General features: G+C 35.1%; 45 protein-coding genes, 2 pseudogenes and 1 riboswitch (2 of these 48 cut by a window edge). Of the genes and pseudogenes, 22 read left to right on the top strand and 25 right to left on the bottom strand.

All coding sequences use genetic code 11. The features are described from left to right. From ACPWTF_RS23340 to ACPWTF_RS23330, 3 genes are all read right to left on the bottom strand, one after another. Window positions 1-331, bottom strand: the start of a protein-coding gene (locus ACPWTF_RS23340; protein ID WP_427873433.1) for a tetratricopeptide repeat protein. The gene continues 884 nt to the left of window position 1, outside the view; 331 of the gene's 1,215 nt are visible here — the first part of the coding sequence; it begins with the start codon at window positions 329-331; its stop codon lies off the left edge, out of view. Further along, entirely contained in the window at window positions 331-696 is a 366-nt protein-coding gene (locus tag ACPWTF_RS23335; RefSeq protein WP_202001909.1) for a response regulator transcription factor, read from the bottom strand. The genes ACPWTF_RS23340 and ACPWTF_RS23335 overlap by 1 nt, the downstream gene beginning before the upstream one ends. A gap of 75 nt (window positions 697-771) precedes the next feature. Continuing rightward, the gene (locus ACPWTF_RS23330; RefSeq protein ID WP_427873430.1) at window positions 772-2,757 is read right to left on the bottom strand and encodes an ATP-binding protein; all 1,986 of its coding nucleotides are present in this window, start codon (window positions 2,755-2,757) and stop codon (window positions 772-774) included. Between the two features lie 299 nt (window positions 2,758-3,056). Between ACPWTF_RS23330 and ACPWTF_RS23325 the strand changes: the two genes are divergently transcribed. Then, window positions 3,057-5,339 (top strand): cation:proton antiporter, encoded by a 2,283-nt coding sequence (locus tag ACPWTF_RS23325; protein WP_427873428.1) that lies wholly within the window; start codon window positions 3,057-3,059, stop codon window positions 5,337-5,339. A gap of 347 nt (window positions 5,340-5,686) precedes the next feature. On the opposite strand, the gene ACPWTF_RS23320 is transcribed toward ACPWTF_RS23325, so the two are convergent. The 12 genes from ACPWTF_RS23320 to ACPWTF_RS23265 all read right to left on the bottom strand — a co-directional run bounded on the left by ACPWTF_RS23320 (window position 5,687) and on the right by ACPWTF_RS23265 (window position 25,021). Further along, on the bottom strand, window positions 5,687-6,136 hold the full coding sequence (locus ACPWTF_RS23320; protein WP_427873426.1) for an NAD(P)H-binding protein: 450 nt from the start codon (window positions 6,134-6,136) through the stop codon (window positions 5,687-5,689). A 297-nt stretch (window positions 6,137-6,433) separates the two neighbouring features. Then, window positions 6,434-8,713, bottom strand: coding sequence for a DUF5074 domain-containing protein (locus ACPWTF_RS23315; RefSeq protein ID WP_427873424.1), 2,280 nt, complete (start codon window positions 8,711-8,713; stop codon window positions 6,434-6,436). A 162-nt stretch (window positions 8,714-8,875) separates the two neighbouring features. Further along, window positions 8,876-10,072, bottom strand: a complete 1,197-nt coding sequence (locus ACPWTF_RS23310) for a cell surface protein (RefSeq protein ID WP_427873423.1) — start codon at window positions 10,070-10,072, stop codon at window positions 8,876-8,878. 3 nt (window positions 10,073-10,075) lie between these two features. Beyond that, window positions 10,076-11,221 (bottom strand): DUF5074 domain-containing protein, encoded by a 1,146-nt coding sequence (locus ACPWTF_RS23305; RefSeq protein ID WP_427873421.1) that lies wholly within the window; start codon window positions 11,219-11,221, stop codon window positions 10,076-10,078. Further along, window positions 11,218-13,266 carry a TonB-dependent receptor gene (locus ACPWTF_RS23300; protein WP_427875782.1) on the bottom strand — a complete coding sequence of 683 codons (2,049 nt, stop codon included), beginning with the start codon at window positions 13,264-13,266 and terminating at the stop codon, window positions 11,218-11,220. Before ACPWTF_RS23300 ends, ACPWTF_RS23305 begins: the two co-directional genes overlap by 4 nt. A gap of 115 nt (window positions 13,267-13,381) precedes the next feature. Then, window positions 13,382-13,584, bottom strand: a riboswitch (cobalamin riboswitch). Window positions 13,585-13,629: 45 nt separating this feature from the next. After that, entirely contained in the window at window positions 13,630-14,931 is a 1,302-nt protein-coding gene (locus ACPWTF_RS23295) for an alginate export family protein (RefSeq protein WP_427873420.1), read from the bottom strand. Between the two features lie 217 nt (window positions 14,932-15,148). Further along, entirely contained in the window at window positions 15,149-15,796 is a 648-nt protein-coding gene (locus tag ACPWTF_RS23290; RefSeq protein WP_427873419.1) for a porin family protein, read from the bottom strand. A 65-nt stretch (window positions 15,797-15,861) separates the two neighbouring features. After that, window positions 15,862-16,494 carry a T9SS type A sorting domain-containing protein gene (locus tag ACPWTF_RS23285; RefSeq protein ID WP_427873417.1) on the bottom strand — a complete coding sequence of 211 codons (633 nt, stop codon included), beginning with the start codon at window positions 16,492-16,494 and terminating at the stop codon, window positions 15,862-15,864. Beyond that, window positions 16,479-21,968 (bottom strand): M4 family metallopeptidase, encoded by a 5,490-nt coding sequence (locus ACPWTF_RS23280; RefSeq protein ID WP_427873415.1) that lies wholly within the window; start codon window positions 21,966-21,968, stop codon window positions 16,479-16,481. Before ACPWTF_RS23280 ends, ACPWTF_RS23285 begins: the two co-directional genes overlap by 16 nt. 416 nt (window positions 21,969-22,384) lie before the next feature. Continuing rightward, window positions 22,385-22,690, bottom strand: coding sequence for a helix-turn-helix transcriptional regulator (locus ACPWTF_RS23275; RefSeq protein ID WP_427873413.1), 306 nt, complete (start codon window positions 22,688-22,690; stop codon window positions 22,385-22,387). Continuing rightward, window positions 22,687-24,009 (bottom strand): tetratricopeptide repeat protein, encoded by a 1,323-nt coding sequence (locus ACPWTF_RS23270; protein WP_427873412.1) that lies wholly within the window; start codon window positions 24,007-24,009, stop codon window positions 22,687-22,689. The genes ACPWTF_RS23275 and ACPWTF_RS23270 overlap by 4 nt, the downstream gene beginning before the upstream one ends. Window positions 24,010-24,109: 100 nt before the next feature. Further along, window positions 24,110-25,021 (bottom strand): YybH family protein, encoded by a 912-nt coding sequence (locus ACPWTF_RS23265; RefSeq protein ID WP_427873410.1) that lies wholly within the window; start codon window positions 25,019-25,021, stop codon window positions 24,110-24,112. Between the two features lie 322 nt (window positions 25,022-25,343). Between ACPWTF_RS23265 and ACPWTF_RS23260 the strand changes: the two genes are divergently transcribed. The 3 genes from ACPWTF_RS23260 (at window position 25,344) to ACPWTF_RS23250 (ending at window position 27,024) form a co-directional block, all read left to right on the top strand. Further along, window positions 25,344-25,937 carry a hypothetical protein gene (locus ACPWTF_RS23260; RefSeq protein WP_427873408.1) on the top strand — a complete coding sequence of 198 codons (594 nt, stop codon included), beginning with the start codon at window positions 25,344-25,346 and terminating at the stop codon, window positions 25,935-25,937. A gap of 125 nt (window positions 25,938-26,062) precedes the next feature. Next, window positions 26,063-26,548, top strand: coding sequence for a GNAT family N-acetyltransferase (locus ACPWTF_RS23255; protein WP_427873406.1), 486 nt, complete (start codon window positions 26,063-26,065; stop codon window positions 26,546-26,548). A 2-nt stretch (window positions 26,549-26,550) separates the two neighbouring features. Further along, window positions 26,551-27,024, top strand: coding sequence for a MarR family winged helix-turn-helix transcriptional regulator (locus ACPWTF_RS23250; protein WP_427873404.1), 474 nt, complete (start codon window positions 26,551-26,553; stop codon window positions 27,022-27,024). Window position 27,025: 1 nt separating this feature from the next. Here ACPWTF_RS23250 and ACPWTF_RS23245 read toward each other — a convergent pair whose 3' ends face one another. Then, window positions 27,026-27,382 carry a winged helix-turn-helix transcriptional regulator gene (locus ACPWTF_RS23245; RefSeq protein WP_427873402.1) on the bottom strand — a complete coding sequence of 119 codons (357 nt, stop codon included), beginning with the start codon at window positions 27,380-27,382 and terminating at the stop codon, window positions 27,026-27,028. Window positions 27,383-27,489: 107 nt separating this feature from the next. Here ACPWTF_RS23245 and ACPWTF_RS23240 point away from each other — a divergent pair, with 107 nt between their 5' ends. The 3 genes and pseudogenes from ACPWTF_RS23240 to ACPWTF_RS23230 form a co-directional block, all read left to right on the top strand. Next, entirely contained in the window at window positions 27,490-28,122 is a 633-nt protein-coding gene (locus ACPWTF_RS23240; RefSeq protein WP_250835827.1) for a nitroreductase family protein, read from the top strand. 258 nt (window positions 28,123-28,380) lie between these two features. After that, the gene (locus ACPWTF_RS23235) at window positions 28,381-28,758 is read left to right on the top strand and encodes a hypothetical protein (RefSeq protein WP_095927542.1); all 378 of its coding nucleotides are present in this window, start codon (window positions 28,381-28,383) and stop codon (window positions 28,756-28,758) included. 301 nt (window positions 28,759-29,059) lie between these two features. After that, window positions 29,060-29,509 (top strand): annotated as a pseudogene (locus tag ACPWTF_RS23230) (transposase); the annotation flags it as partial. A 500-nt stretch (window positions 29,510-30,009) separates the two neighbouring features. On the opposite strand, the gene ACPWTF_RS23225 reads toward ACPWTF_RS23230, so the two are convergent. Continuing rightward, window positions 30,010-30,405 (bottom strand): hypothetical protein, encoded by a 396-nt coding sequence (locus ACPWTF_RS23225; protein ID WP_427873399.1) that lies wholly within the window; start codon window positions 30,403-30,405, stop codon window positions 30,010-30,012. A 310-nt stretch (window positions 30,406-30,715) separates the two neighbouring features. On the opposite strand from ACPWTF_RS23225, the gene ACPWTF_RS23220 reads away from it, so the two are divergent. The 14 genes and pseudogenes from ACPWTF_RS23220 to ACPWTF_RS23155 all read left to right on the top strand — a co-directional run bounded on the left by ACPWTF_RS23220 (window position 30,716) and on the right by ACPWTF_RS23155 (window position 47,508). Beyond that, window positions 30,716-31,474 (top strand): helix-turn-helix domain-containing protein, encoded by a 759-nt coding sequence (locus tag ACPWTF_RS23220; RefSeq protein WP_427873398.1) that lies wholly within the window; start codon window positions 30,716-30,718, stop codon window positions 31,472-31,474. Between the two features lie 29 nt (window positions 31,475-31,503). Further along, window positions 31,504-32,706, top strand: coding sequence for an FAD-dependent oxidoreductase (locus tag ACPWTF_RS23215; protein ID WP_427873396.1), 1,203 nt, complete (start codon window positions 31,504-31,506; stop codon window positions 32,704-32,706). 109 nt (window positions 32,707-32,815) lie between these two features. Beyond that, entirely contained in the window at window positions 32,816-33,883 is a 1,068-nt protein-coding gene (locus ACPWTF_RS23210; RefSeq protein WP_427873394.1) for a BamA/TamA family outer membrane protein, read from the top strand. Window positions 33,884-34,147: 264 nt separating this feature from the next. Next, window positions 34,148-35,056 (top strand): PKD domain-containing protein, encoded by a 909-nt coding sequence (locus ACPWTF_RS23205; RefSeq protein WP_427873392.1) that lies wholly within the window; start codon window positions 34,148-34,150, stop codon window positions 35,054-35,056. 124 nt (window positions 35,057-35,180) lie between these two features. Then, on the top strand, window positions 35,181-35,804 hold the full coding sequence (locus ACPWTF_RS23200) for a hypothetical protein (RefSeq protein WP_427873390.1): 624 nt from the start codon (window positions 35,181-35,183) through the stop codon (window positions 35,802-35,804). A gap of 140 nt (window positions 35,805-35,944) precedes the next feature. Then, window positions 35,945-37,873, top strand: a complete 1,929-nt coding sequence (locus ACPWTF_RS23195) for a hypothetical protein (protein WP_427873388.1) — start codon at window positions 35,945-35,947, stop codon at window positions 37,871-37,873. Window positions 37,874-37,937: 64 nt separating this feature from the next. After that, on the top strand, window positions 37,938-38,348 hold the full coding sequence (locus ACPWTF_RS23190; RefSeq protein ID WP_427873386.1) for a hypothetical protein: 411 nt from the start codon (window positions 37,938-37,940) through the stop codon (window positions 38,346-38,348). 31 nt (window positions 38,349-38,379) lie between these two features. After that, window positions 38,380-39,308: pseudogene (locus ACPWTF_RS23185) on the top strand (hypothetical protein); the annotation flags it as partial. Window positions 39,309-39,320: 12 nt separating this feature from the next. Next, complete coding sequence (locus ACPWTF_RS23180) at window positions 39,321-39,590, top strand: hypothetical protein (protein ID WP_427875781.1); 270 nt, start codon at window positions 39,321-39,323, stop codon at window positions 39,588-39,590. Then, entirely contained in the window at window positions 39,562-43,323 is a 3,762-nt protein-coding gene (locus ACPWTF_RS23175; protein WP_427873384.1) for a DUF11 domain-containing protein, read from the top strand. The genes ACPWTF_RS23180 and ACPWTF_RS23175 overlap by 29 nt, the downstream gene beginning before the upstream one ends. Continuing rightward, a complete protein-coding gene (locus tag ACPWTF_RS23170; protein ID WP_427873382.1) occupies window positions 43,247-44,587 on the top strand; it encodes a gliding motility-associated C-terminal domain-containing protein in 1,341 nt (446 codons plus the stop codon). The genes ACPWTF_RS23175 and ACPWTF_RS23170 overlap by 77 nt, the downstream gene beginning before the upstream one ends. Window positions 44,588-44,600: 13 nt before the next feature. Next, window positions 44,601-45,566 carry a PorP/SprF family type IX secretion system membrane protein gene (locus ACPWTF_RS23165; protein ID WP_427873380.1) on the top strand — a complete coding sequence of 322 codons (966 nt, stop codon included), beginning with the start codon at window positions 44,601-44,603 and terminating at the stop codon, window positions 45,564-45,566. Window positions 45,567-45,578: 12 nt separating this feature from the next. After that, window positions 45,579-46,421, top strand: a complete 843-nt coding sequence (locus ACPWTF_RS23160; protein ID WP_427873379.1) for a tetratricopeptide repeat protein — start codon at window positions 45,579-45,581, stop codon at window positions 46,419-46,421. Beyond that, window positions 46,378-47,508, top strand: coding sequence for an OmpA family protein (locus ACPWTF_RS23155; RefSeq protein WP_427873378.1), 1,131 nt, complete (start codon window positions 46,378-46,380; stop codon window positions 47,506-47,508). Before ACPWTF_RS23160 ends, ACPWTF_RS23155 begins: the two co-directional genes overlap by 44 nt. 257 nt (window positions 47,509-47,765) lie before the next feature. On the opposite strand, the gene ACPWTF_RS23150 is transcribed toward ACPWTF_RS23155, so the two are convergent. The 8 genes from ACPWTF_RS23150 to ACPWTF_RS23115 all read right to left on the bottom strand — a co-directional run bounded on the left by ACPWTF_RS23150 (window position 47,766) and on the right by ACPWTF_RS23115 (window position 57,232). Next, complete coding sequence (locus ACPWTF_RS23150) at window positions 47,766-48,179, bottom strand: 3-hydroxyacyl-ACP dehydratase FabZ family protein (RefSeq protein WP_427873376.1); 414 nt, start codon at window positions 48,177-48,179, stop codon at window positions 47,766-47,768. Between the two features lie 870 nt (window positions 48,180-49,049). Beyond that, window positions 49,050-49,757, bottom strand: coding sequence for a LytR/AlgR family response regulator transcription factor (locus tag ACPWTF_RS23145; protein ID WP_427873375.1), 708 nt, complete (start codon window positions 49,755-49,757; stop codon window positions 49,050-49,052). After that, window positions 49,757-50,923, bottom strand: a complete 1,167-nt coding sequence (locus ACPWTF_RS23140; RefSeq protein ID WP_427873373.1) for a sensor histidine kinase — start codon at window positions 50,921-50,923, stop codon at window positions 49,757-49,759. The genes ACPWTF_RS23145 and ACPWTF_RS23140 overlap by 1 nt, the downstream gene beginning before the upstream one ends. Before the next feature lie 230 nt (window positions 50,924-51,153). Beyond that, complete coding sequence (locus tag ACPWTF_RS23135) at window positions 51,154-51,882, bottom strand: CPBP family intramembrane glutamic endopeptidase (RefSeq protein WP_379800388.1); 729 nt, start codon at window positions 51,880-51,882, stop codon at window positions 51,154-51,156. A gap of 519 nt (window positions 51,883-52,401) precedes the next feature. Further along, a complete protein-coding gene (locus tag ACPWTF_RS23130; RefSeq protein ID WP_427873372.1) occupies window positions 52,402-54,606 on the bottom strand; it encodes a TonB-dependent receptor in 2,205 nt (734 codons plus the stop codon). A 58-nt stretch (window positions 54,607-54,664) separates the two neighbouring features. Beyond that, complete coding sequence (locus ACPWTF_RS23125) at window positions 54,665-55,288, bottom strand: GNAT family N-acetyltransferase (RefSeq protein WP_427873370.1); 624 nt, start codon at window positions 55,286-55,288, stop codon at window positions 54,665-54,667. Window positions 55,289-55,688: 400 nt separating this feature from the next. Beyond that, complete coding sequence (locus ACPWTF_RS23120; protein ID WP_250835814.1) at window positions 55,689-56,075, bottom strand: DoxX family protein; 387 nt, start codon at window positions 56,073-56,075, stop codon at window positions 55,689-55,691. Between the two features lie 143 nt (window positions 56,076-56,218). Beyond that, window positions 56,219-57,232, bottom strand: coding sequence for a zinc-binding alcohol dehydrogenase family protein (locus ACPWTF_RS23115; protein ID WP_427873368.1), 1,014 nt, complete (start codon window positions 57,230-57,232; stop codon window positions 56,219-56,221). 245 nt (window positions 57,233-57,477) lie between these two features. Between ACPWTF_RS23115 and ACPWTF_RS23110 the strand changes: the two genes are divergently transcribed. Then, a protein-coding gene (locus tag ACPWTF_RS23110) for a GNAT family N-acetyltransferase (protein ID WP_427873366.1) crosses the window boundary here: on the top strand, window positions 57,478-57,671 show its 5' end (the start). It continues 364 nt past the right edge of the window; the window shows 194 of its 558 coding nt (coding positions 1-194); it begins with the start codon at window positions 57,478-57,480; the stop codon falls past the right edge of the window.

Genomic DNA, 57,671 nt, shown 5'->3' with positions numbered 1-57,671 from the left:
ATTTTTCATAATCTTCTGTCCAAAAATAGACATTTAGAAGGGCCTGTAAAGCTTCTGGATTTGGATTATTTCGGTCTGCCATTGGAGACAAAATTTTTATAGCAGTTTTATATTCTTTTTTCCAGCTGTAAATGCGTCCTGTGTAGATTTGTATATCTTCATTTTCAGGATATTTGGCGCGCAGAGGTTCTATAATCGATAATGCCTTATCGTAATTTTCTTTTTCGACTTCGCGCTTCACATTGGCCAAAGCCTCGTCTATATTGATTTCTTGTCCTATTGCAACAGAAGAAATAAAAAGCAGGAAAATAGAATAATAAATAAACTTCATCAGATTCGGGTTTTTAGTAGTTTATTAATTCTCACTAAAAGTACAGCCGGACTTACTGGTTTTGCAATAAATTCGTTTGCTCCAATATCAAAAGAGTCAAGCTCAGTCTGCTCAACACCCGAAGAAGTCAATATAATAACGGGAATATCAGATTTAAGGTTCTCTCTAACGTGCTGCGTAATTTCCATTCCGCTAACACCCGGCATGTTTATATCAGTCAATATTAAGTCGTAGTTTTCTTTTTCGATCGCGTCCAACGCCTCTTTACCATCAGAAAACTGGTCAACACTAAATCCTTTCGACTCTAAGAAAAAAGATAACGATTTGCGTAGGATATCATTATCTTCTGCTACAATAATTCTCATTTTTTATTTTTTTATCTGGGGGATATTCAAAATTATAACTTCTTATTTATAAAGCTACTTCATATTTCTATTATATCATAGCTCTTTTAAAATTTTAACGACTTCTTCAATTCCGCAGTGAAAAATATTCACTTTATCTAATGTTTCCGAAGTAAATTCGCCAGATGATGCTTCTACTTCGATAATGGACAGACAATTGCTTAAATCTTGCAGCATAAATATATCCATGCTTGATTTCATATTATGCGCCAGTTTTTTTACATTTTCATAATCCGTATTCTTAAATGCTTCTTCTAACTGTGCCACCTGACTTGGAATTTTTTCTATAAAAAGATCTATCATATCTTTTCTAAATTCAGAATCGCCTCCAGACATTTCATCCAAAAAAGACATATCAATAATTCTCTTATGATGCGTATTGTTATCTGGCGTCATTACTGTTTTTATCGCTTTTAAAAGAACAGACTGTTTAAACGGTTTTGGCACGTAAGCATTCATTCCTACTTTGTAGCATCGCTCCTGCTCACCTACCAGAGAATGTGCCGTCATGGCAATAATTGGAATACTGGAGTTCATCTCGTTTCTAATATATTCTGTGGTTTGATAGCCGTCTTTAACAGGCATCTGCAAATCCATTAAAACCAAATCATATTCGTTTTGAGACAAAAGCTCGATGCCTTCTTCGCCATTTTGCGCAATATCCAAATCAAAACCAAAATTATTAATGACGCTTTTTGCAAGCTTTTGGTTTAAAACATTGTCTTCGCAAAGCAATATTTTAAGATTTCCTAAATCATTTTTAGAAACCGTTTTTACTGCGGTTTCTTCAAAATTTGACTTTTTGTACGAAAGGGTAAAGAAAAACTCCGAACCGCGGTTTAAAGTGCTTTTTACGTGAACTTCTCCTTTCTGCAATTCAACCAGTTGTTTTACAATATTCAATCCAAGTCCGGTACCGCCAAATGTTCGCGTTGTACTTTCTTCGCCTTGTGTAAAGCGTTCAAAAATAGTTGCAAGTTTATCTTTCGGGATTCCGATTCCGGTGTCTTTTACAGAAAATTTAAGCGAATAACTGTCTTCTGTTTCCTCTATTTTCTTTACCGAAACGGTTACTTCTCCTTCATTTGTAAATTTAAGAGCGTTTCCGATAAGATTTACCAATATCTGATTAAGCCTTCCTTGATCTCCAATAACCAAATCTGGCATTTCGGCATCCAAGAAAAGATTAAACTCCACCTCTTTCTGCACTTTTACTTTCAGTAAATTATAGACGTGTTTGAGCGTTTTCTTTAAATTAAATGGTTCGGCTTCGATTGGTAAATTTCCCGATTCAATTTTAGAAAGATCTAAAATATCATTTACAATCAAAAGTAAATTTTCACCAGCAATCTGCACACTTTCAATATAATCGCGCTGTGTATCATCGAGTTCTGTCTGTGCAAGCAAATCTGTAAAACCAATAATCGCGTTTAAAGGTGTTCTAATTTCGTGGCTCATATTGGCCAAAAAACTGTCTCTTGCCAGAACAGCGCGTTCGGCAATTTTTCGCTGCGTATATAATTGATGGTTTTTTGTGCCTAATTCGAGCTGAGCGATAACATGTTTCGCTATAATAGAAAGTGCATTACGCTGATTTTCATTCAGTTCTTTTACGACATGATCTACTGCGCACAAAGTCCCGATATTATAGCCATCGGGCGTTGTAAGCGGTACACCTGCATAAAAACGAACATTAAATCCGCCTGTTACATTGGGATCGTCTTTGAATGTTTCGTTGACATGCGTATCGTTGATTTCTAGAATTTTTGTATCTAAAAGAGTGTAATTGCAAAAAGTGATTTCGCGCGGAACTTCAGAAACTCCTATTCCAATTTCAGATTTGAACCATTGTCTATTTTCATCAATAAAAGAGATATGGGCAATTGGCACACCGCATATATAAGCAACAAGCTTTGTCGCATCGTCAAAAGCATCATCTGGAAGCGAGTCGAGTATATTATAACGTTTTAGAGCAGCTAAACGTTGAAGTTCGTTATCTGGAATTGGATAATCTTTATTCATTTTATTCAAGTGGTAAAGGTATAAAGGTAAGGCAATTTAGTCTAAGCCCCTTGCATTATCTCGACTTTTCTATCAAAACGACTTTAAGTATAGTAGTTTTCATCGGTCAAATCTTCCTTTTTTTATTTCATTACAAATTTTTTCTTGGTCATTACAAAATTGAATATCCCCTATTGGGCAAATGCTGATTTTGTTATAAAATTGCCCTGATTTTATCAACTAATCTCTTCAAAAAAGCCCTTTTTCTATCTTTTTTAAAAGAAAATCAAGTCGTTTCGAAGAGCAAAAAATTAAAATAAATGAAAAATTTAAGAAACAGTATTTTTTACATTGGAGTTATTGGAGGATTCTCTGTTCTAATGTATTGGATTATTTTGTTAGGCGTAAAACTGGAAACAGGCCGAAATCTTAAAATCCCCACTTCTGACAAAAGCCAATGGAGCGAATTTCTCGATTCTCTTATAAAAAACCTGCACCATCCTTTAGCGCTTTTATTGGCACAGATTGTTACGATTATCTTTGTTGCCCGTATTTTTGGATGGATTTGCATTAAAATAAAACAGCCTGCCGTAATTGGAGAAATGATTGCAGGAATTGTGATGGGACTTTCTTTAATCGGAATGTATCTCCCTGAGTTTTCTGCGGCTTTATTTCCTGCGGAATCACTTGGAAATCTTCAGTTCTTAAGCCAGATTGGTTTAATCCTTTTCATGTATATCGTCGGAATGGAGATCGATATGAAGATTTTGAGAAACAAAGCCCATGATGCTGTAGTGATAAGTCACGCAAGTATTATCATTCCGTTTGTTTTAGGAATGGGACTAGCGTATTTTATCTATGACGAGTTTGCCCCCGCAGATGTACAATTTACATCTTTTGGTTTGTTTGCCGGAATCGCGATGAGTATCACTGCTTTTCCGGTACTTGCCAGAATTGTGCAAGAACGCGGCATTCATAAAACAAAATTAGGAACGATCGTAATTACCTGTGCGGCTGCCGATGATATTACGGCTTGGTGTATTCTTGCGGTTGTAATCGCAATTGTAAAAGCGGGTTCTTTTGGTAGTGCTTTATATACTGTTGTTTTGGCTTTAGGATATGTTTTTTTAATGATAAAAGTGGTTCGTCCGTTTCTTAAAAGAATTGGAGATTTGTATGCGACAAGCGAAAAATTAAGCAAACCCAGTGTTGCCATTTTCTTTCTAACTCTTGTTGTTTCTTCTTACTTAACAGAAGTTATCGGAATTCATGCTTTATTTGGTGCTTTCATTGCTGGAGCAATCATGCCTGAAAATATTAGATTCAGAAATCTATTTATCGAAAAAGTCGAAGACGTTGCACTTGTACTTTTATTGCCGTTATTCTTTGTTTTTACTGGTTTAAGAACGCAAATTGGTTTGTTGAACGAGCCTTATTTATGGAAAATTGCAGGGTTAATTTTTGCTGTAGCTGTTATAGGCAAATTTGTCAGCAGTGCGCTTGCAGCAAAATTTGTGGGACAAAACTGGAAAGACAGTTTATCGATTGGAGCTTTAATGAATACAAGAGGTTTAACTGAGTTAGTGGCTTTAAATATTGGTTATGATCTTGGCGTATTGAGTCCAGAATTGTTCTCTATGTTTGTAATTATGGCGTTGGCTACAACATTTATGACGGGGCCAACATTGGATTTAATCAATTGGCTTTTTAGATCTAGCAAACCAGAAACCGAAGAAGATATTGCATTAAAAAACAAGTACCGAATTTTATTGTCTTTTGATAGACCAGAATCTGGAAGGGCTTTACTTAAAGTTGCGGACGGATTAACCAATAAACGTTCTGAAAGCGCTGAAATTACTGCCATGCACTTTCTTCCTACAGAAGAATTACATCACTACAACACAGATGTTTACGAAGACGAAAAGTTTAAAGATATTGTAGAAGAATCTGTTGCTTTAAACCGAAATATCACTACTATGTTTAAGGCATCTTCTGATATTGATAACGAAATTGTAAATGTGGCCAACAAAAGCAAACATGATTTATTATTGGTTGGAATTGGGCAATCTATCTATCAAGGAAGTTTATTAGGAAGAGTGCTTGGATTTACAACTCGAATTATCAATCCTGAAAACATATTAAATACCGTAACTGGAAAGGAAAACATTTTAGAATCTGCTCCTTTTGATGATGGAACAAGACAAATTATTGCAAAATCACATATTCCTGTTGGAGTTTTGATTGACAAGGATTTGGCCGAAATCAACACGATTTTCATTCCGCTTTTTAGTTTAAAAGATTGGAGTTTTATTCAGAACTATGTTCAGAAATTTATTCAGAATATCAATGCGAGAATTGAAATTTTGGATGTTGAAGGCAAAATTATGGCCGATCTGGACACGAAAGAACAAATTAGGCTAATGGAACAAGCTGCTCCAAACCAGCTAACTCTAAGAAAAGAACAATCTATTGAAAAAGATTTTCTTGACCAACAAGATCTTATGCTGATTTCTATTGATGGATGGAAACATTTGGTAGAGAATAAAAGCCCTTGGCTGGCAAATATACCTTCTACTTTAATTCTTTCTGAAGATAAAAAATAGCTTTTAAATTATGAGTTATGAGTTAAGAGTTATAAGTTGTAGTTGCAAATAGGTCAACTCTTAACTCTTAACTCATAACTCATAACTCATAACTCATAACTCATAACTCTTAACTCTTAACTCTTAACTCTTAACTCTTAACTCATAACTCATAACTCATAACTCCAGAATTCTATTCAGTTCAAGTGTTGTATTTCCTGATGGAAGTGCTTTTGGAGCTTTTACTAATTTTTGAGCTAAATATGCAGTTGTGATTGGTTTCAAGTTTTTAAAAAGTCCGAGGGCGTTGAAGAATTTAATGACTTTTACTGAAATTTTTTCGCCCAAACGATCTGTATTTTCTCGAATTAAAGCTGCTCAGGTCTGAAAATGATGTATTGCGAAAAATGAAGCTCCTGTAGATAATCTTCTAGTTTTCCTTTCATCATCGAATAATATACATTGCTTTTTGCCGAAGCTCCGTAAGAAGAAACCAAAACCAACGAATTTACATTGTTTTGTTTTGCGGCAGAAGCAAATTCAGCTGGAATATCATAGTCAATTTTCCATTGCTTCTCTTTTGAGCCCGCATCTTTTAAAGTTGTTCCAATGCAAGAAAAAAGAACATCGCCGGTAATTAATTCTCGAAACGAATTTACATCTGAAAAATCAACAACGTGTTCTGTTAATTTTGAATGTGATTTTCCTGTTGCACGTCGCACAAAAATGGAAACTTCTGAATAATCATTACTTTCTAAAAGCAGATTAACCAACTCTTTTCCTGTTGCGCCTGTTGCTCCAATTACCAATGCTTTCATAATATTCGCAAATTTTGTATCGTAAATATAATGATCTTTTTATTGAAAAAAACGTCTACCAATATGTCGTCTACCAATATTTCACTCCTACGGAGCGTTTTCTTTGGTTATTCTGTTTGCTATAAATATTATGCTTCTCCGAAGCATTAAAAAAGTATTGTGCTCGGTTTTTCTTTGCATTCCAATGGTCAAAATCATTGGTTATGCTTCTTAGCTATAAATATATTGCTCCTACGGAGCGTTTTCAAAAAAGGCTGTCACCAAAGTGACAGCCTCAAATTAATGCAATTCTAAATTTTATCTTTTAATAAATTTCTGTGTATACTTTGCTTTGTCTGTTGCAATATTGATAATGTAAAAACCTTTGGCAAAATTACTTACATCAATTTGATTGTTGTTAATTCTAGTATTAAGGGTTCTTCCATTAACATCGTAAATTACAACATCAATAATTTGCTCTTCACTACTGATATTCAGATAATCTGAAACTGGATTTGGATAAATAGACAAGTGCACTTTTGTGAATTCATCTCTTCCTAAAGTCGATGTATTAACTGAAATCGATTTTTCGACCACTTTTCCATTAGAATTAAAACTAATTACAACTGTTGCTGTTCCTGGATTCTTTGGAGTTAAAACTAATTCTTCGTTAGTGTTAATTTCTGCTAAAACAATATTTTCATCACTATTTGATTTTATCGTTTTTACAATCGCTGCCGAAATATTGTCTTCATCTGAAACCACCGTTTTCAAATCAATAATTGTTGGACTTAACACTGAAACTTGTGAAGGTAAAATTGCATTGACAACTGGCGCTGCATTATCAGGAAATACCGTCATAGCAGGAAACCAATAATAATCGTTTAGAGTTTTAGTATCAATCAATTGCCCTGTAGTATCGTAAGTATGAACCCAGTTTTTTTGATAATGCGCTCCAAATCCGCTTTCTGTTGTGTTTACAATTAAGTTACCAGAAACTGGATCAATACGCAATCCAGCACCGTAAACAATCTGTTTGTACGTTCCTGTTTGTCCAGGAATTGTAGCAAAATTTTCATTGAATGTTTTCGTTGCAATATCAAACTTTACAATTTTAATTCCACTAACATAACTGCTTACACCATTGTTCCAATACAATGCATTTTCTTTATTGCTATAAGTAAAACTTCCTGCATTCCAAGCTCCCCAAGAACCTTGATATTTAGTTGTTGGAATCGCATATTCTGTGGTTGCAAAAGTTTTTGCATCAATATTGATCAATTTCTGGTCTTGAATTCCCCAAACACTTCCATCTTTAGCCTGCGTAACCGAATTGAAGACTCCAGTAATAGTTTTGACAACGGTATTTGTTTTAGGATCAATAACTAAAATTCCTGCGCTCTGTTTTACAGCAAAAACATATTGCGAAGTACGAATCATATTCCCGATTTGCCCCAAGTACTGACTTCCGCCGCCCGTTCCTGCAATCAAGCTTCCCACTTTCATATTGGCAATATCAAAAAGAAAAACTCCGTTTGAAGCACCTATATATCCTGTTTTTTCATCAACACCAATAAAAGAACGACCGTCTCCTCCTCCAATATTATCAAATGCAGCAATTTTTTTCATGGTTAAAGCATCGGCAACAACCAATCTTCCACCCGGCGTATAGTGTGTATCTCCTCCATCTGCCGCCTGTTTAGAAACAAAATAAAACTTATCTCCGTAAATCGTTCCGTATTGTGTAGTTGCGCCAAAAGCTTTATTTTCATTTACATCGCTATAAACTCTATAATTAATTTTTCCGTCATTGCTGACAAAATTTACAGATCCATTAGTGTGGCCAAACCATTCTTCGTTTACCATGAAATAGCCTTTAGTAAAATCTATTGTTTTAGAATAAGGAGCAACTGGAGTAAAAGTTGTGGCAATATCAAAGCTTTCCATATTTGGATTAAAATTCCAGACATCCCAAGAGCCATTTTGCAATTCACGAGTAGAAGCTCCAACACCAGAATAATTATAATCGGCATCTATTGGATCTTTAACCCAATAAGACCAATATCCTACCATCCATCCTGACTGCCAATGATCATTTGGATCGATGCCTGTATAAGAATCAAAATCGTATTCGCTAGTATTAATAAGACCATCAAAAGGATAATATGGATATTTTTTATCTCCATCTTTATAAAGTCCGTTTGTACCTGTTCCATTCAAATCGAAACCTAACCCGCCAATTGCAGATCCATACTGAGTTCCTTGTCTGAGTAAGGCAAAGAAACGCGGATCAGCCTTTGCAATGGCTTTAACCATATCTTCTCCTGTTGCAGTTCCATCCCATTTAAAACCCCAAACCAAAGCGTCAGCAGTTTTACCGTCATTCCATTGCACCACCAATGCAGCCTGATTAGATCCACTTCCAACCCAAAACTGAATATCTGCAAAAGTAGTTGCACTGGCGCTTTTTGCGGTTAATTGTTTTTGCGTTACTGTTTTTGTTTTAATATCATTTCTAGAAACGCCTTGCACTGTTACCTGTGCATGGGTTAGAAATGCAAAAAATAACAGGATGACTATAAAGTAATTTTTCTTCATAATGTATTGATTTTAAAATGTTGTGTTAATCTGTTGTTTGTTTAACACATAGAAAAATCGGGAATGTCTTGTTTGCCGTAAACTTTGTCAAAGTTTAAAACTTTGACAAAGTTCTAGTAAGAAATCACAAGACTAAATCTATCTTTCTATGTGTTTAAAAATTTAGTTAAGATGTAAGTCGTAAGCCCCCGAAACTTCTGTAGAAACTTCTCCAAGCCAGCCTGCTTCCTGATTAATTGCGGTGTAAACTTTTACGAAATCAATTCCTGGAAGTTTGACGTATTTTCCGTTTTTATCTACTGCCCAAGAAATGTCAATATTTGAAGCTTCATCGTTATTGGGCGCATTATCCGCATAGCCAAATTCATACGATTTGCCTACCCAATACGAGCCTTCTCCACTTTGATCATAGAAATTATCTGCAATTTTGGTTCCTTTCAAAGTATAAGAAGCATCGGCAATCCAAAGCGGATAATAGTTTTGATTATGAAATACATTTTGCACTTTATAACCTGATTGCCCAGCATTATCCTGCCATTTAATATATTCTGTATCAAATTGCCAAAATTCATTTCCTGCAACAGGTTCCTTATTGGCATCTGGTTTAAAATAAGTGATCTCGTAGTTTTTTACTGTAGTGCTCTTAAAATATTCGCTTCCAGCAATTTCGTACCATTCGTCTTCATCGGGTTTTCCATTTTTATTCTTGTCATAAGCCACCATAATAATTCCGGGTTCACACGATCCTGCGCGCGCTTCATTGGCTTCATTTCCCCAAAAAGCATTTCCTAAAATCTTAAAATCGCGACCGCCCATATTCGGAATCGTATGATCGAAACCAAAAACTACATAACCGCCAAAACCACCAAGCGAAATCATAGATGTATTTGAACCCACAATTGCTTTTTTCGCAGCTGTAATGATGTTGGCCTCTGTATTTCCTGCTACATATTGCGGAATTTCATTAGTAAACTGCCCAACTGCTGGACGAAAATCAAGTACATTAGAAATATATTTACTGTAAGTTCCCGTTTCTTTGATCACATTAATTGAAGAAGTGTAGACTTTTGACTCTCCATTAATTTCTACTTTTAAAGTCAGCGGATAATTTTTTTGAAAAGGACTAATAAAATCTAAATCTGCATTTTCTGAAATTATAGAATCATTAATGCTCCAAGTCAGTTTTGCAGTGCTCGGAAGAGCTGTAGCAATATTCAGCACTTTAAAACGGTCAATTGTATACGATTCTTTCAGCACTTCTGCAGGAAGCAAATCTTCTTCGTTGTCTTTATCGCAGGCAACAAATCCCAAAAAGAGAATTGAAAACAAAGCGATTTTGAAAAGGTTTTTGTTTGACATTTTTTAATTTTTAGTTATAAAAGCAATATGAGCGGGAATATTTCCTGCGGTTGTTTTCCATTTTAATTTTCCGTCGGGCGTAAAACAGTAGATATAGCCTGTTACCACGTAGTTTTGAGCGTCGGTAATGTAGATTTCTTTGGTTTCTGGATTGACTTGAAGTCCATACGGAATCATGATTTGTTTGTCGGTTCCGTCTGTGATAATTTGGTCTGTAATTACTTTTTTAGTTTTGGTGTCCAAAATTCCGTAACTCACTTTATTGGTTCCCGTTAGATAGCTCCAAGAAACACTATAGTAATACAATAAATCGTTAACGAGACAAGTTCCAGAAACCGGAATATCGAGTTGCATTTTCTTTTCATCTGTCTGCGTATCTATAACAAAAAGATTGGATGGCGTGTTGTAATAATCACCTCGCGAACTCACATAAATATCGCCTCGGCTGTCAATCTGCATGCTGTATAAATTTATTCCAACATCGATTTTTTTAATCTCTGTAAATGTTTCCAAATCAATTACAGATACCGTTCTGTCATAATTTGGAACTCTGTAACCGCCTGAATTCGCAACATATAATTTTCCGTTATGAACGACCATTTGTTCGGGCTGATAACCAACCGTTACTTTTCTTTTTATTTCTAATGAAGTCGTATCAATTTCGGCAACAAAACCAATTTCAGCATTCGGATTTATAGCAACAGGTCCAGAATACGAACTCACATACGCTTTGCCTTTATAAAAAGACACATAACGGCAATTTGGAATATCGATTTTCTTGATGCGTTTTGCTGTCCATTTTTCTAAAACTTCCACTTTGTTAGAACAATTAATGACCGCATAAACCTTATTTCCGTAGATTTTAATGTCGTTTCCAACATCTCCCAATTCTTTTACAACCGAAGGATTTCGTTCTGAATACACATCTGTGGTGTAATTTCCTGTTCTGTAATTGAAAACATCCAAACTCGCACGGTTCATTCCCATATTACCTTCGTTTAGAAGATAAAAACCTTCAATCTTTCCATCACTTCTTGGTGCTGCAACACTCACATCCGAAGAAAGAAATATCGTTTCGTCTTCTCTGCACGAAACTAAAAAAATGGCAATACTTAAACTGAATACTATTTTTAAAATGCTCTTTTTCATAACTCAAAACTGATTATAAATTTGAATGTTCTTCCCGGCATCGGATAATTGTAAATCACTTCATATTGCTGATTCAAAGCGTTGTTGACTTCAACCGTTCCATTCAGTTTGTAATCTTTGAATGTGAAAGATTTTTGAACCGACAAATCGTGTGTATACCAAGGCTGAACTTCATTTACTTTAATATTATTGACATTTCCGTTGTAGCGTTTTCCGACATAAATAAAGCTGTAATTGAAATTCCAAGATTCATAACCCGCATTCAAAATTCCAGATCCGCTGTGCCAAGGCGTGTAGGGAATCTGATCGCCATAAGAAGACATTTCTAAACCGACAAACTTTGTAAAATCTTGACTTTGAGAATACGTATAGGTTAAATTGGCATCTAGTTTTAGCTTATTAAAATGCGTTGCCATATTCAAAACCGTTTCGATTCCTTTTCCTTTTACTTGCCCTATATTGGTCATCATCCAGCGAAATAAATTTCCTGTTGGAGCAGCAATAATTTTATCTTTTGTATTGGTATAATAAGCATCTGCCTGAAAAGAAAATTTATCAAAAAAGCTTTCCCTTACGGGGAAATTATACGTAAAACCAACATCGTATTGATTCATGTATTCTGGCTTCAAAGTGCTCGAACCGATCATGGTATAATACAAATCGTTGAAAGTGGGCATTCTGAAAATTCGTTTAGCGAAAGCTCTTAAATTGAAATCGTATTTCTTAAACGGCGTATAACCAAGAAATATAGCGGGAGTAAATTCGGTTTTATTGGGTGCTTTGGCATTGTACTTCACTTCTTCGATAACGCGAGTTGCGAGTACATTTCCTAAAACTTTAAAACCTTCATATCGATAGGAACTTGCCAGAGAAACAAGTGCAGTATAACGCTGCGGAAAAGAAAACTGTGTCCGAATGCCTCTTCTGGTTGCATTTAGTTTATTGTATTGAAAATCGGTTGAGAGCGAAACATCCCAAGTGGGTAAAATGCTGTACATATTGACTGCAGAAAAATAGGCTTCCTGCTGATAATAACTATCATCAGATTGCACGCCTTCTGTTACGGTTTCTCCTAAAACATTGGTTGTATCTCGTGCAATATAATGGGTGTAATCGTAAGCAAATTTTCCTTTTAGCTGAAATTTATATTTCTCTGAAACGTCTTTCGTTAAAGAAGACTGTCCGAAAAAATTCTTATCAAATTGACGGAAACCATCTCGAAACTTATTTTCTACAATGGCCCCTGGAGCGCCTCTTTCAGAATCGTAGTAATACACTTTGGCATCCCAAGTTCCTTTATTTATTTTTCCGAACAAGCCCGATTCCAATCGGAATGCTTCAATATCGCTATTCCATCGTGTTGCTGTGGTATCGTAGGCAATGCTTCCGTCTTGATTTTTTCTTTTGTATCTAAATTTATACTGTCCGTTTGATTTGATGTATTCTGAGCTTACACTTAAGCTGACTTTATCGCTCAGTTTTTGTTCCCATCTAAAAGAAGGATCGTGATAATTGATGGACATTGTTTTGTAACGAACCAGAAGATTGTTTTTTTTATTGCCTGTAAAAACAGGACGTTTGGTTCGCAAATAAATCGTAGAAGCAGCCGCAAAGTCTTTTGCTGACTGGAAAACTTCACTTTTCTGGCCATTATACATCGTAAGCGATTCCATATCGTCAAGCGAATACTTTCCTAAATCGGTTACGCCGTTTTGAGCATTTCCAAGCTGAATTCCGTCATAAAAAACACCAACATGATGCGTTCCCATATTACGAACATCAACCGTTTTAAGGCCGCCCACTCCGCCATAATCTTTAATTTGAGTTCCGGCAAAATAACGAAGAGCATCTGCGACATTGTGAGTCGCCAAATTCTCGAGCAAAACGCCCGAAAGACTTTGTACGGGAATCACTTCCTGATACGGTTTTCCTTTTAAAACAACTTCTTTTAAAACCCGCGAACTATCAGTCACTGCTTGTGAATGAAGCAAAAAAGGAACAAGTACTAAAAAAACAGAAAATAAAGTTTTACTCAAATTATACATCACGATTTTATTAAATAAACTTTACGTGATGCAACAATTATAAAAACATAGAAATAGACCAACTATCCTAAATAGCAGGTCATTATCTTGTCCTCAACTTCATACCACGAAAGTTTTAAACTATGTGATCGTGGCAGGTCTCCTGACTTATTCCATCTTTAAACGGCCTTCTCATCCGAAACAACGAACAATGGCATTAGTAATGTTTAAAGACTTAAATAGAACTTACAGTAGCGGGTCTGTTCAGGATTTACACCTGATTCCCTTTTAACTATTTCTTCTGAATTGAAAAAATAGACCAAAATCAGCCGCAAAGATATAATTATCTTTTACAAATGTAAATTCGAAAGATTTTAAAGCCTATTATTTTTTGTTTCTTCTAAAATTGATCGCATTAAAAGAATACGAAACCATCAAATAACTCCAAAACGACAGTTTTTCTACGTCTTGTACCTTGGGAAGGTTTGTCATTGAATCTGTAGATTTATAAAATGAAAATGCACCGTTAATTTCTAGCTCTTTAATAGGAACATATTTTATAGAAATATCACTTTCACATCCTAAAAATTTTGACATCGCCTGATTTAAATTATGCTGCAAAGAATATTGTGTATAAAAAAGATGAAAATCTGAACGAAACGTAAGTTTTGAATTTATTGGAAACAAAGCAAACAAATATGGATTCACAAGACCTTTTCCACCAACATCAGCAGGAAAACGCGTAAAAACATTCATATTTCCATTAAACTTCCAAGTAACGCCATATAAAACATCAAAGTCTCCTGAATTTTCTTTCCCTGTCTGTAAACTGCTTCCGCTAATTATCTCCGCTCCTAATCGTAAAGTAGTTTTTGGCAATGATAATTTCACTTCTGGCTGGAAATAGTATGCAAACAAATGTTGCCCTTTTTGATTTCTACCAAATTGCAAATAGCTATTTAAAGTATAATACCATTGCTTCTTTTTAAACTCAATTCTTCCTCCTGTAGTGGCGCGAGTGTATAGTGTTTCTGAATTTGTTTTCTCTAAAAAATCAACTGTATTTATAGAATTAAAAGAAAGATTTTTATTCGAATTATAACTAAAGTTGTACACTAGCATGTATTTGTATTTATTGGAAGCAACTGGAGAATAAGCACTTTCAAAACTTGTATTGTATTTTCTCGTAAAAACAAAGAAAAAATCATGGGCAAAATGTGGCGTATATTTCATAATTCGAATTCCTTCATGTGCTCTACCCTGCTGAGCCCAAGGCGCATCCGAAAATAATCTGCCGTTATCTAATAAAATATTTTGTCTTCCTAGACGAAAGTTTATGTCCTTAAATTTCGTTTCCAAAAACAACTGATAAAAATTTATGCTTCCGACTTTAGAATTTGAATTTGCTTCATCCCACAAATGAATTTCTTGTAAATCGGATTTTATAAACCATTTTTCACGCAAGTATTGCATTGAAACTCTATTTCTCTGCGTTATGTAAAAATAGGGATCTATCGAGTCATTTGGAGGAAGCATATAATTTGAAGTATATTCTGCTCTTGGACGTATTTCTATATTCATCAAAAACTGCTGCGACAAACTATCTCTTTTTTGTGCATTTAAATATCCACTAACTACTAAAAACAGTAAAAAGACAATTAATTTAAATGAGTTTGTCCGAATCATATATACAAATCCTATAGAATTACTATACAAATGTAATAATATAAGTAGTGTTATTTATTCTCGCAAAAAGATTTATTTGTGATATCGATTCAAAGAAATAGCTAATAGGTTTAAAATTAAGCTCTATAATTCGTCCAAAATTAATATTGCTAAAGCAAAAAAACCACTCCTAAAAAAGAGTGGTTTAAAAAAGATATGAAGAAGAATGTTACTAACTCTACTTAAAAAAATAACCTACTGTTATTTGAAAAATTCGGTTCTTCATATCGCTGTTAATACTATAATTGGTGTTGGCGGTTACATCTTTAAAGACATTAGTATAAGAAACATTATATCTTGCATCTGCATAAAATTTGTCTTTAAACTGATAACCCAATCCGAAATTTACAGAAGCATCTACTCCATTTGAATACTCTTTTAAATTCATTTCTTCATGATTATCATAACCTAAAAAGTTATCTTGATATTTATTGTTTGCTTTTAAAAGTATTCCTACTTGAGGCCCAGCTTGTAAACTCAACCCTTTAACAACATAATATTTCAGCATTACTGGAATGTTTAAATAATTTATGGCAATGGTGCTTTTGTAATGTGAGTTTTGAACTTCTGGATCTGAATAAGACAATTTCATTCCCTGCTGACTGTATAATAACTCCGGCTGTACCGAGAAGTTTTTTGCCAACGGAATTTCAGCCATTAAACCGGCTGTAAATCCTGTCTTATCAGAGGAGTTCAATTCGTTATCATCAAATGTTAGGCTCGAAATATTCAAACCCGCTTTTACTCCCAGTTTCACCTTTTCGGTTTGGGCCATTACACCTGCACACATCAGTAGTGCACAGATTATTAGCTTTGATTTTTTCATCTTTTTCGTTTATTTTTTAGAAGAGCAGTTCTACACGAGAACTGCCATTTCTATCTGTATTTTTGTTACTTTTTAATGATCTTAGCCGTGTACTTTTTACCTTGAACTGTACAGTCTAAAATATAAACTCCAGTTGCAAGCTGACTTACATTTACACTTGATGGAACAGCAGAATAGGTTTTACTCCAAACGGCATTGCCTTCCATAGAGTAAATTTTCATTTCAGCTTCACCTTCTGCTTTTTCAGCCAAGAAGATATTTACATTATCTGCCACTGGATTTGGGAAAACTCGGAATGAATTTGTCAATTTTCCGATAAGCAACCCTTTAGAATCAATTGGAGCAGACATATTTGTACAGCCGTGTGCATTGGTTACTTGAAGACTATAACTTCCTTCCCAAATTGTAGCAACTGTTTTTTCGGTTGCATTTGGCAAAGGCCTACCGTTTAAATACCATTGGTAGCCAGCAGCATCATTAGAAGCTGTAATTTTATTTCCTTCTAATGCCTGGATCTCTGGAACTGTGTTTTCAAGAACATTAATCGTTGTAGTGAAAATTTTTCCTAATCCGTGTTCGTTGTAAACCGTTACATAGTAATCTCCGCTTTCTGTTGTAGTGAAAATTGGATCTGTAGAACCATCAAACCACTCGTAAGCAGCATAATTTCCAGGATTTAAAACTACTTCAGACCACAAACATCTCCGCTTGGAAGCTCAGATTCGAATGTATCAAATACCACCGTTACTTTTTCAGTAAGGCTGCATCCGTTTTCTAATGTTGCTGTTACGGTATAATCTCCTGCTTTATCAACATTTATAGAATTGGTAGTTTCACCTGAACTCCATTTGTATGAAGTCGCTTCTAATTCTTTAGCAGAAAAGTTTCTCTCTGCATCCAGAAATACACTTTTGCCTGCATAAGCATGGATAACTGACACATCAAACATTTTAAAATCTGACGGTACACCTTGGTATACATAATTCTTGATACTATTGTTTTGTTCGATAGCATCGTTTTCCATTTTTGCATTTATGGCAAATACATGAGAATCTCCAGAGTCATCTAATTTAGGCTGTTTGATAAAAGTATAATCAATACTTTCGCCAACTGGAATTCCTGATGCAACGGCTTCTGAGATTTTTTCTGATGTATTACTATACTCCAAATCTAACTGGATAGAATTTTCTTTAATAGCAACTTGCCCTTCGTTTGTCAGTCTAACTTTTACTTCGCTATTACCGCAAATATCTTTTGGAGACAAAATTTGAACAGAAACATCTAAAACAGCCTCGCTAATCACTTTAAGATCATCTAAAACCATATAAGAATACCCATCTGATTTTGCATGTCTAAAACGGAACAATACTGATTTTCCAGCATATTTGGTAATGTTTAAGACTGCTTTTTGCCATTCGGTATCTACATAAGTTCCTTGATTTGTTGCTCTCCAAGCTTCAGTCCATTCTCCGCCAACTGGCTTAATATCTACAATTAAAGCATCATTGACATTACTTTGCATAGCGTAATAAAACTCTAAAGCTGTAGCACTTGCAGATAGTTTATAAAGTGGAGAAATTAATTCGCTATAGTAATAATAACCTTCTAATTGACTGTATAAAAGTTTACCGTTAGCGTCTCCTGTTCGGTTTTCTAGTGGAACCGTCAAATAGGTATTATCTGGAGTTGTAAGAGCTCTCCAAGGATAATTTTCATCACTTTGATTAGAAATAAACCCTTTTGATCCAAATATTGAACCTTGCGTCAGGTTAGAGAAATCCTCTGTGTTTAGTTCCAATGCTTTTTCAACAACTTGAAAAGATGCAGTAAGACTTTTAACATCTGTATTTGCCTCTCCATCGGCAGTTGCCTGCACTTTAATTTCGTAATTTCCAGCAGCTAATTTAGGAAGACCGTCTATTTTATAAACAAGAGTTTCACCTTGTCGTATCGTTTTAGTTCTTTCTAATGAAACTGGTTCACCAATGGCGTTTCCGTTCTGAAGAATTTGATATTTGATCGTAACTTTCTCCAATGTTTTATAAGCTACATTTCTTGCATCAATATAAAACTCATGCGAAGGTACATCTTCATAAACCGTTTCACCCACAACTAAATTCGATAGCTGTAAATTACTTTTAGTTGATGTAATTTCAATATTATCTACTGCAAAACCATTACCAAAAAAGCCGTTGTCATTATGCTGAAAAGCAACCATAACACAAGAATTTCCAGCATAAGCACTTAAATCAACGTTATATCCAAACCAAGCACCATAATAAGGCATTTTAAACACCTCTTTCCAAGTTGTTCCACCATCTGTACTTACTTTTACAAAACCGTCTGACCATTGTTGCGGATCTCCAAAACCATCAAATGCTAAGTGTGCTTCTTTGTAATTGGTTAAATCAAATACTGGTGAAACCAACATATCGTTTGAAGCATCACAATTGCATTTGTCATCATTACTTGCCATAAACTTGGTGTGATCTTCAAGAAACCATCCTGGAGAGCCTAAATCTGCTCGCACTCCATGTTGCCATCCTGCAGAACCTTTATTTTCAGAAGTTCTCCATCCTTTATATTTAGAATCGTCTTCAAAATCCATTTTGTAAGGCAGTACAGAAACTTTCATGTCTTCATTATTCCAATTATCGTACGTTAATGTTACGGCATTGTTTCCTTGCTTAAGGTCTTTTGCCATGTCTTCAGGAAAAACAGAAACCGAAATCGTATGCTCTCCGATATTTTTTAGATTAATATTAGGAACAGAATAGTTTATCGTGTCTTTAAACTTAGCGAAGTTTAAAGTTGTTTTTTCTGATTTTGAAAAAACTTCGACTTTTGCTGCATCCAGAATTTTAGTTGTAATAATAACTTCTTGACTTGCAGTCGCAAAATTGTTTGTTATTTTAGCAATTACTGCCGCATTATTATTGTTGATATCACATTTACCAGCGTCTAATTTTGCCGATATAACTTCTAAATCGTAAGGCGCATCGCTCACTAAAATGTTATCTATAAATCCACCTAAGAATCCGTCATAATAGTCATCCGATTTTACATGGAAACGAATAGCCGCTTTTTTTCCTGCTAATTCATTTAAACGAATTTGATACGGATCTTTTCTAAGTTGGGTATTTACACCTGTAAACCAAGCGCCATCAAATAAATCATTGCCATGTTCTATTTCTGGGTAATTTACTGTATTTATTTTTTTCCAGCTTTTACCTTTATCTTCCGAATATTCAACAATTAAACCATCGTAAGTTCTATGCAGTAAATAATACAAATCAAATTCAACATACGGAGAAACTACATTAGTAAAATCGAAGATTGGAGATTCTAAAACGAAATCAGAATTAAGTCCCATTCTGTCATTTCCTTTAAAGTCTACCATTCCCCACATATATTGTGATTTAACGGTTCTAAAAGATGCAGGATAATTTTGAAATACAAACTTCTGATTCCCGCTTAATGCTTTTGTGTTCCATCCTCCAGGCGTTCTTTCGAATCCTTCACTATAAGGAAATTGTGTTATAACATCGCTGTAAGCAGCATTTATGATACTATTATTTGTAGTAACTGGATCTTTATCATAGGTTACATAAGCTTCGTAAGTGTGTAATCCCGCCGCTGATAAATCGACAGCAGTATCAAAAGATATTTTCATTTCTGAATTTCCTTTAAAAGCAGTCTGCAATGTCACATCTTTCCAAATTGTTGCGCTTCCAGCTTTGGTATCGGCATATCCAATTTTTAAAACAGTTCCCGCTGGAATATCTTGACAGCCTAAATTAAAAATCCTAATAGCCGGAGTATAACTTGTAGCAAGTAAATCTCCTGTATACATTGGAAGATCTAAAGCTGTAGCTTTAATGTCAAAATCTTTTTGTGCAGTGGCAACATATAAACCTGTAACAAAAGAATATCCTTCTTTAACCCCAAAATCTACAATCGGATTAAGATCTACTTTTACTTCTACATAGGTCGTCGCATTTATTTGATACGGTATTGTGCTTTTTACTTCGATAGTTGTTTCTTCTCCAATTCCTAAATCTTTAGTAAAAGGAACTTTCCCATCATTGGTATAAAAAGTAATAAGTCTGCCAAGTGCGCTTGCCATGGCTCTTAATTTGAAATTTAAAACTTCATCCGCTTTAATAACAGAAGTTCCTGTATTTCTTAGTGTAATATAAAAAGGCTCGTCACCTTTTAATGGCCCGCAAGAAGTTGAAGGATTTTCTACCGAAACAATAGTTATTTGTCGATCTGCATAAGCTGTACCTACCCCAATGGCATACCAAGCATTAGTAACTTGTTTAAACTCTTCAGAACCTAAACCATACAAATCTTCTGTTGCCATCAAAGTTGCCTGACGCATGTCGCTAAAATTTGAAGACGGCGATAAATATTCTGTTAATGCTATGTAGGCAATCTTTTCCGCTTTAGCTAAACCAATTGGTTTAACTGTATAACTGTTATTAAGGTCATTAACTCCTTCTCCACCTTCAGCCAAAAGATAAAACCAATAATTGGTAATACCGCTGTTAATGTGCACACCTCCATTATCATACGATGTGTTGGCTGGATTTACCCAATTTGTACCTCCATAGGTATCAGGCTGACCTTGGGCTTTTGGATTAGCCATACTTCTTAAACTTCCGTGAGAATACAATTCGTCTCCCAAAAGCCAAATATCATTTTTAGTATCTCTTCCAGCGTAAAATTCAATAGAAACACCGAAAATATCACTAAAAGATTCGTTCATTGCACCCGATTCTCCTTGGTAAATTAATCCGGCAGAAAATTGTGTTACTGCATGCGTTAATTCATGTCCAGTAATGGCCAAACTTACAAAAGGCTGATTTTTACCATCTCCAAACTGCGCCCATCCTCCTGTCCAAGAGGCATTTTCTACATTGGTTCCTAAGTGAGCAAGACCAAAAATGGTCATTCCTTTGTCATCAACACTATTTCGGCTAAATTTTTCTTCGTAATAGTTTAAAGTCTTTTGCAATCCCCAATGAATATCGATTGCCACTTCATCATGATCTTTGTTGTATAAATCATTCCAGTTATTATCTTCATCGATATATTCTGTTAGCACTTCATCAGATGCATGTTCTGCATGATTCATATTCAAAGTATAAATGGGCACTTTGTATTTTCCTTCCAAAGTTTCTAATCTATAACCATCTGTATATTGAGTTGTACCAAAAGTAACATCTCCAGAGAATCTTGCTTTTCCTTTACCAATTGTACTTCTGCCATCAATAATAGGCGAAGAAGAAGAATGAAGATCTCTACTTAAATCAATTTTTAAAATGACTTTTCCTGTATTAGCATCAACATAAATCGTCTGACTTGACTGCGGATTTGTAGCGAAAATATCGTACTTCCATGCCAAATGATATTCTGTTAATTCAGAAGAAAAATTAGGTCCCACATAAACCAATTCTCCTTGCGGTTTTGTACTGATTTTTTTATGGACTAAAGCCGATAATTTTTTGCTTTGCCAAACATATTCTTTAGCATTTACTGTATTTAATGCATTTTGTAAAGCTGCCGACGCGTTTACTTTATAATTACTGTTTGCAGGCAATTTTTTACTGATATGCCCAAAAGCTTCAATTTTGCTCTTATTATCTCTCACTTTATAAATCGCTCCTTCAACAGGAACAGCATTATGCATTTGCTGATAAGTAGCAAGACTTCTGCCGTGTTTATCTGAAACCGATCTCAGTTGCATCTTATCTGCACTCGAAAGTTCAAAATCTGCTCTTTTAACTTCAAACACATTGCGAATTGTCAGATTAGACGATTTTGCAAAAGATCTCACTTTTGTACTGTCTGCGCTTTGAACATTTTTTGCCGTTGAAGCACTTTGACTTTTGTCAAAAAGTTTCTGACTAGCTTTTAATCTCTTATTTACATCATCACTTTCTTGTTGCGAAAGTGCTGTTCCATTGACACTTTTTTGAGGTGAAAGAATGTTAGAATCATAATCCTGATTAGCATTCTGATCGGTCTTTTTTTGAGAAAGCTGCTCTTTTTTCTGATTAGCGGCTGGCGATTGTACGGCCGTCTGCGCATTAGATGTTTTGTTTTTTGGAAAAGGAGACTGAGCCATTCCAGCGGAACAGACCAAGAAACCTAACAAAAGAAACAAATACCTGGGTTTAGAGTAAATCTGGTTCATTTTTTTTAAATTTAAAATTAGTATTAAGGCTGCGAGTTAATAGATATGATGGTTCGCAGAAAACCACAAAAGCAAGTTCTTAGAATCAATTCGGCGGTTGATTCTTAGAACTTGCTTTCGTTATTTTTTGTAGAATTTTTAAGAGCGCACTCTTTTTTGTTTTTGTTTCTTCTAGAAGTTCTTCCAGACTTTTAGAGGGTTCTTCTTTTTTTGTGGTATTCATCCAAACTTGTTTTTGATAATCGTTTGGTAAAAATAGAAGGACGCTATAAGGCTCGAAAAAAAAGGACTAATGCAAAAACACTCGCAGGCAGAAATAGAGCACTCAGAAAACACTCTTTTTAAAATAAAAACAACTATATCAAACAGTTACACTTAAAATTATTTTACAATAAATCGACTTTAAAACTGTTCAGATAAGTGGAAAGATTTACTTTTTCGTTGGTTAAATCGAACTTTTTGCGCAATCTGGTTCTCGCATTTTCTATCGATTTAAAGGATTGTCCTGTAATTTGGGAAATTTCTTTTGTAGTTAAGTCTAAATAAAGCAGCGCACAAAGTCGGCGTTCTTTTGGAGTAAGTGTCGGATAATCTATAGTCAATTTATCGAAGAAAGATTTATGAACCTGTTCAAAACTAATTTCAAATTCTTTCCAGATATCGGCATTCAAATCTTTTTCCAGTCGTTTCAAAACAATATCAATTGCCTGCTGTAATTCTTTGTTGGCAGTTTTGAGTTTGATTTTTTTAGATCCGTCAGGATTTCGTTGATATTATCGGTACGATGAATTTCGGCCATAGCCTTACCTACCAAAACCATATTTTTGGCTTCGAGACTTTGATTCAATTCCTGCTGTTTGGCTTTTAATTTCTCTTTTTCCAGCTGATTGGTAATATTTCGGTTTCGATAACGAATTAATAAAAGGATTAAAGTCAATATTCCAATAACCAATATTAACCCAACCACATAATACTTAAATCTGGTTTTCTCTTCCACTAAAGTTCGAATCTGGCTTCGGACTTTATAATCTTGTTCGAGTTTTATTCTTTCTAGATTTACGGCCTTTTGTTCGATATTAATACTGTCACTAATTTTATTGAACTGCTGAAAATAAAAAACAGCATTTTTATAATCACCCATTTGTAAATAGGCTTCATAAAGCATTTTGTTCAAACGCATGCTAGAAAAACCAAATAGATTTCCTTGAGAATATTCCAAAGACTTTTTCGCATTTAAAATGACTTTATCCAGTTTTTTTTCTTGTAAATTATATTCGGAAAACGATTCAAAAACAAAGGCTTTTAGTGAATCATCGATAGGAGTATCTATTAATAAAAAAGCTTTTTCAAAATACAAATCAGCATTTTTTTTATCTCTTTTTAAACTATAAGCCCTAGCCAAATTGGTGTACACATAAACTGTTAAGGTATTGTTTTTTAGTTTTTTTGCAATTGCATCGGCTTTATGATAATAATGCAAGGATGAATCTAAGCTTTTACCAAGATAAGTTGTACCAATGTTGTTTAATATTTTTAGCAGTTTTTCTGGCTGGTTCTTAGATTTTTGATAACGATATACATTTAGGAAATACTTGAGCGCTTTTTCTTGGTTATTGGTTTTTCCATAAGTAATGGCTAGATTATTTTCTACCTGAACAATTTCATCTTCAATGTTATTGCTTTTATAAATTTCATAAGCCTTTAAATAATATTGCAAGGTAATATCCAGTACGTCTTTTGAACTGTAAATTCCTCCAGCAGATAAATAAACTTTAGCTAAAGCTAAATCGGCTTTGTCTGTTTTTTTTGCCTCTGTTTCAGCCAGCTCTACATATTTTATCGCTCTATCCCAATCAGAATCTTGAAGTTGGGAAGCAATTTTTAGGGCTAAATCCACTTTTTTTTCGTGATTATCAATAGTATTTAAACTATCAATCCATTCTTTTGTTGAAGGTTGCGGATAAATACAAAAAGTAGTAAAAATAAAAAATATGCAAAGTAATCGACCCATCGTGTGTAAAAATGATAAAGATGGATTCAAAATTATACAAAATTATTAGTATTCAACAACAAACAGAAGAAATAAATAATATCTAAAAAAGACCAAAAAGTTAATCATGATTTACAATTTGGCGAAAAAGCAGCAACTCTCCATTCCTGTCTTTTTTCCAGACATTAACGCTTTTCCCTTTTACATTTCCGTGATTGTCACCATCGCGCCAATCAACGCTGTAGAAACCAAATTCTACAATCGCTTTTTGTGCATAAATAATATTTGAAGTTTCAATCGAAATTTGTTCGATACGCAGTGTACCCGGTTTTTCATGTTCTGTAAAATAATCCGTAATTTCCTTTTCACCCGAAAGAATTGGAGTATAATAAGTTAAATACATCGCATCTGGCATAAACATTTTGGCATGCTCTGCTCCTTGCCTATTTTGAACCAGCTCTTTAATGGTATTATTTCTTTCTTTTACCTCTAAAGTTAATTTGTCTGTCGGAATATATTTTTTAGTCTTTGGAATTTCGATATCGTTTATATCCGGAATATTTTTATCATCAAAATAACTTGACGAACCCCAAATTTCCGCAGCAATTGTGGGAGGCACGCCCTTTTTTGAAGACTTTTTCCATAAAACTGCATATTTTCCAATATAAGAAAACGCTTTCTGTTCGTTTAGATTTAAGTCTTCATTAAAAGTTCCTATTTCCAAAACATAGTTTCCAAAATCCTGTAACTCTAAAATTGTTTTTTGATAGGAAGTAATTTTTGCCTGTTTCAACCATTGTTTGTAAAAATCCCGAATCGTTTTTCTACCCACTCGCTGTCTGCTATGCTCAGGCATAAAGATGGTTTGATCTGTATACGCTTTTACTAAATCGTCTTGATTCCCTTTTGTAAAAGCAATTGCAAATGAGGCATTATAATCTTCAATCTGCTTTTTAATACCCGAATTTGTGCTGTTTTCCTGAGCAAAACTACCGACTGCAAAAAGGAAAAAGATAAAACTTAACCTATTCATACCAGAAATTATTTTATTGAACAATAAATATACAAAATATTAATATTCAATATCTTACAATAAAATAAATATAAAAAGAAGGAATTTAAAACATTTTCCCTTTCCATATATAAAAAAAAGAATCTTCAAAACTTCACAAGAATATAGAGATAATTCAGTTTCAGCAGAAAACATTTAAATTTTGCTTATAAAGAAGTTATTTTTCAACAAATAATTCCTAACAAGACAATATTTGGTTTTATAAAATGTTTATATATAAAAGAGTATGATGCATCTATTTTTTTTAAAAATCAATACCACACAAGATTAATAGTATAAAAACATGAAAAAAATATTTTTGATAATTGCCTTTGCTTCCTTTTCATTGCACAGTTTTGCTCAGGAACTTGATAATAAATTCAAATCGATTCCGGCAAAAAAATCTTCTGTAAAAGAAGTTATTCCGCCAAAAGAAGAAGCTCCAAAAGAAAATCCGCCAGCACCTATTGAGAAACCTGCACCGCTTCAGGTTAACCCAGACGAGTTATTTAAAAACACTAATCTTTATAAGCCAGAAGCAAATGTTGAGGGAATCTTTTATAGAAGAAATCAGTTTTTAGGCAATTTCAATACAACAGCCGTTACTTCGACCATTATGTATCGCGATGCCGCTTTTGTAGACGGCGATAAAGTAAAAGTATATTTAAACGATCAAGTAATTGAGCCTGAAGTCTTCTTAACTGGTGATTTTAAAAGTGTGAAAATAAACTTAGTAAAAGGAATCAACAAAATTGACATTGAAGCCTTAAACGAAGGTTTTGCTTCTCCAAATACAGCCGAGTTTAAAGTTTATGACGATAAAGGTCAGGTTATTTCGTCAAGCGAATGGAATGTTGGTACGGGCTACAAAGCTGTTATCGTATTAGTTAAAGAATAAAAATTTCTAATAGAAATCGTTTGAAATCATAAAAAACACTTAAAACTGCTGGTCTCAGCAGTTTTTTTGTTGCATATATGTAGTTAACTACGTAGTTTTGTACACATATTTAATTTACAAGACAAATGCACATTCAGCCTATACAAAATAAATACGAAAATGAAATCGTAGATTTGATTTTACACATTCAGCAAAAAGAATTTAATGTTCCTGTGACTTTAGAAGATCAGCCTGATTTATTGGATATTGAGAACTTTTACTATAAACCAGGCGGGATTTTTCTTGGCGCTTTTATAGACGAAAAATTGGTTGGCACAATTGCTTTGGTAAAATTCAATTCTGAAGCTGCAGCAATCAGAAAAATGTTCGTTAAGAAAGAATACAGAGGTAAAGAATTCCAAATTGCCCAACAATTATTAGAGCAGCTAATTGCATACAGCAAAGAAAAAGGAATTAAAGACTTATATTTAGGAACGGTTTCTTTACTGCAGGCGGCTTTGCGTTTTTACGAAAAGAATAATTTTGTAAGAATCGAAAAAGAAGCGCTTCCAACTGATTTTCCGTTAATGAAACCCGATAATGTTTTTTGTCATTTAAACCTAAAGCAATAAAAATGAATATAATTGACGAGATTGGAATATTAGCCATATCAACGCGATTGCAGCGTCTGAGCGAACAGTTGCGCAAAGACGGTGCCTTAATCTACAAATCGTTCGATATTGATTTTGAACCGAAATGGTTTCCTGTAATCTATACGCTTCACATCAAAGAAATGCTTAGCGTTGTAGAAATTGCGAGCGAAATTGGCTATAGCCATCCGTCAACTATAAGTTTATTGAAGGAATTAGAAAAACAAAAACTTATCAGTTCTAAAAAAGACAAGTTAGACGAACGCAAGAGATTAATTGTGCTTACCGCCAAAGGAAAAGAACTTGTTGTAAAAATGCAGCCAGTTTGGACGGTGATGAAAAATGCATTAAACGAAATCACCGATAATCAGAACAATCTTTTGAGAGCTATTGAAGAAACGGAGCAAAAACTGGCTACACAAGGATTTTTTCAGAGAATTTCAGAATTCAAAAGCTGATTTACTCTTTACCCGTAATCTTTTTTCTGTGATTATGTCCCCATTTTGCCAAAGAATCAATTACCTCTTTTAAAGTATGCCCATACTCTGTTAACTGATATTCGACCGTTATGGGCTGCGTATTCAAAACAGTTCTGGTAACCAATTGGTTTTCTTCAAGGTTCTTTAATTCTCTGCTTAACATTTTTCCCGAAATGCCTTCTACTTCCCTCAATAAATCGGTAAATCTTAAGGTATTAAAGCAAAGTGATGCAATTATAGAAATTTTCCATCTTCCGTTTAAGATATACATGGCATCATGCACCGCCATAATGTGTTGGTTGCATGATTTTTTATCGTGTATTGGTTCTTTTATCATGTTCTATTAGTAGGTTACCTCGATGTTACAGTTACTTTTGGTAATCGGATGACAAAAATACACTTAAAGTTTTTACATTTGAATACAATTTTAATCAATTAAAAAAAATGGCCTTAATAGATGCACTAAAGTGGCGTTATGCTACAAAAAAAATGAACGGACAAGCTGTTCCGCAAGAAAAAGTAGATTATATTCTTGAAGCTGCAAAACTTGCACCATCTTCTTCTGGATTACAGCCTTATAAGATTTTTGTTATCACAAACAAAGAATTAAAAGACAAACTTAGAACGGTTAGTTTTGACCAAAGTCAAGTTACAGATGCTTCTCACGTTTTGGTATGGGCTGCTTGGGACGGTTATAGTTTAGAAAAAATCTCTGCTGTTTTTGACAGAACAATTGCCGAAAGAGGAATTCCTGCTGATGCAATGGATGAATACAAACAAAGACTTTGGGGAATGTACGAGCCACTTGGACAAGAATGGCATGCTAACCACGCTGCAAAACAAGCTTACATTTCGTTTGGTGTTGCAATCGCTGCAGCTGCAGAACAGGAAGTAGATGCAACTCCAATGGAAGGTTTTATTCCTGCTGAAGTAGACAAACTTTTAGGTTTAAACGAACTTGGATTAAAGAGTGTTTTAGTTTTACCTCTAGGATATAGAGATCATGAAAATGATTGGTTGGTAAACATGAAAAAAGTAAGAACTCCGCAAGAAGATTTTATAACAGAAATCAAGTAAAAAATTAATTTTTGTTTAAACGAAAATGCTTTTGAAATAGTGCAGCAGCACTTTTTCAGAAGCATTTTTAGTTTAATTATTTCATTTTCAAATTGAAACAAAATTCAATTAAAGAAATCAGAAAAACTGATTTTTAGAACTTATGTTAATTTTATTATTTGCCTAAAAATAGGTACGCATTACGGATAATTAAATAATATTGTATAATTAATTTTGCCTCATCCAAAACGATTCAATCTAATTAAATCCTAAAAACCTATGTCTGATTTCTTAACGCAATTTGGGGAAGACCTAAAAAAGAACGTCCCAGGTTTCATCGCAGTATCTGTTGCTGAAATCGCAAGCGGTATGTCATATTATTCACACTCTGCAGTTGCAGATTTTGATCCAGAATTGGCATCTGCATACAACCTAGAAGTAGTAAAAGCTAAAATGAATGCTATTAAAGCTTTGAATTTAAACGGTCAAGTTATTGACAATGTAATGATTACATTAAGTTCTCAAATTCACATTATCGACGTTTCTGATAATCAAGATTATTTTATTTATTTGGCTGTAGATTCTACAAAAGCTAATTTAGGTATGACAAAATCTATCCTTAATAAGTATAAAAAAGAAATTGCAGGTAAATTGTAACAAAGTTTTGCCCCCCCTTGATAAAAAGGAATAGTCGTTCGCGAGTATTCCTTTTTATTTTTTAAACCTGTTTTTATGTCGCTCCTCTGGAGCTTTATATCTTTTGTGCTATTTCTTTCTATAAATAGTGCGCTCCTCCGGAGCTCTGCCATATAACTCAAAGCCCAAATTGGGCGAAATATATCGGCACAATCAATACTATTCAGAAAACGCAAAAAAAACATTTTATTTTTTATTCCAACGTGATCTTCATTTCTTCAAAATATTTTATATTTCGAAACCTAAATAAGGAATTATATAAATGGAATTACGCGCTTATTTTGAAAAATATTCTGATGAAGCAACTTGTATTGAAGAGCTCAAAAACAAACGTCTAGAAAATGGACTTTTGTGCCGAAAATGTGGGCATGACGTACATTCTTTTCGTCAGAATGATTTAAAATTTCAGTGCAGAAAATGTGGAAGTAGAATTAGTTTAAGATCGGGAACTGTAATGGAAAACTCCAATCTCCCTATTCGTTATTGGATGATTTGCATTGAATTGATGACGCTTTCCCACCGAAAAATGTCAATTCTTAAAATTCAATATTTGCTTGGCCATAAAAGATATGAGCCAATTTGGCTGATGGTACAGAAGATTCGTCTCGTAATGAAAATTAGAGACGAAAAATATAGATTGCGTGCTTACTCCGAATTTGATCCCGAATTTCTTCAGAAAATTGACAAACTTGCGATAGAGAAAAAAACTCAAAAATTGTGAATGGTGAAATGTGAAATGTGAAAACTGCAATAATAACAGCCACAGATTACAGGATTGAAATGATTTTTTAAAATCTGTGTTAATCTTGTAATCTGTGGCTTTGTAATTTTATTGGAATAGATGAATCTTTGCGCGGGCTTCGACTTCGCTCAGCCTAACAAACCTAAAAAAAAAAAAATAGCCACAGATTACAGGATTAAAATGATTTTTTAAAATCTGTATCAATCTTGTAATCTGTGGCTTTATACTTTTATCGAGATGGATGAATCTTGCTCGGCTTCGACTACGCTCAGCCTGACAATGTCAGAAAGTTATAGCTATCCTACATAACCTTCAACAATTAACAATTCACCATTTACAATTAAGCATTAACCATTATTTTTTCTTATTCTTCTTTGCTTTAGATCTTTTTGCTTTCTTTTTAGCGATTTTTTTCGCTTTTGCTTTGTCTTTCGCTTTTTGAGCTTTTGCTTTCTTTTTAGCTTTAGCTTTTAGTTTTGCTTTTTTAGCTTTCTCTTTCTTTTTATCTTTTGCTTTTTCTTTTTTCTTAGCAACAGCTTTTTTCTTTTTCTCTTTTTCTCTTTGTCTTTTTCTTTCATTTTTTTATTCTTTTTAGATTTTGGCTGATTGTTGTTTTCTTCAGATGTTTCTTCTTCAGCCTCAGACGAAATTTCTTCTATTTGTGTTGGTTCTTGCACAGCTTCTTCTACTGTACTCGCCTCTTTTTCTGCCACTTTCTTTGGAGCTCTTTTAGTTTTTGGTTTTGTTTCTGGAGTTTCAGCAGATTCTAAAACCGGAGTTTCTTTTTGCTCGATTTCGTCATTAGAGATAACCGAAACAGCTTCTGCCTCCTGATTGATTTCATCAACAAGTATTTCTTTTGCCATTATTCTGTTAATTTTAAGAAATTGATTAAATTTATTTTGAATTAAACTAATTTTTAATGTTATTAAATCATTAAATTAACATCAAAAAATAATAAACAAAGATATATTGAAAAAGGTATTCGCCAATGTTAAGTTTTTCATTGCTCCTAAAAAACAGACACAAACAACTAATATACAACAACTTATCCAATGTTAAGTTTTTCATCGCACTTTTTATCGAATTAGAAAGTCTCTTATAAGCTTTCTATAAGTGATTCTTTTCTTAGAAATAAAATACATTTTGTTTACTTTCACTTTAAAATTTGATATAATGTTCAACGATTTAGCATACAAATCCATAAAACCTAGCAAAAAACTCTTAGATTTTGTAGAGAGCTTTTGGTGCATGCAAAATAAATCGGATCAAACATTGGAAACGATTGGCCTTCCCGATGGACGAATTGATTTGTCCTTGATGAAAACCGCTGAAACTTCTTTTCAAATTAGACTTTTAGGTTTAGGAACGCAACAGTATGAAAAAGGGATAATTCCAGCCAATAGCTTGACCTTTGTCATTAGCTTTAAACTTCCTGCTGTTGAGTATATCTTCCGCGAAAGCATTACTGAAATTTTAAACTCAGGAAAACTGCTTGAAAACAACTTTTGGGATTTTAACGAAAATGATTTAGATGATTTTGAATTGTTTTGCGAAAAAGCTTCTTCAAAAATCGAGTCTTTATTAGTAAAGGAAATAGATACTCGAAAACAAAAACTGTTTAGACTCATTTATGAAACCAACGGAAATCTGACGGTAAAAGAATTATCCGAACAATCTAATTGGAGCAGCCGTCAAATTAATCGGTATTTTAATCAATATTTCGGCATTTCGTTAAAGGCCTATTGTTCTATTCTTCGTTTTCGTGCTTCCTTAGAACATATTGCTAAAGGGAAACTTTTTCCCGAGGAGAATTTTACAGATCAAACACATTTTATTAAAGAAATCAAGAAAATTTCGGGATCACTGCCAAAAGAGCTTTTTCAAAACAAAAACGACCGATTTATACTATTATCTGCTCTTTCCTCTAAATAATTTTGCAACATAGATTTTAACTACAAACTATGTTACTACAAAATAAACAGGTTGCCATTGTTGGCGGCGGAATGGGTGGTTTAGTATTAGCCCGTCTTTTACAGTTGCAAAATATAAAGGTAAAGGTTTACGAAAGAGACCTCAACTCAAAAGTTCGTGTACAGGGTTCTCCTTTAGATTTACATGAAGATTCAGGTTTAATAGCCATGGAAAAAGCAAATTTACTAGATGAGTTTTACAAAAAGATTCGCCCAAATGCTAGTAAAGCTCGAATTTTAAATCAGAATTTTGAATTGAAATTTGATGAGCATGCTGATCAGAAAAGCATTTCTCAGATAAATTCAGAAAACAATCATGATTCCCTTCAGGATATATCAAAACCACGTCCAGAAATAGATCGCTCAGAACTTCGAGCTGTTTTATTGCATTCGCTTTTGAAAGAAACTATGGTTTGGGACAGTCAATTTCTTTCTATGGAAAAAGAAAATAATGGCTGGAGATTGTTCTTTAAAAATGGAAAAACCGTTTATGCCGATTTGGTAATTGGCGCAGATGGAGCAAATTCCAAGATTCGTTCTTATCTAAGCACACAAAAACCCCTTTATTCTGGTATAACCATGATTGAAGGTACAATCTATAATGCCCAAGAAAATGCTCCTAAGCTTTTTGAATTTTCAAAAGGCGGAAAAGTTCTCGCTTTAGGAAATGAACAGACTATCATGTACGGCACAAAAGGAGACGGTTCTTTAATGTTTCTTCTTAGCAGTAAAATTCCAGAAAACTGGATTACTGAAAATGATTTGGATTTTACAAACAATCAGATGATTTTTAATTGGTTTGAAGAGGTTTACAATGATTGGGGTTCTGAGTGGCACGAATTTTTTAGAAGTGAAGAATTGCACTTTATATTTCGTCCACAGTATTATTTTCCGCAAAACCAATCTTGGGAAACACAAGAAAACCTGACCATTCTTGGCGATGCAGCACATAGAATGCCTCCTTTTGCGGGAAAGGGTGCTAATCTGGCTATGCTGGACGGTCTCGAACTGGCAGAATTTTTAACCAATAATTCGTTTTCTGATTTAAAAACTGCTATTTCTTATTTTGAAAAACGAATGTTGAAAAGAGCTGCAGAAGCTTTAAATGATACTTTGAGTAATGGTGAACAATTGCATTCTGAAAATGCTTTAGAAAAGCTTGTCGCTATTTTTAATCCAACAACTCAATCTTAATTATTTTTATTTCAAACACTTACATTTTTTATTTAAATTTACATATACCCGAAAAGCGTAATTTTAAGTAATTATAGCCAATATAAGTTTCACTAAACAAATTTATACAATGAGGCATTTTCTACTCCTATTCTTTTTTACTGCTTTTATCTCTTCTTCTTTCGGTCAAAAAATTAAAGATTCTGTTCCGGAAAAACCTAAAGAAAAGAAAATTGAATTAAGAGTAATGCCGTATTTGAGTTACAATAGAAATCTAGATTTTATGTTTGGTGTTATTCCGATGGCTATGTACAAAGTCAACCACAACGATACTATTTCTCCTAAATCACTGTCTGGAATGTCGGCCATTTATACTACCAATAAATCATACGCTTTGGCATTTTTTAATAAATGGTATTTAAATGAAGACAAATGGCGTTTAAAATTTTTCTTTTTTACTGGAAATCAGAATTCACAGTTTTATGTGGATGATATAGATCAGCCCGATTTTTACGATTATGGAACCAAAACAACTGTTTTAGGTATAGGTGGACAGAGGAAAATTGTCGGCAAGTTTTATGGCGGACTTTCTTATACGTATGCACATTACAATACCGTTTATGAAGATGATATTTCTCCTTCTTCTATTTCTCACAGTAATGCAGTTGTCTTTAATTTATTGTATGATACGAGAGATGCCGTTTACTATCCGACAACGGGTTACAAAATTAGAATGGATTGGTCTACTTATCCGAAATTTTTAGATAACGAACTGGCATCCAATCGAATTTCTTTTCAAGCCAATAAATATATCCCTAACCGCGAAGGCAAAGATGTTATCGCGGCACGCTTTTATGGCAAGTTCGGACTTGGAAATGTTGCATTTGAACAGCAAAGTACTATTGGCGGAACAGATATTCGCGGTTATTCTGAAGGAAAATACAGGGGTTCAGGATTAATGGATATTCAAGGCGAATACCGATACAACTTTGGAAAGAAAATGGGATTGGTTGGCTTTTTTGGTATTGCGACCATTTACGGTTCTGATACTCCCAGTTTTGACTGGAAAATGTATCCAGGAGGTGGCGTTGGTTACCGATATAATCCTTTCAAAAAATCAAAATTCAATGTCGGTCTGGACGGTGCAGTCGGTAAAGGAGACTGGGGAATTTATTTCAGAATCGGTGAAGCATTTTAATTGAATAAAAAAATCTCTAAATCAAATATTTAGAGATTTTTTTATTGTTTTTAAATAATGAGTTTTTAGTGTTTCAAAATGTGTTTCTTGTTTCATTTTATAATATGCAACATACAAAAAAACATTTCATGGCTATCTTTCTTTAAATTTGAGTGACCCCAAAATATATTCGAAATCTTAACTACAATCAAATGCTCAAAATCAATTTATTAATTTCGAGGTAGTTGTAAATTTGCTGTGCTGCCTTTTCATTCCTGATTGCTTATGGCACAATTTTATTTTTCTTGGAAAATCTGCATTTTATCAAAAAAACTAGTTTTCGCTGCATTTATACTGTTTCTGGTCACTTTTAAAACAAATGCGCAAAACTGTACTGTAAACGCTGGAGTTTTAAATGTTACCATTTGTGTGACGGATGCATTGGTTTTAACTGGGAATAATCCTAGCCCTATTATCGGCACAGTCAAATGGACTCAGATCTCCGGGCCAGCTGTAACTATTAATTCCCCAACAAGTCCAAGCACCACTATTTCTGGTTATACAGGAGGAAATACTTATATTTTTAGATATAGCGCAACTTGCGGTGACGGAATTACAGCCTATCAGGATAAAGTTGTAAATGTGCAGCCTATTACGACTGCAAGCGCTGGAGCTAATATCACTAGCTGTCCTAATAGTACAGGAAATTTATCTATTACAGCAAATGCTCCTCAAAATACTGGAGAAAAAGGACATTGGGAAATTGTTGGCTCTAATAATGCAGGTGTAGTAATTAATTTTCCGAATCTGCCTACCTCAACTATAACTTTGCCTGCGACAAGTTGTGGCGTTACAACTCTTCAGTGGGTTATTGAAGGACCTGAATATGCCCCTGGACAGCGTTGCAGAACTACTTCTCAAATAACAGTAACCAATTACGGAGGTGTTAAACCCGTTTCTGCAGGACCTGATCAAACACTTAGTAATTGTTACACCACAACACAAAGCACTAATCTTAATGCAACTTATGGCGGCTGCGGTCTTAATGGGCAAAATGGACAATGGACATTTGTGAGCGGACCAAATACGCCAACAATAAGCAATCCTAGCGCCAATAATACTGGAATTTCAAATCTTGTTCAAGGAACTTATACTTTTCGATGGACTGTAACTGGTCACTTGTGCTTCGGGTAATGATTTAGTTGCAATTAATGTTCCTGCTGCGACACAAGATGTTACTACTCTTCCTGGTGGAGACGAAAATATTTTCTTTTGCGACAATACTATTAATCAAGTAACCTTAGTAGCGCAAACACCTTTGTATGCAGGTGAAACTGTTCAATGGACACAAATATCTGGAGACAGTGGCGCTATAATAGTTTCTCCAACAAACCCAACAACATTAGTTACAAATATATCTGATGCGGGTGATCCGTACACGTTTAGATATACGCTTACCAACAGCAATACGGGTTGCGTTTTTACTAAAGATTACCATGTTCAATATAACGGAGCAACCAGAAGCATTGTCGCCAATAATGGTAATGACATGGTAGGAAGCTGTAATGCAACGGTATTTACTATTCCGCTTACAGTTACAGGATCTGGAGTAAATCAGTACAGAATTGTATCTGGGCCAGACACCTCGCCTCTCGCTCCCTTTCCTACTGCATTGCAAGATGTTGGAGACTCTCTAACCTTAACACTTACAACATCTGGAGAGTATACGGTTGAATTTATCAGAAGTCAAAATGGTTCACTCACTTCTGGCTGTGATTACGGTTTTGACACTTTAAATATTCTTGTTTCTGGTGACCCAACACCTTCTAATGCAGGATCTGACGTAAGTTTACCTTGCGGTGATACAAGCACAATGCTTTCTGGAGTCGTAACAGGAGAAGGTATGCATTTTTGGAGCCAGCTTAGCGGGATCAAGCCGTAATTGCTGATAATTTTGCCATTGACACTCAGGTTACAGGGCTTATACCGGGAACTTATGTTTTTCAATATATAACAAAAGGAGGTGGTGCAACTTGTGGTTTTTCTGTTTCAACAGTAACTATTCATGTATCTGATACTTCATTGGCTACTCCAGATGCTGGTCGTAACCAAGTTGTTTGTGCCAATGCTCAAGTGCGTCTTGCAGCTGTGCCAGTACAAGCTGGAGAAATCGGCACATGGAGCCAAGTTTCTGGGCCAAATACAATTACATTTTCTAATGTTAATGATCCAAACGCTGTCGCGACAGGTTTTACATCAATCGTATCAGTATACGAATTACAATGGACAGTATCTTACCTTCATCCTGGCCCATCTTGTAGTTCATCTGTTTCTGATACCGTAACAATTGGGACAAATAATTCTACAGCCGCCTCTACTTCTGATGCTGGTTCAGATGCTTGTTATCCTTCGGGAACCACTTCTTTTAACCTTAGCGGTAATACCCCTGCTTTTCTAGAAATAGGAATTTGGTCAGTGACACCATCGACAGGAGTTGTTTTTGCCGATGCTAGCGATCCTAATACACTAGTTACTGTTCCTGGAAACGGAACCTATGTTTTTACTTGGTCTATAGAAACTATAACAAGACTTTGTGCATCAAACCAGAGCAGTGTTTCAGTAACAATTGCAGATATACCTCCAGCTGCAAATGCGGGTTCAGATCAAGAAATATGCGGATCGACAATTACAATGGCCGCTACAACAAGCAGTGGTGCAGTTGGAACATGGACAAGAATTTCTGGTGTTGGAAACTATACCATAAGCGATATACATGACCCAAATGCTGTTTTTACTTTTACCTACAGCGGTTATTATATTTTTAGATGGACGGTAGATGCCTCAGTCTGTGGTCAGGCATTTGATGACATCAATTTAACAATCGGTATTCCGCCTCATCAAGCTGTTGCAGGACCAGATCAAAATGTCTGTGCCAGTACAAGCGTTACGATGGCAGGAAGTACGTATGACAGTTTTTTTGAAACTGGACAGTGGTCTGTACTAACTGGCGCACCAAATCAGCCCACTATAGTCGATCCGACAAATCCAAATACTGTCATCAACGGACTTGTAGCGGGGACATACACTTTTAGATGGACTATAACCGCAAAAAGTATTTTCTTGTGTCAAGGTACTTTTGACGATATGGTTGTAGTAGTTACTCCAGCTGCAAATGCAGGTGCTGATCAAACTTATTGTGATGTCACGAGTATTCAGCTTAAAGGAAATGAAAATTCAACTGGAACATGGACACTTACTAGTACATCTGGTAATATAGCAGATGTTCATATATCACAATCTCCCCCTAATAGTTATATTGCAAATGCTACAGTGGTTCCTGGAAATAGTTATGTTTTTGCCTATACCACTTCTAATGCAACTTTCCCTGATGGATCAACTTGTCCAGGATCATCTGATTCTGTAAATGTCGAAATTTTCAGTGGAGCAAGTATTCCTCCTGATGCCGGTGCAGACCAAACGTTATGTATATCTGATGTCAGCGGAACTGCGACTTTGCAAGGAAATGTTCCGCCACCTGATGTTACTACTTTTGAATGGCGTTTTGTATTCCAACCTTCAGGAAGCGTGGCCAATATTACAACCCCTACTGCACCACTCACAACAGTTACAGGTCTAACAGTACCAGGTTTGTATATTTTAGAATGGGTTTTTGAAAGTCCGTCTTGTCGAACTTTGTCTGACATTGTAAGAATCGTAATGAATGCCCCTCCAAGTGGAGCAAATGCTGGTCCTGACGACACAGTAGCTTGTCAGACAACTTATAAAACAGCAGCCGTACCTCCAACTGTTGGTATTGGAACATGGACATTTGCTTCTCAACCGCCCGGAGGAAATGCAGTTATTGACAATCCTAATAGCCCTGTTACAACATTATCTAATATCAATGTTTTGGGTACTTATGTCCTAACTTGGACAGTTACTAATCGTTCATTTTACCAATCCATCTTTATGTCAGCCAACCTCAGATCAAGTTTCCATAACATTCAATGATATCCCTCCATCTATTGCTAACGCAGGACCTGATCAGGAATTGTGTGCTGCTACCACTGCTACCATGGCTGCCACGCCTGTAATTTCTGGTGTTGGGGAATGGACACAAGTTTCTGGACCAAATTTTGCTAATATTGCAGCTCCAAACCTTCCTAATTCCTTAATGCTCGGTCTTGTTCCTGGTACTTACGAATTCCGCTGGACGACCACAACTGTAAATGTAAATGGCTGTACTTCTGAAGATACTGTTTTAGTTACCATATATGCAAATCCATCAACAGCAGAAGCTGGTCCAAATCAAATAGTTCCTCAATTTACACCTGTAAACTTAAATGCAACAGTTCCTACAGTCGGCACTGGTCAATGGACACAGGTTTCTGGACCAAGTACCTTAGGATTTATGGATGTTACCTCTCCTACTACTGTTGTAACTGGAACTGTTCCTGGAATATACACACTGCAATCAGACGGTTAGCAATGGTATTTGTGCTGTTTCATCAGATACTATGAACCTGACCATTTTATCGATTGCAGATCTGGAATTGACCAAAACAGTAACACCAACAACAGGAAGCATTGGCGACGTTGTTACTTTCAACATCAATGTTTTCAATAACAATTCATTGGGCGGATCTGCTACAGCGACCAATGTTGCTATACGAGATTATATTCCAATGGGCTTTGCACTTGTTGCTGGAACCGTTACCTTGGGCGGAATATATAATGTTGGCGATAATACCATTACTTGGAGTGGTCTAACCATTCCGAGTGGCAGTATTTTAAATTTATCATTTAAAGCTACTATTCTGGGCGGTGGATCTTATGTAAATAGCGCAGAGGTTTTCGCGTCCGATCAATTTGATCCTGACAGTACGCCTAACAACCAGAATCCTGCAGAAGATGATCAAGATAGCGCAACAGTAGTTCTGGATGTAGCCGATTTATCGTTACAAAAAACAGTTTCACCTGCAACGGTAAGTATAAACGACAATGTTGTATTTACCATTAGAGTTACCAACAGCGGTCCTAATAATGCAAGTGGAATTACAGTATCAGACCAATTGCCTCCAGGCTATACTTATGTAAGTGACAATGGTGGCGGAAAATATAATAATGCCACAGGAATTTGGAATGTTGGCAATCTAAACAATGGAAACTCTCTTGCTTTACAAATTACGGCCAAAGTAAACGTCGTTTCATCACCAAGTGATTACATTAATACTGCTGAAATACAAACAGCTCATCAGTTTGATCCAGACAGTACTCCTGGAAATGGATTGCCAGAAGATGATATGGCAAGTGCCAATATTACCTTAAAACAAGCCGATTTAGAGCTTACTAAATCTGTAACTCCAACTTCTGCAGCAGCTGGAGAACAGGTAGCTTTTACCATTAATGTCGTTAACAATGGTCCGGAAACGCAACTGGAGTTGCTGTAAAAGATGTTATTCCTGTCGGATATACACTTATACCAGGGTCAGTATCTAATGGCGGAACCTATCAGATTGCGACGGCGACACTCGAATGGACAAATTTAACGATAGCGGCAAACTCTAATGTCGATCTCACCTTTAATGCATTTGTTAATCCTTTAGGAAATTATCTCAATATTGCAGAGATAACAGCTAGTGATTTACCAGATCCTGACAGTACACCAAACAATAATATTGCTTCTGAAGATGATCAGGATGATGCAGAAATTATTTTCCTTGGTTAGTTCTGCCGACTTATCTTTAACCAAAAATGTAGTTACAGGCAATACAAGTCCTGTAGTTGGAAGCCAAGTTTCTTTTGAACTTAAGATAACCAATGATGGTCCAAATAATGCAACTGGAGTACAGGTAACCGATTTATTGCCTACCGGTTTTCAATACGTAAATTACAGTTCGTCTGCTGGAACATACAACAGCACTAGTGGAATATGGAATGTTGGTACAGTCGATGTTGGCGTTACAGAAGCTCTTATTCTGGATGCAAAAGTATTGCCAACAGGAGATTACAAAAATATAACACAAGTTACTGCCAGCAATCTTCCTGACCCTGATAGTACACCTAATAATGACGATGGAGATCAAAGCGAAGATGATGAAGATAATGTTGTACTAACTCCCACACCTCCAGCTGCCGATTTATCATTAACAAAATCGGTAAGCAATACAACTCCTTTGGTTGGGTCTATTGTAACATTTAGCATTATCACCACAAACCACGGACCACAAGATGCGGCTCTAGTTCAGGTAACCGACTTATTACCTTCTGGTTATACATTCAGCAGTTTTAATGCAACAAGTGGAACTTATGATAGTACAACAGGTTTATGGACACTAGATATATTAGAGAGCAGTGAGTCTGAAACCTTACAGATTAATGCAATAGTTAATCCAACAGGTGATTATACAAATATTGCCGAAGTTACCAATAGTGACACTCCAGACCCTAACTCAACGCCAAATAATGGAGTGCCAACAGAAAACGATTATGGAACCGCGACTACGACTCCTATTTTACAATCTTCAGATTTGTCCTTGGTTAAAACCGTTAATAATGCGACACCATTGGTAGGTTCGCTTGTTACCTTTGAAGTAGTAATAACCAATAATGGGCCACAGGATAATTTTGGTGTACAGGTAAGAGATGTACTTCCGTCTGGATATACTTTTACTGGATTTACCATTTCTACTGGAACTTTCGATACCGCTACAGGAGTATGGACAGTAGGCAATTTAGTTGCTGGTGATGCAGAAACACTTCAGATTGTGGCGCGGGTAAATCCAAGTGGCGATTATACGAATAAAGCCGAGGTCTCAGCTGCTAATCTTCCTGATCCTGACTCCACTCCAAACAACGGAGCTAATACAGAAGACGATTACGCAGAAGCCACAACAACTCCAGTTCCGACATCAGCAGATTTGTCATTGACAAAAGCAGTAAACAATGCCACTCCACTTGTGGGTTCACAGGTAACTTTCAGTATTCAGGTAACCAATTCTGGTCCGCAAGAAGCAAATTCCGTGGCTGTTACCGATTTACTGCCTTCTGGATACACCTACGTATCGTATAGTGCAACAACAGGAAGTTATGATTCCTCAACAGGGATTTGGACAGTTGGAAATATGCCTGTTTCAGATTCTTATACCTTACAAATAACAGCTACAGTTAATGCTACAGGAAACTATACCAATAGTGCCGAAATTACCACAAGCAGTCAACCCAATCCTGATTCTACACCAAATAATGGAGTTACAACAGAAGATGATTATGCAGAAGCGGCCACTACTCCAACAGTTCAATATTCCGATCTATCTTTAACTAAAACAGTTAGCGATTCGTCCCCAATTGTGGATACAGAAATCACATTTGAATTAATTGTTACCAATAACGGTTCGCAAGATAATACAGGTGTTCAGGTAACCGATTTACTGCCTGCAGCATTTACTTTTACAGCCTATACTGTTTCAACAGGAACCTATAATCCTGCAACAGGGATATGGAATATTGGAAACTTACCAAAAAATCAATCGGAAACATTGCAGATTAAAGCAATTGCAAATTCGATTGGAAATTTTGCAAATACAGCAGAAGTAACCGCGGCCGATCTTGCAAATCCTGATTCCACTCCAAATAACGGAGCACTTTTGGAGGATGATTATGCATTTGCTCTAGTCGGAACAAGGGCAGATACACCGCCTCCACCACCAGTTTCTGACTTGTCATTAACTAAAACTGTAAATAATGCTACACCATTAGTCGGTTCTCAAGTTACTTTTGAGGTTGTAATTACCAACAGCGGAAAAGACGACAATAAAGGTGTTCAAGTTACAGATTTGCTTCCTTCTGGATATACACTTACTGGATATACTATTTCTACAGGAACCTATACGCCAGCGACAGGTTTATGGAACGTTGGCAATATCGTAAACGGAAAATCTGAAACTCTTCAAATTATAGCAACTGTAAACGCCTCTGGAAATTATACTAATATCGCAGAAGTAACGGCAGCTGATTATGAAGATCCTGACTCAACTCCAAACAACGGAGTTACAACAGAAGATGATTATGCAACAGCAACCGTCACTCCAAATGCACAGGCAGCCGATTTATCTTTAACTAAAACAGTTAATAACGCAACACCACTTATAGGCACGCAAGTCATTTTTGAAGTAATTGCAACCAATAATGGCCATCAAAATACCACAGGAGTAGAAGTGACAGATTTACTACCTTCTGGATATACTTTTACTAACTACAGCACAACAAAAGGAACTTACAATCCAACAACTGGAAAATGGGCAATTGGTTCATTCTTAAACGGAGATTCGCAAGTATTACGCATAACCGCTGTTGTAAATCCGACAGGAGATTATGTAAATATTGCCGAAGTTACTGCTAGTAATATACCAGACCCTAATTCGACTCCAAATAACGGAATCCCAACAGAAAATGATTATGCTGAAATTGCAACAACTCCTGTTGTTCCTATGGCCGATTTATCACTTACAAAAGCCGTAGTCGGCGGTAATATTAGTCCAATATTTGGTGCGACTGTTACTTTTGAAATAACCGTAAAAAACAGTGAAGCTCAAAATGCAACTGGAGTAAAAGTAATCGATATGCTACCGAGCGGTTACGAATATGTGGTATACAGCTCAACAGCTGGGCAATATTTTAATACCACCGGAATCTGGGAAATTGGAAATATACCAAACGGCGGTTCAGAATCATTATTAATTGGAGCTAAAGTAAATACTACAGGTGTATACCAAAATATTGCAGAAGTTTACGCTTCTAACGAACTGGATCCAGATTCGACACCAAATAACAATGTCAGCGGCGAGGACGACATTAGTTCTGTATTACTGACTCCTGTTCCTGCTGTAGCCGATTTATCTATTGAGAAAAAAGTAATCAATAACATACTTAATCCTGCTGTAGGATCGCAGATTTCATTCTCCATAACATTAACCAACTCAGGTTCAAGCAATGCCACTGGAGTTATTGTCAAAGATGTATTGCCTTCTGGATATGATTATATTTTCTATAATTCGACTTCGGGAGCTTATAATCCGGCAACAGGAGAATGGACTCCTGGAATTATACTTGCTGGCAATAGTCATACTTTAATTTTAAATGTTTTTGTAAAAGCTCCGACAGGTACTGCAGATGAATATTTAAATATAGCAGAAATTATGACTGCAGATCAGCATGATCCGGACAGTACACCAGGCAACGGAATTGCGACAGAAGATGATTACGACAGTATTTCTGTTACGCCTGTAATTGTAATGGCAGATTTATCTATTAAGAAAACGGCTCTTAATCAGGATGCGATTCATGAAGTAGGTTCAACGGTTATTTTTACCGTTACCGTTACCAATGATGGTCCGTGCAGATGCATCTGGTGTAAGAGTAAAAGATTTGCTTCCTCCTGGATTCACCTATCAAACAAGTAGTCCTACAAGTGGTTTGTACAATTATGTCACAGGTATTTGGAATGTCGGAAATATTCCAACGGGAACTGATCAATCATTAGATATTTATACCACAGTAAATAAGCCATCGGGTATAGCAGGCGAATATACAAATACCACCGAAGTCATTGCCAGTAACCTGCCCGATCCCGATTCTACTCCAAACAACGGGGTAACCACAGAAGATGATTATGACAGTTTACAAATCAAAGTCGCCGTTGCCGATTTAAGTTTGGAGAAAACAGCCAGCAATAAAAACGCAAATGTAAACGAGGTGGTAACATTTACCATTCAGGTTAACAATGAAGGGCCAAGCACAGCTACCGGAGTTGCTATTGAAGACTTGATCCCGCTTGGATTCAAAAATATTTCGAACATCAATAATGGCGGTATTTTCAGCAAAAACATTATCAAATGGGTTGATTTGACCGTTCCTGTAGGCGGCATTACACTAACCTATGAGGCAACAGTGGTCAATCCGTTTGGACTGGAAAGTGCTGAATATGTTAATATAGCTCAGGTAACCGCCAGCAATCAATTTGATCCAGACTCGACTCCAAATAACGACAACGGAGACCAAAGCGAAGATGATGAAGATTCCGAATCTATCAATATCCCTTCTACTGATATAGCTATCAATAAAGAAGTCGATAAAACAGATGTTCCTATGGATACTCAGGTAATCTTTACTATCACTGCTGAAAACTTAGGCAATTTAACTGCCACAAATGTAGAAGTTCAAGATGCGTTGCCTAAAGGATATTCATTAGTAAACTCAGCGGTAACTTCAGGAACTTATGATCCTAAAACCGGTATTTGGAGCATTCCATCAATCAATACAGGAGCTTTACAAACGCTAACTTTAACAGTTAAAGTGGTCGATTTTAATGATTATTTAAACAATGCTCATTTGGTTAAACTAGATCAGATAGACACCAATTCGGCCAACAATCAGGATACTGCGACTGTTTCGCCAAACTGTCTGAAAATCTATAACGAATTTTCGCCAAATGATGATGGCCAGAACGATTTCTTCTATATCGATTGTATCGAAAGATATCCAGATAATCAGCTGGAAATCTTTAACCGCTGGGGTAATTTGGTTTACTACCAAAAAGGCTATAAAAATACTTGGGACGGAAAAGAGGAAGGTTCTGCCAAAACGCTTCCTGAAGGCACCTATTTCTATATTTTGGATTTAGGAGACGGATCTAAAAAAACCTCTGGATGGCTTTACCTAAAATAAAACCACCCAGAAAATGAAAAGTTTAAGAATAGGATTAACCAAAATAAAATTGGCTATGATTAAAAATATAAAAAAGGTTTTCGCGATAATAACTCTATTCTCGGCATATGGAGCCTTTGCACAGCAAGATCCACAATACACGCAGTATATGTACAATACACTCACCGTAAACTCGGCTTATGCCGGTTCCCTGGGACATTTAGCCATAACAGGAATTTACAGAACACAATGGGTTGGTATTGAAGGAGCTCCAGACACGCAAAGTTTTTCTTTGGATACGCCAGTCGGAAAAAATGTTGGTCTTGGAATTTCGATCGTAAACGAGGAAATCGGACCAACAGAAGAACAATATCTAGATGCCAATTTCTCTTACACCATTAAATCTGGAGAAACACACAAACTTTCTTTTGGAGTAAAAGGTGGTGGTCGCGTCATCAATATCGACTGGTCTAAGGGAAGTTATAAAGATCCAGATGTGCAATTTCGTGAAAACATTACCAACAAATTCCTTCCAGTTATTGGCGCGGGATTGTATTGGCACGGAGAAAGAGATTATGTGGGGCTTTCAATCCCGAATTTTATGACCCGAGAACGTTATACGTATGATGATATTAGCGAAGATTTGGTCAATCAGAGAATACACGTCTATCTTATTGGAGGTTACGTGTTTGACCTTTCGGCACATACTAAATTCAAACCTGCTCTTTTAGCAAAATATGTCGCTGGAGCTCCAATTATTGCCGATATATCAGCCAATTTTATGTTTAATAACGCTCTAACACTTGGTGTTGCCTATCGTACATCGGACTCTGTAAGCGGTCTTGTTGGAATCCAGATCACACCAATGATAATGGCCGGATATGCGTACGATTACACCACAACTGCTTTGCAGAATTACAACAGCGGTACACACGAAATTATGCTTCGTTTTGAACTGGTTTCACGCAAAAAAGGACTAAAATCACCAAGATTCTTTTAATACGGATAGTCTATGAAAAGAACAATTACTATACTCGCATTATTGGTTATACAGCTGATTTATTCGCAAACCAAAAACAAAACTGCCGATGCTCTTTTTGATAAGATGTATTATGTTGAAGCCGCAAAATCGTACGAGCTTTCGATAAATAATGGAGATGCTTCCAGAGAAACGCTTCAACGACTTGGAGATGCTTATTATTTTAATACCAAAATGTCAAGCGCATCAAAATGGTATGGAAAGCTAATTGCTGACTATCAGAATGAAGTTTCAGCAGAATATTTATTTCGTTATGCTCAGTCATTGCAAGGGATCCAGAATTATGATCTGGCTAAAAAATGGATGAAAATTTTCTCCGAAAAGCAAAAATCGACAGATCATAGAGCGAAGAATTTTTCTCTTAAAAATGTCACTTTAGAAGATATTGAAAATATAAAACCTTCTTTTCTATTAGAAAATTTAGACATAAATACTGCTAATTCAGATTTTGGCCCCATGTATTACAAAGGCGACTTAGTTTATTCTACTACTGCCGATTCTTCCTATTGGAAAACAGATAAATACGGCTGGAATGATCAGCCTTATCTTAATATGCAATTGGGTAAAATTAGCGAAACGCAATCTAGCGTCACTTTCAAAGAACGTTTCGGAAAGGATATTACAACCAAATATCACGAAGCATGTATCGCCTTTTCTCCCGATGAAAAAACGATTTATTTTACCCGAAACAATTATAACGGAAAACTGAAACGTGACAGCAAAGGCATTAATAACTTAAAAATCTACTCTGCAACCGCTGTAGAAAACGAAAATGGCAGTACTAAATCGAACCAATATTCAGGAACTACCCTTTAATAGCGATGGTTATTCAGTTGGACAGCCTTCAGTAAGTAAAGACGGCAAAAAGCTTTATTTTGTATCGGATATGCCTGGAACAATTGGTTCTACAGATATTTTTATGGTTGATATTTTAGGCAATAATCAATTCTCTCAACCAAAAAATTTGGGCGAAAAAATAAACACGACGGGACGTGAAATGTTTCCGTATATTACCGATCAAGCATTGTATTTTTCTTCTGACGGATTTTTAGGTTTAGGAGGTTTGGATGTATTCGAAAGCAGAATAAACGATGGCGCTTTTGACACACCAGCCAACCTCGGAGCACCTTTAAACAGCAATAGAGACGATTTTGGTTATATCGTTAACGAAGCCACAAACAAAGGTTTTGTCTGCTCTAACAGAAAGACAGGCAAAGGCGATGATGATATTTACTCTTTTGAAAGATCGTGTAACCAAGCCATAAGCGGTTATGTTTTTGATGCCATTTCAAACAATAGAATTGCTGGCGCAATGGTAGCTCTTAAAAATAATAACGGAATAAAAGTATCTGAAACCGTTTCTCAGCTTGACGGAAAATATGATTTCAATAACAACGTAAATTGCAATACTCCTTACACGATTGAGGTTACAAAAGAGAATTATAACGCCAATACTAAAGCAATCGTAACGGCAAAAAGTTCTGGAAAAACAGAAGCTCTTGTAGGCTTAGATCCTGCTTTAATTGTTCGTGAAAATGGCGTTCTAAAAATAAAAATCGGAATTATTTTCTTTGATTTAGATAAATCTGATATTCGTTATGATGCTGCAATAGAACTTAATAAAGTAGTTCTCTTAATGCATCAGTATAATACTGTGATAATCAAAATTGAATCTCATACCGACTCCCGTGCCAACGACCAATACAATCTCGAATTGTCTGACCGAAGAGCAAAAGCGACAAGAGATTATCTAATTTCTCAAGGAGTTGCCCCCGAAAGAATAGAAAGCGCAATAGGCTACGGAGAAACCGAATTAATTAACAACTGCTCTAACGGAGTTCCCTGCACAGAATCGCAGCACCAAGTCAACCGCCGAAGCGAATTCATCATTACAAAAATGTGATAAAAATATTTGCAAACCCCAGCGGGGTTAACTATTTATAGAATTACAAAAAACAAATAGAAAAAGCTCCGGAGGAGCGACATATCTAACTAAGGAATATGTCGCTCCTCCGGAGCTTTTGCTCTAAAATTTTATTCTTTTCTATAAATATTTCGCTTCTCCGAAGCTTAAAAAAAGCGGTTTTTCTTTTAAAATCTCTTTCTATACATCGATTCTATTCTCTATTCTCTATTCTCTATTCTCTATTCTCTATTCTCCTACTGGAGCTTCACACACATCCATTCCCCTTTCATAATCAATTTATCTTCATCAAACGCTTCTCCAGATTGTTTTATGATTTTTTCGCTTGTGCGAATGTTTTTTACAACAAATTTAACGAGTTTATTGAACTCAACGCCCGCAAAAAATTCAACATTATCCATACTAACCAATCCAAAAACGCCATCTGCAATTCCTAAAAGCTTTATACCTGCACCGCCACATTGCGCCATAGCTTCTATCAAAATAGTTCCCGGAACAAAATTAAAATCGGGAAAACTGCCCTGAAGCCAGGCATCTTTATCTGTAAACGTCTTTAAACCAACGATTGTGTCTGTTGTATAAGAAATAATTTCATCTACAAAGAGAAATGGAGCACGATGCGGAATTAAATCTTCTATTTTTTTAGTCATGTCTGTAATTTTTAACAATGTACGAATCTGAACTGAAATAGACAATATTAAAATTAATTCTATGTTAAAAGCGGGCCAAAAACGTTAAAATAATAACCTTTATTTCGTTTCGTAAAAGCGTAAAAATTGAATTTTAGAACGACACGCTGGTCAGCTGAATCTATTTTTAAAAATGACCTGCTCAGAAAAAAAAACATCATAATTTGACAGCAAAATAAATTGGTTTTTTAAAGCTTTTTTTAGCTCTTTTTCTCCTAAAAAATAGCAGTAAAAAACACAAAGCAAACTCAAAAGCAAAAAAACACACTCCAATTTAAGTTGTTAAACTATTTATTTAACTAAAACTATTTAAAAAATAAAAATCAGTACTTTAACACATCACTATAGAAAAACTCTATAATAGAAAATCTAATAAAAAGCAGTTATTTTACCACAAAAATATATTTCTTAATTTCAAAAAAAAGAGATTAAAAAATTCGTTCTCACCACGTTCTTCAATTCATAATTTCTGACTTAAATCTTATACGTTTTCAGTCAAAAATTCAAACAAATAAACCATAACTCGCTTCTCTCCTGCTTTTAAAGTTTTTTAATGGAATTTTAAGCCTATTATACACTATTAGCAAAGTGTTATTTTCCAATTCAAAAGCCATTAAAACCATATCTCAGTCAACAATTAAAAATTTTATAAAAAATTAACAATCAAGCAATTAACAACTAACATGTAAATCAACACATTAAACAATAAAAAATACTCAAAATTTTAAAAACAATTCATTTTTGAGTTATCTTATTTATTAAAAAAAAGAAACATTACACCCATTTTCTAATTATCAAATTTTCTAATTTTCTAATTGCCAAATTATCTCATTACCGTATCCCCAATAACTGATACAATTCGTCCTTTTTATTCAGAGCTGCCGAAATAGTTTTCCCATCGATTAGTTCCACAACATTTCCGTTGAGACTTCTCACCGCTTCCAGATTTAAAATAAAAGAGCGTTGCACACGAAAGAACATCGGAAGCCTCAACACTTCTTCCATAGATTTTAAAGTTCCCAAAGTTGTGTATGATGCGCCATTGATGACGAATTTCAGATAATCTCCTTGGGCTTCGACATAAAGAATTTCACTCAACAGGATTTTAATCAGCTTCCCTTCCGATTTGATAAAAATACGATCGGAATTGATTTGATGAACAGAAGTTGTTTTCTTTAGCGAAAGATATTCTTTGGTACGATTCACCGCTTTCAGGAAACGATCAAAACGAACGGGCTTTAAGAGATAATCGGCTGCTCCTGTCTCAAATCCTTCCAAAGCAAAATTGCGATGTGCCGTGATGAAAATAATAATCGGAGCTTTGGTAAGCGACTGCGCCAATTCTAAACCGTTAAATTTAGGCATCTCAATATCGCTGAAAACAATATCAATTTCGTTATCCTCCAGAAACAAAAAAGCTTTAGAGGCTTCTGCAAACGAATTCTTCAATTCCAAAAACGGAACTTCAGCAATAAACGATTCGATAATATCTCTTGCAATCGGCTCATCGTCAACGACAATGCATTTTAATTTTTCCATTATTTCCTTAATACAATTTTTAAATCGACTCTAAACGAACTTTCCAATCTTTCAATTTCTAACTCATGCAAGTCGGGATATAGCAATTCTAATCGTTTACAAGCGTTTTGCGCCCCTATTCCGCCAAAGACTGATTCGTGTACCATTTTTTCAGAATCGTTCTTTAAACTAAAGAAAAATACGTTATTTTCTATCTTAATGTCTAGTTTTACAAAAGCATTCTTGGTTTTTAAACCATACTTGAAGGCATTTTCTATAAAAGTAAAAGTAAGAAGTGGTGCTATAAAAAGTCCTGGTGTATTTTTTTCTCCTTCAATGCTGACTTGAATATCAGCATCATCGGCATAACGCATTTTTTCTAAAGCGATATAATTTTTGATAAAGTCCAATTCTTTTTCCAAACGGACCATTTCGGTATTCGATTCGTAGAGCGTATAGCTCATAATATCCGAAAGATTCAAGATTAATTCTGGCGCCAGATTGTCTTTCCTAACCGTCAGTCCGTACAGATTATTCAAGGTGTTAAATAAAAAATGCGGATTTAACTGCGCCTTCAGAAAGTCTTTTTCAATTTGAATATTCTGAAGTTTCAAAGTGGCCTTCTCTCTTTCAATTTGAAATTTCGTGTTGTACAATTTCGTGATCTCGACCAATATTTTAGCAAAACAAAAAGGCGAAAGCAAGGAGATGATAATTATAGTTTGAGAAAGCATTCTTTTTGGAGAAACCGCTTCTAGAAAAGTTTGATTTGCACTCATTTTAATGACGCCTTTAAGTTCTCCAAAAGTAATTTCGAGACCTAAAGCATAATAAAACAGTGAAATAAAATATGTTGCCGCCATCCAGACCAATATGGAAACTGGAAAAACCAATAGCAGCAATATTATAATTCGGTTTTTGCTTTCTGAAAATATCTTTGGTAGCAGTAAATAGAACAGCATATAAAATACTATCATATTGACCAATGCCATTCTTATTGTTAGTAAAACAGCATCAAAATAGACTAATTTATAGCCAATTACATAGCTCAAAAAAAGCAAAACAGAAAAACCTAACCACATGAAAACGTGCATTAAAATTCGATTTCTTCTCGTAAAAAAGTGATCAAAATTCAGCGGCGCCATTTTATCTAAAAAATATCCCGAAGTCGATGTCGTATTTGGCATGTAAAAGATTTGTAAAGCAGTTTCAAATATAATTTATTTTTTTTTCCACTGAATGCGGAAATATACTAAACACATAGAAACATAGATTTTCTTTGCGTTTGTATCTAGAACTGTTTGCAAAAGTTTATATCTATGTGTGAGAAACTAGTTTTCTTTCTCTTTTCTTTTTCGAAATAAAAAAATCTATGTTTCTATGTGTTTAAAAATTAATTGCATATTTAATTCATTTTTTATAAAATTCTAATAACCGCATTGATCAAATTAATCGTGTTATGACCGAGAATTGAATAAATAAGATTTCCAGAAAACTGTCTTAGAATGCCGACACTCAAAGAAGAAATCAAGGTTAAGTACACCATTGTAACAATATCCAACTTCAAATGTAGATCCTGATCTAAAATTGCTCCGTGCGAAACTCCAAATAAAACCGTTACGATAACAAACGCCCAGCCAAATTTAATGCCTCGATAATTCCATGTTGGCGCAAAAGCTTTATCTAAAAGCCATAAAGAGATTCCTCTAAAAAGGATTTCTTCTGTTAATCCAGGCATTGTGGCTTGAAAAAGAAAAGTTTCTAGATTGAAGGCATTTCCTTTTGGAAATAAAATGAGTTTAAAAATAATGTCGAAGAAAGTGAATCCGAAGAAAACCAGTAATCCGAATTTCAAATTTGTTGGCGAATTGGTTTTAGAAGTGAATCCGATTTTGATTCTTTCTTCTTTTGAAACCGAAAAGATAATAATCAATGCTAAAACTAAGCTCAGGAATTTTCCTGCCCAATTGAACTTTAAATCAAGATTTATCAATTGTTTTCCTGAAGCCTGTAAAAACACATCGGCAAGAAAATATAAAATGAAAAATCCTAAATATTTTAAATTCAATTTTTCCGATTTGAAACACGCAATAACAATAATCGGAGCGATTAGCAAAATCCAAAGAAGGGGTGTAAATAATGACATAATTTTGATTTAAGGTTTTAATTTGAATCAAAAGTATATCGCGAGTATATCAATTAAAATTGTCATCGGTAGAACACACTATCTGCTCGGTGAAAATGTTATTTTACCCGATAATAGATTGTTGATTTCAGATTTCAGAATTCAGATTTTAGATTTGGGTTTAAAAAAAGGCTATCTCAAAAATCAAAACAGCTAATATTCATTTTATGTTCCGTAGGAACATCTCATCGGTAGAAAAAATTATGTTTTTAAATCGTTTTACGTTCCGTAGGAACGTTTGGTTGGTTTCATATTTTTTTCATTAAACATATCAAACGTTCCTACGGAACGTAATTTGGGATACCATTTTTTTTTCTACCGACGAAACATTCCTACGGAATGACAGCCTCTATTAAATATGAAGAGTTCAATTCAATTCAATTCGATTCAAAATAAACCATTAATTAGAAAATGTGCCAATTGGATAATTACTCGCATTTTCTAATTGGCACATTTTCTAATTGACACATTGACTAACTTCTACCACATATATTTCAATATCAATCTTGCATTAAACGGCGTTCCTGCTGTAAAATGAATTTCTTCGACAGGATCAGTTTCATTTGCCAGTCTTGATTCGGTTAAGAATTGTGTTTCTTTCCATTTTGTATTGAAAATATTGTCGATGTTTACACCAATTGAAACTTTCTTTATTTGATAATTCACAGAAAAATCGGTAATGCAATACCCTTTTGCTACAACCGAATTATCTTCGTTTGCTGGTCTATCTCCTAAGAAACGAGTTCTTATGCTTCCTGAGAAGCTTTTTAGATCTTTTACTGAAATTCCGTTCATTAGAGTACTTTTTGGAGCTAATGGCAGGTAATCGCTTCCTTTAGGCTCATCAATTGCTCTTGCGTGCGTGTATGTATAATCGGTATTCCAGAACAACCAATTGGTCAATTGATATCTGAAACCAAAATCGAAACCTTTTCTTTCTGTTTTTCCACTTGGTTCAACAACCGCTTCGTCTCCCACATAAACAAATTCCTGCGCTAAATACAAATACCAAACTGCCGAATTAATAATCATGCGTGGAAATGGTTTCCAATTGATTCCTAAATCTGCTCCGTACGTTTCTGGAACAATCTTTTCCCCTTTTTGCGCCACTACTACACGCGTATCGTTGCTATGAAATCCTTTTCCTAATTTCAAGAAATAGTTCAGTTTGTCATTCTGCGTATACAAAAAGTTCAACTTCGGACTCACAATTGCTCTGGTCTGCGTCTGATTGGTGTAAGTTGGAGCCAATTGATCTTCATACCCAAATTTGAAATAATCTAAACGCAAACCTCCATTTACTAACCACTTTCCTGCTGTAAAATCAAGACTTGAATACGTAAATAAATTAGTTTGATTTACATTTCCTAAACTCAAATAATCCAAAACCGTTTTTCTGTTTAATGTATGAGATAATTCTACATCTTTATTATTATCGTTTCGAAGTCCAGCACCCAGTTTAAAACGCCAATTTTCGTTTAATTTCTGATCGTATTCCAACTGAAAACCTACAATAGTTCTATTTTCTTTCTGTTTAATCTGATCGCCATTTACAGGGTCATTCAAGAAAAAAGTAAAATTAGAATACAGTTCAAAATCATATTTGCTCAAATAAGCACTGCTTTTAATATGTGTGTCTTCGTCAATTTTTGCATCGTACTGCAAATTAAAATTGGTTCTATCTGTATTTCCTCCTTCATTAGAATCAATTGCTCCGAAAGGCGAAATGGTTCCGTCGTTTACCGCACGATCTGGAATCTGTCCGCTGGCATCCCACTGACTTTTAAAATGGGAAAACGAAATAGCCAGACGATCTCCATTCTCCATTTTGGCATTGTATTTTCCAAATAAATTAATTCGGTTAAAGTTCTGAGGCGCATCAAAATAACCATCCGTCATCATGTATTCTCCCGCAAAATAAGCCGATTGGTTTTCTTTATTCAATAAATTAAACATGGCAACAGTACGGAAGGTATCAAACTGTCCGCCTTCAAAAGAAATAGAACTGTTCTGCAAAGCATTTTTAGTATTAAACCCAACATATCCTGCCGTTGTAAAATCGCCTTTATCTACAAAATAGGCTCCTTTATCAAAATCAATATTATCGACTGTTTCTGGAATCACAAAATGCAGATCTGAATACCCTTGCCCGTGTGCGTGCGAAACCATGTTTACGGGCATTCCGTCAACGGTGATGTTAATATCGGTTCCGTGATCACAGTCAAAACCTCTTAAAAAGATTTGTTCTGCTTTTCCTCCTCCTGCATGCTGACCGATGAAAAGTCCTGGGACTTTTCGCAGCAGATCTTGAGAATTTGAAATTGGCTGGATTTCAAAATCAATTTTAGAAATAGTATTCAGGTATTTTAAATTATGGCTAATCTTAACTTCTTCCAATAAAAACGGTTTCTCATTTATTGAAATCGTTAAGAAATCCAAAGAAGCAAGTTTAATTTTTTGAGGAGAAAATCCTTTTTTTGTAATCAGCAAACTATCATTTACCTCCACTCCTTCCAATGTAAATTTTCCGTTGGCATCAGTATGTGCGTGTGTTTTTGAGGTTAAATCACGAATTAATACTTCTGATAAAGATTTTCCTCCTCCGTCATTTACAATGCCATTGACAGATTGTGCATTAATAGAAAAAGAAAGAATAAAAAAGAAAAGTGCTGATAAAGATTTCATTGCTATTTTGGTAATTTGAGTGCAAAAATAGCATAAAAAAGATTTTTAAGCTTGCTTATCAAAAATCTGAAACAGCAGAGCCATTTTTCTTCGGATCGTACAGCATAGCGGTACACAAACAGTTTTTTCTGTCCTTACTTAATAAAATAGGACAGTTGATACAGCTTTTACAGTTTTCCCAAAAAAGCTCATCATTTGGCAATTCAGCGTAAGTAACGGGTTCAAAGCCTAGTTCGTGATTCATTTTCATAACGGCAAGACCTGTCGTTAGGCTGAAAATATGCGCTTCTGGATATTTTTTACGGCTGAGTTCAAAGATCTTTCTTTTAATTTTTTTTGCCAGGCCAGTGTGTCTAAACTCTGGCGCAACAATTAATCCCGAATTTGAAACATATTTGCCGTTTTCCCACGAAGATATAAAAGCAAAACCGGCCCATCTTCCATCTCGTGTAATTGCGATAACGGCTTCACCTTCTCTCATCTTTTTTTCAAGAAGCTCGGGCGGTCTACTTGAGATTCCTGTTCCGCGAGCTTTGGCAGATAATAATGTTTCTTCGCAGATTTCATTTAGATAAAAAACATGTTCCGCTTTTGTTTCTTCTAAAATAAAATCATAAGATTCGGCAGCTTTTTCATGGGAAGAAAAAACAGTTGCATCTTTTCTATACTCTATAGTTTTCATGACACCTAAACTATTTTAGCAATCAGCATAACGGTGATATAAAGAACCACTGTAAAAACCATTAAGTTAACGAATCGATCTTTATTTCGTCTAGATTTATTTGAAAAGTACGTTTTTGTAATTTCTTTATTTCTTTTATTACTTGTTTTCATATTTCTTAAATGTTGTATAATTAAAGGCTTGTTTAATAATCCACAACATAAAAAACAAAAGGCATGCCATAGCATCTCAAACTACAATAAACCACTCGTTATAAAACAAATAATAAAAAATCGGCTTTAATCAATTTGCAAAAGCTTATCAAAATGATAGGCTGATTTTCAAAATGAAAGGGATTTAAATAAAAAAGCTCTAAATCGAAATTTAGAGCTTTCTTACTATTTATAAGTGACCTAATAAACTAGTCCCATTGATTGTTTTTAGAAAGGGCAAATTTACCTGCTCCAGTAAAAAACAAGGCAAGAGCTCCAAAAAGATAAAGCATTAATAATTCTAAAGCATAACCTCCATGATCGCTAATGGTAAAAATGTCCTGAGCGTGAGCTGTTGCAACTGCAACCACACAAGTAATAGCCAAAAGAACCGCCGCAATTCTAGTTCTAAATCCTAATAAAATGGCAATTGGAGCTAAAACTTCACCAATGTAAACCGCATATCCAAATGCGCCCATGTTATCTACAAGGAAAGAAATTCCGTGAATCAATTTAGAAACACCGTGAAAAAGCATTAATCCACCAGTACTAATACGCAATAGCAATAATCCAAGGTCTGTGTTTTTTGAAATCATAAAAAATTTTGTTTAGGTTAAAAATTTATATCAAAATTGGGTTTATAAGCCGACTAAAATACAAAAATTTCCCAATGAAAAACAATCTTATTTAAAACAATTCTAAATAACCGTTTTTAGACTATCACAAACACGTTTTTACTTTAAAACTTTATCGCAATTTTTCCAATTGTTTTTCCAGATTCCAAAAGTTCGTGTGCCTTCTTTAGATTTTCGGCTGTAAGTCCGTTTAAAGTGGTATTTAAAGTCGTTTTCAAGATTCCATCATCGAGTAAATCGGCTACAATATTCAGAATATTATGCTGTTCGATCATGTCTTCCGTTTGATACATAGAACGCGTATACATCAATTCCCAAGAAAAAGAAACACTTTTACTTTTCAACTTGTTTAATGCAACAGGATCGCTGCTTCCTGTAATGGAGGCAATATGTCCCTGAGGTTTTATCAATTCAGTCATAATGTCCCAGTAAGCATTGGTGTCTACGAAATCTAAAATAAAGTCAACGTACTCAAAACCAGCTTCTCGAACAGATGAAACCAAATCTTTATGTTCTACAACAAAATCTGCTCCCTGCTGTTTGCACCAAGCGATCGTTTCTGGACGCGACGCTGTTGCGATAACGGTTAAACCAGCAATTTTCTTGGCTAGCTGAATGGCAATTGAACCAACTCCTCCTGCTCCACCAATAATTAAAATAGATTTTCCTTTGTCTTTATCAGCGCTAATTCTGATTCTGTCAAATAGAATTTCCCAAGCGGTTAAAGCGGTTAACGGAATTACAGCAGCTTCTTCAATACTTAATGCTTTTGGTTTTCTGCCAACAATTCTTTCGTCTATAATCTGATACTCTGCATTGCTACCTTGTTTGGTAATATCTCCAGCATAATAAACGGGATCGCCTACTTCAAACAAAGTAACGTCTTGTCCGACAGCTTGAACGATTCCGACAGCATCCCAGCCTATAATTTTTGGAGTTTCTAAAACGGTGTCTTTTGCGCTGCTCTGGCGAATCTTAAAATCGACTGGATTTACTGAAATCGCATCAATTTTAACTAATAAATCGTGTGGCCCAGGAATTGGTTTTACGGCTTCAAATTCGATAAAACTTTCTGGGTTTTCTATGGGTAATGATGTTTTAAATCCTATTGCTTTCATTTCTTTTTAATGTTTAAATTAAAACTATATTACAAAGATAAGACGAGTTGAAATCTCAAAATTGGTATATATTGAGCGTATATTTGTATATATTAAGCATATTGTGTTTTTTGTTTCACGCAGATTTTTACAGATTATAGCCGATTCTGCAGATTTTTTATTTAAAATCTGCTCAGATCTGCTCAAATCCTTTAAAATCTGCGGGAAATAATTTTAAAGACTAAATTTGCTAAAAATACTACACTATGAATATCAGAAAAGCCGAAAAATCACACTCAAAATATATTGCTCCTATATTATTGTTAGCAATGGAAGACATTATCTACAAATTTATTGCAAAGGAAGATTACGCTTCCGCGAAAGACTTTCTGCAATATTTCGTTGAACGAGAAAACAATCAATATTCTTATCAAAACTGTTTTGTGGCAGAAGAGAATAA

It is taken from the genome of Flavobacterium sp. MMS24-S5 (assembly GCF_050320125.1).
Lineage (GTDB): Bacteria > Bacteroidota > Bacteroidia > Flavobacteriales > Flavobacteriaceae > Flavobacterium > Flavobacterium tyrosinilyticum.
The sequence above is the reverse complement of the archived record's forward strand: the minus strand, read 5'-3'. Positions and strand labels throughout refer to the sequence as shown.

Excerpts from the sequence above, each read along its gene's own strand:
- ACPWTF_RS23335 (WP_202001909.1), bottom strand. The coding sequence starts at position 696 with ATGAGAATTATTGTAGCAGAAGATAATGATATCCTACGCAAATCGTTA.
- ACPWTF_RS23330 (WP_427873430.1), bottom strand. The coding sequence starts at position 2,757 with ATGAATAAAGATTATCCAATTCCAGATAACGAACTTCAACGTTTAGCT.
- ACPWTF_RS23325 (WP_427873428.1), top strand. The coding sequence starts at position 3,057 with ATGAAAAATTTAAGAAACAGTATTTTTTACATTGGAGTTATTGGAGGA.
- ACPWTF_RS23320 (WP_427873426.1), bottom strand. The coding sequence starts at position 6,136 with ATGAAAGCATTGGTAATTGGAGCAACAGGCGCAACAGGAAAAGAGTTG.
- ACPWTF_RS23315 (WP_427873424.1), bottom strand. The coding sequence starts at position 8,713 with ATGAAGAAAAATTACTTTATAGTCATCCTGTTATTTTTTGCATTTCTA.
- ACPWTF_RS23310 (WP_427873423.1), bottom strand. The coding sequence starts at position 10,072 with ATGTCAAACAAAAACCTTTTCAAAATCGCTTTGTTTTCAATTCTCTTT.
- ACPWTF_RS23305 (WP_427873421.1), bottom strand. The coding sequence starts at position 11,221 with ATGAAAAAGAGCATTTTAAAAATAGTATTCAGTTTAAGTATTGCCATT.
- ACPWTF_RS23300 (WP_427875782.1), bottom strand. The coding sequence starts at position 13,266 with ATGTATAATTTGAGTAAAACTTTATTTTCTGTTTTTTTAGTACTTGTT.
- ACPWTF_RS23295 (WP_427873420.1), bottom strand. The coding sequence starts at position 14,931 with ATGATTCGGACAAACTCATTTAAATTAATTGTCTTTTTACTGTTTTTA.
- ACPWTF_RS23290 (WP_427873419.1), bottom strand. The coding sequence starts at position 15,796 with ATGAAAAAATCAAAGCTAATAATCTGTGCACTACTGATGTGTGCAGGT.
- ACPWTF_RS23270 (WP_427873412.1), bottom strand. The coding sequence starts at position 24,009 with ATGGGTCGATTACTTTGCATATTTTTTATTTTTACTACTTTTTGTATT.
- ACPWTF_RS23265 (WP_427873410.1), bottom strand. The coding sequence starts at position 25,021 with ATGAATAGGTTAAGTTTTATCTTTTTCCTTTTTGCAGTCGGTAGTTTT.
- ACPWTF_RS23260 (WP_427873408.1), top strand. The coding sequence starts at position 25,344 with ATGAAAAAAATATTTTTGATAATTGCCTTTGCTTCCTTTTCATTGCAC.
- ACPWTF_RS23255 (WP_427873406.1), top strand. The coding sequence starts at position 26,063 with ATGCACATTCAGCCTATACAAAATAAATACGAAAATGAAATCGTAGAT.
- ACPWTF_RS23250 (WP_427873404.1), top strand. The coding sequence starts at position 26,551 with ATGAATATAATTGACGAGATTGGAATATTAGCCATATCAACGCGATTG.
- ACPWTF_RS23245 (WP_427873402.1), bottom strand. The coding sequence starts at position 27,382 with ATGATAAAAGAACCAATACACGATAAAAAATCATGCAACCAACACATT.
- ACPWTF_RS23240 (WP_250835827.1), top strand. The coding sequence starts at position 27,490 with ATGGCCTTAATAGATGCACTAAAGTGGCGTTATGCTACAAAAAAAATG.
- ACPWTF_RS23235 (WP_095927542.1), top strand. The coding sequence starts at position 28,381 with ATGTCTGATTTCTTAACGCAATTTGGGGAAGACCTAAAAAAGAACGTC.
- ACPWTF_RS23225 (WP_427873399.1), bottom strand. The coding sequence starts at position 30,405 with ATGGCAAAAGAAATACTTGTTGATGAAATCAATCAGGAGGCAGAAGCT.
- ACPWTF_RS23220 (WP_427873398.1), top strand. The coding sequence starts at position 30,716 with ATGTTCAACGATTTAGCATACAAATCCATAAAACCTAGCAAAAAACTC.
- ACPWTF_RS23215 (WP_427873396.1), top strand. The coding sequence starts at position 31,504 with ATGTTACTACAAAATAAACAGGTTGCCATTGTTGGCGGCGGAATGGGT.
- ACPWTF_RS23210 (WP_427873394.1), top strand. The coding sequence starts at position 32,816 with ATGAGGCATTTTCTACTCCTATTCTTTTTTACTGCTTTTATCTCTTCT.
- ACPWTF_RS23205 (WP_427873392.1), top strand. The coding sequence starts at position 34,148 with ATGGCACAATTTTATTTTTCTTGGAAAATCTGCATTTTATCAAAAAAA.
- ACPWTF_RS23190 (WP_427873386.1), top strand. The coding sequence starts at position 37,938 with ATGGCTGCCACGCCTGTAATTTCTGGTGTTGGGGAATGGACACAAGTT.
- ACPWTF_RS23175 (WP_427873384.1), top strand. The coding sequence starts at position 39,562 with ATGATGCAGAAATTATTTTCCTTGGTTAGTTCTGCCGACTTATCTTTA.
- ACPWTF_RS23170 (WP_427873382.1), top strand. The coding sequence starts at position 43,247 with ATGATGGTCCGTGCAGATGCATCTGGTGTAAGAGTAAAAGATTTGCTT.
- ACPWTF_RS23165 (WP_427873380.1), top strand. The coding sequence starts at position 44,601 with ATGAAAAGTTTAAGAATAGGATTAACCAAAATAAAATTGGCTATGATT.
- ACPWTF_RS23160 (WP_427873379.1), top strand. The coding sequence starts at position 45,579 with ATGAAAAGAACAATTACTATACTCGCATTATTGGTTATACAGCTGATT.
- ACPWTF_RS23155 (WP_427873378.1), top strand. The coding sequence starts at position 46,378 with ATGGCAGTACTAAATCGAACCAATATTCAGGAACTACCCTTTAATAGC.
- ACPWTF_RS23150 (WP_427873376.1), bottom strand. The coding sequence starts at position 48,179 with ATGACTAAAAAAATAGAAGATTTAATTCCGCATCGTGCTCCATTTCTC.
- ACPWTF_RS23145 (WP_427873375.1), bottom strand. The coding sequence starts at position 49,757 with ATGGAAAAATTAAAATGCATTGTCGTTGACGATGAGCCGATTGCAAGA.
- ACPWTF_RS23140 (WP_427873373.1), bottom strand. The coding sequence starts at position 50,923 with ATGCCAAATACGACATCGACTTCGGGATATTTTTTAGATAAAATGGCG.
- ACPWTF_RS23135 (WP_379800388.1), bottom strand. The coding sequence starts at position 51,882 with ATGTCATTATTTACACCCCTTCTTTGGATTTTGCTAATCGCTCCGATT.
- ACPWTF_RS23130 (WP_427873372.1), bottom strand. The coding sequence starts at position 54,606 with ATGAAATCTTTATCAGCACTTTTCTTTTTTATTCTTTCTTTTTCTATT.
- ACPWTF_RS23125 (WP_427873370.1), bottom strand. The coding sequence starts at position 55,288 with ATGAAAACTATAGAGTATAGAAAAGATGCAACTGTTTTTTCTTCCCAT.
- ACPWTF_RS23120 (WP_250835814.1), bottom strand. The coding sequence starts at position 56,075 with ATGATTTCAAAAAACACAGACCTTGGATTATTGCTATTGCGTATTAGT.
- ACPWTF_RS23115 (WP_427873368.1), bottom strand. The coding sequence starts at position 57,232 with ATGAAAGCAATAGGATTTAAAACATCATTACCCATAGAAAACCCAGAA.